The 57,671-nt window shown below is 43.1% G+C and carries 45 protein-coding genes and 1 pseudogene (2 of these 46 only partly in view); 13 read left to right on the forward strand and 33 right to left on the reverse strand.

Going from position 1 to position 57,671, the window contains the following annotated elements:
• On the reverse strand, nt 1–3,601 hold the 5' portion of the coding sequence (locus AM1_RS31585) for a plasmid replication protein, CyRepA1 family (protein ID WP_012167160.1). The gene continues 146 nt to the left of window position 1, outside the view; 3,601 of the gene's 3,747 nt are visible here — the first part of the coding sequence; its start codon is at nt 3,599–3,601; the stop codon falls past the left edge of the window.
• Between the two features lie 527 nt (nt 3,602–4,128).
• Complete coding sequence (locus tag AM1_RS31590; RefSeq protein ID WP_012167161.1) at nt 4,129–5,394, reverse strand: sigma-70 family RNA polymerase sigma factor; 1,266 nt, start codon at nt 5,392–5,394, stop codon at nt 4,129–4,131.
• 769 nt (nt 5,395–6,163) lie between these two features.
• Between AM1_RS31590 and AM1_RS41585 the strand changes: the two genes are divergently transcribed.
• From AM1_RS41585 to AM1_RS31610, 4 genes are all read left to right on the forward strand, one after another.
• On the forward strand, nt 6,164–6,445 hold the full coding sequence (locus AM1_RS41585) for a hypothetical protein (RefSeq protein WP_071820012.1): 282 nt from the start codon (nt 6,164–6,166) through the stop codon (nt 6,443–6,445).
• Between the two features lie 622 nt (nt 6,446–7,067).
• Nucleotides 7,068–8,432 (forward strand): ATP-binding protein, encoded by a 1,365-nt coding sequence (locus AM1_RS31600; protein ID WP_012167164.1) that lies wholly within the window; start codon nt 7,068–7,070, stop codon nt 8,430–8,432.
• Complete coding sequence (locus AM1_RS31605; protein ID WP_083776839.1) at nt 8,432–10,144, forward strand: protein kinase domain-containing protein; 1,713 nt, start codon at nt 8,432–8,434, stop codon at nt 10,142–10,144. Before AM1_RS31600 ends, AM1_RS31605 begins: the two co-directional genes overlap by 1 nt.
• A gap of 182 nt (nt 10,145–10,326) precedes the next feature.
• Nucleotides 10,327–11,115: a hypothetical protein gene (locus AM1_RS31610; RefSeq protein WP_238549340.1), complete on the forward strand. Its 789-nt coding sequence runs from the start codon at nt 10,327–10,329 to the stop codon at nt 11,113–11,115.
• On the opposite strand, the gene AM1_RS31615 is transcribed toward AM1_RS31610, so the two are convergent.
• The 3 genes from AM1_RS31615 to AM1_RS31630 are packed head-to-tail and all read right to left on the reverse strand — an operon-like array spanning nt 11,079 to nt 17,315.
• On the reverse strand, nt 11,079–13,472 hold the full coding sequence (locus tag AM1_RS31615; RefSeq protein ID WP_012167167.1) for a CHAT domain-containing protein: 2,394 nt from the start codon (nt 13,470–13,472) through the stop codon (nt 11,079–11,081). The two genes, AM1_RS31610 and AM1_RS31615, sit on opposite strands and share 37 nt — an antisense overlap.
• A gap of 12 nt (nt 13,473–13,484) precedes the next feature.
• Nucleotides 13,485–15,989 (reverse strand): two-partner secretion domain-containing protein, encoded by a 2,505-nt coding sequence (locus AM1_RS31620; protein ID WP_148216027.1) that lies wholly within the window; start codon nt 15,987–15,989, stop codon nt 13,485–13,487.
• 3 nt (nt 15,990–15,992) lie between these two features.
• Complete coding sequence (locus tag AM1_RS31630) at nt 15,993–17,315, reverse strand: cytochrome P450 (RefSeq protein WP_012167169.1); 1,323 nt, start codon at nt 17,313–17,315, stop codon at nt 15,993–15,995.
• A 412-nt stretch (nt 17,316–17,727) separates the two neighbouring features.
• Between AM1_RS31630 and AM1_RS31635 the strand changes: the two genes are divergently transcribed.
• Complete coding sequence (locus AM1_RS31635; RefSeq protein ID WP_012167170.1) at nt 17,728–18,486, forward strand: SDR family NAD(P)-dependent oxidoreductase; 759 nt, start codon at nt 17,728–17,730, stop codon at nt 18,484–18,486.
• A gap of 168 nt (nt 18,487–18,654) precedes the next feature.
• Here AM1_RS31635 and AM1_RS31640 read toward each other — a convergent pair whose 3' ends face one another.
• The 7 genes from AM1_RS31640 to AM1_RS31675 form a co-directional block, all read right to left on the reverse strand.
• Complete coding sequence (locus tag AM1_RS31640) at nt 18,655–20,130, reverse strand: hypothetical protein (RefSeq protein ID WP_012167171.1); 1,476 nt, start codon at nt 20,128–20,130, stop codon at nt 18,655–18,657.
• Between the two features lie 271 nt (nt 20,131–20,401).
• Nucleotides 20,402–21,034 (reverse strand): hypothetical protein, encoded by a 633-nt coding sequence (locus tag AM1_RS31645; protein WP_012167172.1) that lies wholly within the window; start codon nt 21,032–21,034, stop codon nt 20,402–20,404.
• A 303-nt stretch (nt 21,035–21,337) separates the two neighbouring features.
• Complete coding sequence (locus AM1_RS31650) at nt 21,338–25,216, reverse strand: WD40 domain-containing protein (protein ID WP_012167174.1); 3,879 nt, start codon at nt 25,214–25,216, stop codon at nt 21,338–21,340.
• A 972-nt stretch (nt 25,217–26,188) separates the two neighbouring features.
• Nucleotides 26,189–26,977, reverse strand: coding sequence for a RecB family exonuclease (locus tag AM1_RS31660; RefSeq protein ID WP_012167177.1), 789 nt, complete (start codon nt 26,975–26,977; stop codon nt 26,189–26,191).
• 66 nt (nt 26,978–27,043) lie between these two features.
• Nucleotides 27,044–27,571 (reverse strand): thermonuclease family protein, encoded by a 528-nt coding sequence (locus AM1_RS31665; protein ID WP_012167178.1) that lies wholly within the window; start codon nt 27,569–27,571, stop codon nt 27,044–27,046.
• A gap of 3 nt (nt 27,572–27,574) precedes the next feature.
• Entirely contained in the window at nt 27,575–27,910 is a 336-nt protein-coding gene (locus AM1_RS31670) for a hypothetical protein (protein WP_012167179.1), read from the reverse strand.
• Between the two features lie 6 nt (nt 27,911–27,916).
• Nucleotides 27,917–28,258, reverse strand: coding sequence for a YegP family protein (locus AM1_RS31675; RefSeq protein WP_012167180.1), 342 nt, complete (start codon nt 28,256–28,258; stop codon nt 27,917–27,919).
• Between the two features lie 205 nt (nt 28,259–28,463).
• Between AM1_RS31675 and AM1_RS31680 the strand changes: the two genes are divergently transcribed.
• Together AM1_RS31680 and AM1_RS31685 are read left to right on the forward strand one after the other, a co-directional pair.
• On the forward strand, nt 28,464–28,895 hold the full coding sequence (locus AM1_RS31680; RefSeq protein WP_012167181.1) for a LexA family protein: 432 nt from the start codon (nt 28,464–28,466) through the stop codon (nt 28,893–28,895).
• Nucleotides 28,892–30,157, forward strand: coding sequence for a Y-family DNA polymerase (locus tag AM1_RS31685; protein ID WP_012167182.1), 1,266 nt, complete (start codon nt 28,892–28,894; stop codon nt 30,155–30,157). The genes AM1_RS31680 and AM1_RS31685 overlap by 4 nt, the downstream gene beginning before the upstream one ends.
• A gap of 69 nt (nt 30,158–30,226) precedes the next feature.
• Here AM1_RS31685 and AM1_RS37985 read toward each other — a convergent pair whose 3' ends face one another.
• Both AM1_RS37985 and AM1_RS39155 read right to left on the reverse strand, forming a co-directional pair.
• Nucleotides 30,227–31,420, reverse strand: coding sequence for a pentapeptide repeat-containing protein (locus tag AM1_RS37985; RefSeq protein ID WP_012167183.1), 1,194 nt, complete (start codon nt 31,418–31,420; stop codon nt 30,227–30,229).
• A 114-nt stretch (nt 31,421–31,534) separates the two neighbouring features.
• A complete protein-coding gene (locus tag AM1_RS39155; protein ID WP_071820013.1) occupies nt 31,535–31,741 on the reverse strand; it encodes a tyrosine-type recombinase/integrase in 207 nt (68 codons plus the stop codon).
• 588 nt (nt 31,742–32,329) lie between these two features.
• On the opposite strand from AM1_RS39155, the gene AM1_RS37990 reads away from it, so the two are divergent.
• Complete coding sequence (locus AM1_RS37990) at nt 32,330–33,937, forward strand: pentapeptide repeat-containing protein (RefSeq protein WP_012167185.1); 1,608 nt, start codon at nt 32,330–32,332, stop codon at nt 33,935–33,937.
• A 148-nt stretch (nt 33,938–34,085) separates the two neighbouring features.
• Here the strand turns inward: AM1_RS37990 and AM1_RS31700 are convergent, their stop codons facing one another.
• From AM1_RS31700 to AM1_RS31715, 4 genes are all read right to left on the reverse strand, one after another.
• Nucleotides 34,086–38,540 (reverse strand): WD40 domain-containing protein, encoded by a 4,455-nt coding sequence (locus AM1_RS31700; protein WP_012167186.1) that lies wholly within the window; start codon nt 38,538–38,540, stop codon nt 34,086–34,088.
• Nucleotides 38,541–38,769: 229 nt separating this feature from the next.
• Nucleotides 38,770–39,342: a tyrosine-type recombinase/integrase gene (locus AM1_RS31705; protein WP_012167187.1), complete on the reverse strand. Its 573-nt coding sequence runs from the start codon at nt 39,340–39,342 to the stop codon at nt 38,770–38,772.
• Nucleotides 39,343–39,697: 355 nt separating this feature from the next.
• On the reverse strand, nt 39,698–39,994 hold the full coding sequence (locus tag AM1_RS31710) for a hypothetical protein (protein ID WP_012167189.1): 297 nt from the start codon (nt 39,992–39,994) through the stop codon (nt 39,698–39,700).
• On the reverse strand, nt 39,984–40,592 hold the full coding sequence (locus AM1_RS31715) for a ParA family protein (RefSeq protein WP_012167190.1): 609 nt from the start codon (nt 40,590–40,592) through the stop codon (nt 39,984–39,986). The genes AM1_RS31710 and AM1_RS31715 overlap by 11 nt, the downstream gene beginning before the upstream one ends.
• 423 nt (nt 40,593–41,015) lie before the next feature.
• On the opposite strand from AM1_RS31715, the gene AM1_RS39160 reads away from it, so the two are divergent.
• Entirely contained in the window at nt 41,016–41,159 is a 144-nt protein-coding gene (locus AM1_RS39160) for a DUF2887 domain-containing protein (protein WP_012167191.1), read from the forward strand.
• Nucleotides 41,160–41,210: 51 nt separating this feature from the next.
• On the opposite strand, the gene AM1_RS31720 is transcribed toward AM1_RS39160, so the two are convergent.
• From AM1_RS31720 to AM1_RS31740, 5 genes are all read right to left on the reverse strand, one after another.
• The gene (locus tag AM1_RS31720) at nt 41,211–42,089 is read right to left on the reverse strand and encodes a pentapeptide repeat-containing protein (RefSeq protein ID WP_012167192.1); all 879 of its coding nucleotides are present in this window, start codon (nt 42,087–42,089) and stop codon (nt 41,211–41,213) included.
• Nucleotides 42,090–42,104: 15 nt separating this feature from the next.
• Nucleotides 42,105–43,034 (reverse strand): pentapeptide repeat-containing protein, encoded by a 930-nt coding sequence (locus AM1_RS31725; RefSeq protein ID WP_012167193.1) that lies wholly within the window; start codon nt 43,032–43,034, stop codon nt 42,105–42,107.
• 165 nt (nt 43,035–43,199) lie between these two features.
• Nucleotides 43,200–43,322, reverse strand: coding sequence for a hypothetical protein (locus AM1_RS44110; protein WP_012167194.1), 123 nt, complete (start codon nt 43,320–43,322; stop codon nt 43,200–43,202).
• Between the two features lie 1,007 nt (nt 43,323–44,329).
• Nucleotides 44,330–44,758 carry a hypothetical protein gene (locus AM1_RS31735; protein WP_012167196.1) on the reverse strand — a complete coding sequence of 143 codons (429 nt, stop codon included), beginning with the start codon at nt 44,756–44,758 and terminating at the stop codon, nt 44,330–44,332.
• A 48-nt stretch (nt 44,759–44,806) separates the two neighbouring features.
• Nucleotides 44,807–45,289 carry a double zinc ribbon domain-containing protein gene (locus tag AM1_RS31740; RefSeq protein ID WP_012167197.1) on the reverse strand — a complete coding sequence of 161 codons (483 nt, stop codon included), beginning with the start codon at nt 45,287–45,289 and terminating at the stop codon, nt 44,807–44,809.
• A gap of 81 nt (nt 45,290–45,370) precedes the next feature.
• On the opposite strand from AM1_RS31740, the gene AM1_RS31745 reads away from it, so the two are divergent.
• Together AM1_RS31745 and AM1_RS31750 are read left to right on the forward strand one after the other, a co-directional pair.
• On the forward strand, nt 45,371–46,267 hold the full coding sequence (locus AM1_RS31745) for a tyrosine-type recombinase/integrase (protein ID WP_012167198.1): 897 nt from the start codon (nt 45,371–45,373) through the stop codon (nt 46,265–46,267).
• A gap of 223 nt (nt 46,268–46,490) precedes the next feature.
• Entirely contained in the window at nt 46,491–48,656 is a 2,166-nt protein-coding gene (locus AM1_RS31750; protein ID WP_012167199.1) for a Tn3 family transposase, read from the forward strand.
• Nucleotides 48,657–49,158: 502 nt separating this feature from the next.
• On the opposite strand, the gene AM1_RS42570 is transcribed toward AM1_RS31750, so the two are convergent.
• Nucleotides 49,159–49,359 (reverse strand): hypothetical protein, encoded by a 201-nt coding sequence (locus AM1_RS42570; RefSeq protein WP_187152965.1) that lies wholly within the window; start codon nt 49,357–49,359, stop codon nt 49,159–49,161.
• On the opposite strand from AM1_RS42570, the gene ltrA reads away from it, so the two are divergent.
• Together ltrA and AM1_RS31760 are read left to right on the forward strand one after the other, a co-directional pair.
• Nucleotides 49,268–50,998 carry a group II intron reverse transcriptase/maturase gene (gene ltrA / locus AM1_RS31755; protein ID WP_012166345.1) on the forward strand — a complete coding sequence of 577 codons (1,731 nt, stop codon included), beginning with the start codon at nt 49,268–49,270 and terminating at the stop codon, nt 50,996–50,998. The two genes, AM1_RS42570 and ltrA, sit on opposite strands and share 92 nt — an antisense overlap.
• Nucleotides 50,999–51,092: 94 nt before the next feature.
• Nucleotides 51,093–51,911, forward strand: a pseudogene (locus tag AM1_RS31760) (Tn3 family transposase); the annotation flags it as partial.
• 112 nt (nt 51,912–52,023) lie between these two features.
• On the opposite strand, the gene AM1_RS31765 reads toward AM1_RS31760, so the two are convergent.
• The 9 genes from AM1_RS31765 to AM1_RS31805 form a co-directional block, all read right to left on the reverse strand.
• The gene (locus AM1_RS31765; protein WP_012167201.1) at nt 52,024–52,362 is read right to left on the reverse strand and encodes a hypothetical protein; all 339 of its coding nucleotides are present in this window, start codon (nt 52,360–52,362) and stop codon (nt 52,024–52,026) included.
• A 452-nt stretch (nt 52,363–52,814) separates the two neighbouring features.
• Complete coding sequence (locus AM1_RS44565; protein ID WP_012167203.1) at nt 52,815–53,039, reverse strand: hypothetical protein; 225 nt, start codon at nt 53,037–53,039, stop codon at nt 52,815–52,817.
• A 110-nt stretch (nt 53,040–53,149) separates the two neighbouring features.
• Nucleotides 53,150–53,491: a type II toxin-antitoxin system HicB family antitoxin gene (locus tag AM1_RS31775; RefSeq protein ID WP_012167204.1), complete on the reverse strand. Its 342-nt coding sequence runs from the start codon at nt 53,489–53,491 to the stop codon at nt 53,150–53,152.
• On the reverse strand, nt 53,488–53,742 hold the full coding sequence (locus AM1_RS31780; RefSeq protein ID WP_012167205.1) for a type II toxin-antitoxin system HicA family toxin: 255 nt from the start codon (nt 53,740–53,742) through the stop codon (nt 53,488–53,490). The genes AM1_RS31775 and AM1_RS31780 overlap by 4 nt, the downstream gene beginning before the upstream one ends.
• A 76-nt stretch (nt 53,743–53,818) precedes the next feature.
• A complete protein-coding gene (locus AM1_RS31785) occupies nt 53,819–54,466 on the reverse strand; it encodes a hypothetical protein (protein WP_012167206.1) in 648 nt (215 codons plus the stop codon).
• Nucleotides 54,450–54,980, reverse strand: a complete 531-nt coding sequence (locus AM1_RS31790) for a hypothetical protein (protein ID WP_012167207.1) — start codon at nt 54,978–54,980, stop codon at nt 54,450–54,452. Before AM1_RS31790 ends, AM1_RS31785 begins: the two co-directional genes overlap by 17 nt.
• A 1-nt stretch (nt 54,981) precedes the next feature.
• Nucleotides 54,982–55,392, reverse strand: a complete 411-nt coding sequence (locus AM1_RS31795; RefSeq protein WP_012167208.1) for a type II toxin-antitoxin system VapC family toxin — start codon at nt 55,390–55,392, stop codon at nt 54,982–54,984.
• Nucleotides 55,389–55,631 carry a hypothetical protein gene (locus AM1_RS31800; protein WP_012167209.1) on the reverse strand — a complete coding sequence of 81 codons (243 nt, stop codon included), beginning with the start codon at nt 55,629–55,631 and terminating at the stop codon, nt 55,389–55,391. Before AM1_RS31800 ends, AM1_RS31795 begins: the two co-directional genes overlap by 4 nt.
• A 196-nt stretch (nt 55,632–55,827) precedes the next feature.
• Nucleotides 55,828–57,671, reverse strand: partial view of an NACHT domain-containing protein gene (locus tag AM1_RS31805; RefSeq protein ID WP_187152978.1) — the 3' portion only. It continues 256 nt past the right edge of the window; the window shows 1,844 of its 2,100 coding nt (coding positions 257–2,100); the start codon falls outside the window, past its right edge — the gene reads right to left on this strand; the stop codon is at nt 55,828–55,830.

Raw genomic sequence — 57,671 nt, forward strand, 5'->3', positions numbered from 1 at the left:
TTTCACAACTTGGTCTATTTTTCTCCAATCTCTGATTCCATTTCGCCTGAAATGCCTTCAGCATCTGGTCTTTGTACGCTTCATTACCTGAATAGCGAATCACATACAGACTCACGGATTCCTCACTGCCCACCTTCACCAGCTCATGGGCCACTCTCTTGATTAACTTGTTGACGATGGCAACGGCACTCTGCCCTTCACTGATGACATTCCTGAAGTGGCGATAGATTTGATAGCGATATTCCAACGCCTTCACCTTAATATCTTCCAACCGCTGATCATCCTCCGTCATCACCATGATTTCCATCCGCATCCGGGCCTCCACCTGCTCATATCGGGCCTGGGTAAACGCCTGAGACTGCTGCTCAATGGCCTCCACCAAACCCTGCTTCTGACCCTTGAGGGTCTGCTTCTGCTGTTCCAACTGCTCCAGTTCCCCCTTCAGCGTTGCCTTCCTGGGATGGGCCTTTCTGCCTAACGCCGTCAATTTGGCTTGAATGACCTTCTGCTCCTGAATGATTTCCCTGATCTGCCCAGCTAATCCCTTGACTTCCAATCTCAAAGACTGTCGTTGACGCTGCACCTGGCGACCCTTTTCCAACGCTTTGTCGTAGGCTTCATAATCAGCGCTGGTGACATTGTAGGTATCCACTAAATCAAATACCCCCAAGTCACGAAGTAACTGTACCTGGATGCGATTATTGGTTAACCGATGAGTCAACACGAACTGACTATTGAGCTGTTTCATAAAATTCCTCCGGTCTAATTCCTCAGCAACTTCAGGGTGAAAGCTCATCCAATGCAACTTTGTGGCACTCTTGAGCCGTCCTCGATGCTCGACACAGACTTGATGAATGAATTCATCCGTGAGGTCCACACCAGGCAATTCATCTTGCAGCAAGACCTTCTTGGCATCCAACGTATCTTTATAGGTGGCAGAAGAACTCCCCATCACTCGGATGGCCTGCTCCACCGTGAACCGTTCCCCATCAGCCGTTCCCAGCATCACGGCTGTCTCTCGCTCCATCTGCTTCCGCACTTTACTGAAGGACTCGACGATATCGGCATTGCGCTCTCTCAGCTCCTCCATCTCAATCGAATGTCCATGATCTTTCAACAACAGCATCAAGGACTCTCTGAGGGCTAACAGTGACGCAATGGAGCGGGTCTGATACCGAGCAAAGCTGACGTTGTGACAGTTATTGGGATTCTGCTGATATGCCTTCAGTGCTGCTAACTGCTGAGCCGTTTCCGGGGATTGGTCATGAATGAGCTGCTGTTCTAAATCAATGGAGGCCGCAACGTCTTGTCCATACTTGGACTGAAGCATGATGACCTGTTCCACGGACTTAATCGAAGGGATATCTGGGATATGGGCCTTCCTCGTCACATAGATTTCACGAGTGACTTTTGCTCTGTATCTCCAGAGCTGCTGATAGACACTGCGGGCATGGTTGGATGAGGCATAGCAGAACACTCGACTGAAATAGGGAATCAATCGGGGTTCATCAATACTGACCCCACTCTCGGCTGTAGGGCTGAGGAATAGTGCCGTGGGTCGATAGTCTTCGACAAACTGAGTGGGATTGGCCTGAAAGGTTTTGTTCTCTGGTCGTTCTGAGGTCTTCCTGTCATGGCGCAAAATGCCCTTGGCAAACTCAGGGTTCATTTCTGCGATGATTCGCTCAAGCTTCTCTAGGAATTCTTGCGATGTGGCGACGACAATAAACTTTTCATCAGCAGCTACGGCATTTAGGATTCTCTCTAGAAACTGAGAGGTCTGTCCTGAGAACACCTTCGTGGGAAAGTTATCGTCAGGCTTATATTCATTGACGATAATCTTAGTGTTGTACTTCCCGCCTGTGATGCCCTTGATATAGTCAATGGGAATTTGAGACAGGGAATCTTCCAAGAGAATGATATTGCCTTGGGTTTCTAAGACCCGGTTTGCGATCGCATGGAAATGCTCCAAGATCTGATTCTGCCGATCCCCCAAGGTTTGACCACTGAGGACATGGAATAAAGCAGCATCGGCTTCATCGAGGATGATGCAGCTATCAGGTTCAATATCATCAAGTTCTATCTTGAGTAGGCTATCGAAGCAAAGGAGAATAGACCGTTCAGACCGAAAGCCCATGCTGATATTGCCCTGGTATTCCTTATTGAGTCGGAATAGGTGAATCAGCTTGTAGAGGGTATTGCCGTTGGCGTCAGTCTCGGTGAATCGGTCCTCGGTATTAAACAGCAGGTTATTCCGGTAACCGGGCATAATCACCTGGCCCTTGACCTGGCCCACCAGGGACTTCAGCATCTCCGTCTTGCCAGTGCCACACATGGAAGCAATGGCGACCACTGACCCCGGATCAATGGTGCCTAGATCTGAGAGTTCGATGTAGCGCTTGTTGATAACCGTTGTGGCTTTATCCGATAGACCATTGAGCTTTAGAAAGAGCTGACCCAACTCATATTCCAGACCCAAGCTATTGAAAAACCAAGTGGGCTTGAATACGATTTGGGCCAATTCCACTTGAGTGAGTTCATCGATATCGCAGGAATTCTCCTTGTAGGTCTGCCCCCACCAGGCCACTTCCACGGCATAGCCCCATTCTTCTAGTAAGCGAATGACTCGCTGATATTGGTGAAAGACATTGAGGTTCCGCACGGCACCCGCATCAGGATAGAGGGTGATGATCGGGGTCTGTTCAGCAGATTTCGATAAGACGGTCAGAGTTTCTCGTAAGGTTTCAGGCGATGAGGCCCAGAGTCCCCCCGCTGCGCCAATCGTGGGGAGCTGCAATCGTTGAGACAAGAGATAGGGCTTGACCCCCGTTCCTTCAACGAGGGCTATCCGAGAGTAGGGACCAAAGGACTTGTAGACGGCTAAGGGAATTTCACCGTTGACATGAGGACCATTGCCGTTAGGATTGCGGCGGGTAAAACTGGACAACCAGATGTAGCGGTTGTCAGTATCAACATTCCGCTTTCTGAGCTGCAACGCTGTTATTTGACCGTGGACGTTGTAGAGAGGCCAGAGATAGCCCCCCTGTGAATTGAGGAAGCCATCGGGGAGAACACCGGGCAAGTCCAAAGAAAAGTCTTTGACTCGCTGAAATTGACCCACGGAGAAGGCTTGGAAGCCATTGATTTCAGCCTGGGACATGCACCGCCGAACCAAGTCCCCCTGATCCATTGAGCAGAGAGAAAGATCCGAGAGGAGTTGTCGATATTGCTGATCGCGGAGTTCAATAGGCAGCTCTCTGGCAATTCGCTGTTGCCGTTTTTCTTCCGCTTGCTTTTCCCTTAAGGCTTTGCGGGTTTCCCAATCGATGGCGTTGAAATCCTCGCCCGTGTGGGGTGCCCAGATGCCCCAGAGATAGTTCTTGGTGAGTTTGCGGAATTTGTAGCCGTTGACGGTGCCAATGTCCTGAGTCTCGGACATGCAGAGAACGATGTCGCCACCGCCTCGGCAACGGCCATCGTGGGAGTCACAGACGGGGCAGTGATTTGCTCCTCGGAAGGGGACGAGCTTTGATGGGGTTCTTCCCGGTGTACCAAAGCCAAGTTGAGGTGGATTCAGAGTGAGTGAGGCCGTGGAGGTCATGGGCGACCTCCTTGATGCAGGGGTATATGAGTTGATTCCCGAACGTTTTGTGGTTCGGTAAATAAAAATATAGAAAGCATAAAAAGACCCTCTATCGGTTGTCGGTAGCGAGATAGAGAGGTGTAGCTAGGTTAATTTAAATTAAAGAAATCTTGCCAGCACAAAGTCGGCTGCTCTAAAATAAGAACACACCACTCAGGGATGACTAACTATTTGCCTATCCAAAGCTTCTGTTAGTTCCCGCTCTATCTGAAAAATATGATTTTTCAATCTCCGCCCTAGCTATGTCCGTAGCTGGGGTTTTGAGACTTAAGGGTTTATTTCATCGCACCTCCCAAAGAAAAATACAGAGAAACTTAGTGAACCATACTACGCCCGAACCCTCAATAGGGAAAGGCTTTAAAACAAAAGATCATAAGGGTTTAGGGATCTCAGGCAGAATCGTTTGTGGACAGAAAACTTCTCCCCTCATCCTCGACTCAGACCTAGATGATTTGTTTTATCTCTTAGGCTGATTCCTATTGGTTTTAAGGAGTAATATTCGGCGGTCGCGGGTGTACTATTAGGTGTTTCATCCCAAGGAATTTAAAGATATTAGTTGCCATAGAATGCATCGTTGATCTCCTTGTATGGGTTATATAGTTTTCCTGAAATCCTCTGATAGCCAGATATACGAGCGCTAATGGCAGCAGAAATACACTTAGAATTTCTTGGCCGATTTCCAGATATCCTCCCCAAGCGTCTTGAATGCCTCCCAATCCACAGCATCGCTGATTCGTTGAGGAAGGTTGATACCCCGATTTAGGAGCAATCCTGTGATTGCTACACCGACAAAAAGCCAAAATAGGTTTCGCAACATTAGCTAGTCCTCCTAATTGACAGTTAAATTCCTCCTTTGTAGAGTTGAAAATCTGATTGAGGGCACGGCCAATCTTTCCACCTAGCCGTGGAGCATCAACACGTTTCATGACAGGTTTCTTAACTTCTTCGGGTTCTTTGGCTTGAAGTGGCTGAGGGAATCGAACCAAGCAAGCGCCGTAAGTGACTAGGTGTTTTAGATAGGCGAGGGCTTCTTTAAATAGCTGCCTGATCCTTTCACCTGAAAGGCCAAACATTCTTCCAATCGCACGATAACTGTGCCCATCCCTCCTGGCCCGAACGATTACGTTATATCGCTCGGGGAGCTGTGCTATATATTCCTTTTCGTCGATATTTTCCGCGTAATCCCACAGATCATCGTCACCCTCAACAAGATCAATCTGCTCTGCCTTAAGATTTTCGCCAACAGGGATATTTAGACTGGAGGTTTCAACCACTCTCGCTCTGTCCAAAGTGCTGGTAATGATTCGCTGGGAATATCCAGTTCGCTCTGAAAGTTCTTCTAGTGTTGGCTGACGCTCTAATTCCCACTCCAGTTTTTGTGATGCTTGCTTAATATCTTTTAAGTGTTTAGCAATTTCCTTGGATAGTCCCCGCTGATCGTTAAGAAACTGCTGAATTTCAGTTCTTATGACTTTCACAGCGTAACTGCTGAACTTGCAGCCCTTAGAAACGTCAAACTTTTCAATAGCGCGGGCTAAGCCCCAGTTCCCGGCAGTAACTAAATCGTTCCAGTCATCTAGTCCGCGATACCGATTTGCTTCCTTGAAGACCAATCGCTGATTCTTTCGTATAAAACGGTCTTCAGTCCTTCTATCCCCAGCCTGAGCGAGTAGAATCTGAGGGTACTGGACCTCGTTGCTAAACTGTTCGGATCTTTGGGTTTGTGGGTTGCGTGAAGTAGTGCCTATCATAGACTTAACCTCATGTATTCTTTACGGTTTCTGAGGTTGGTGGCTCTCTAGTTGTTTGACGGCGGTTAGAGAGCCACGTTGAGATTGATTTTTTACTTTTATCGAGAATAGTGTTTCAAGAGTTATGAGTTTCTGAGGTCAGTGGCTCTCTAGTTGTTTGACGGCGGTTAGAGAGCTAATTGAATTGTGGGTAATCTGGGTAGCAAGCTTCTAAATAATCGTTTGATGGGTGAGTTATGTCGTTGGAGTGAACTTGGGTATTTCCTTGGCTTACTCTGCTGGCTGTTGCCGATCCTGATCTTCGTTGGGTTTGGCTGGTGATCAAGGTGGTTGGCGTGGGAGAGCCAAGCCAGGATGAAGTTGAGTAATTGCTGTGAGATAGTTCTTTCCCAGTCTGCTTCAGTGCGTCGAATATTACTGAAATGCTTATGGGTAAAAGGAATTTGTGGGTTGAAGTAGATACTGCCTATCATTTAGCTATAAACCTCCTATTTAGGTTTATTTACTGCTCTCCTGGCTTGGCATAGCTGTGGGGAGCGATTTTTTTGAAACTTAAACCCTTAACTTAAGACTTGATTTCGGAATGAGCAGAAAATTCGACGTGTATATTATATACGGTATACGTTAATTTAGTTAGTTAGTTCAATATATTTACTTTAAGTATTTATATAGGTGGTTAATTGAAAAATAGCATATTTAGCTACTAAACAAAGGGTTTTAGAGAGAGAACTACAGAGGGGATTTGTCGTAAAATCTGAGGATTATTCACATGTGTGAACCTAAATTGATTACCTGGAACTTAAGACAAGTAATGGATGAGCATAAGATTCAGCCTGCTATTTTGGCTGAACATATGCAGACAACCCCAGTTGCGATATCGAGAATGAGGCGTCCTAAAATGCCAAGAATGGAGGAAGATAAGCTTAATCATTTACTAATTTGTTTAAACGCCTTACGAAAATCTGGGACACCACCGATAGGCATAGCAGATTTATTGGTCTTCACCTTTACTGTTGAGGAAGCAGCGAAAGCACGAATCAACGAATCGTGAATTGTCTTTAGAAGCTCATCCTCTGTGGGCAATCGCGGTAACAGGACTCTGATGGTTTTGGTTAGAGAATAACCAAAAAGAATGAATGGTCTACAACTGGTGCCAATTCGCTGCGTTTGTTTACCGTCGCTCTGAGAATATTGCGAATATGTTTGGGGCTGTGAATTTTGCTGAGCGGTCCAGCCCAAGAACAAGACTTTGATTAGACCCAAGACTTGCTTTAGAAAGGTGGTTTGTGTACTTAGGTCGATTCTACCTATCATTTTCATATAAACCTCCTTGTTAGGTTTATCTATTGCTCTCTAATGGCTGTACCAAAGCCTTAGAGAGCTATTTTTGCTTCAGGTAGCTACTGCAATCGTGTAAACCTTGAGAGTTGATTCTTCAAGACTTACATGAGATCGACGTATGACTGAATAAAAGACAAGAATGTTTTCAGTTAAATAAATGTATGTATTTGATGTTTTATACCCCATATCTATAACGATTTCAAACCTTTGACATAAATTTGTGAAAATCAATGAACATATAGAGGAGTGAATGTCATAAATTTATAGATTTTATATAAATAAAGTGTAAAGTAGATTTAATTGGCCCTTTAAAGCGTTATTTTGGCCGAAAAATGGAATTTGAAAAAGCTAAAAGCTATATTAACGAGCTATCCCTCATTAAATGGGGAAAGAAGTTGGGTTTACCCGGTGAGATTGCTATTCAAGCAGCTTGGGAAGGTATTACGATTGCTCAAGCTATTAAGGATCACCCGTTAGGCGCATCAACGAGTGAAGGATATGTTTCTTGTCGAGTGGGGCCAGACCTTTGGAAACTACTATCTCAAGAACTGGGTATAGAGGTAAAAAAGAAGAACTTACGTCTCGTCTTTGAAGAACTAGATCAGCAGGGTATGTTTGCCACTACCACTAGCGATCCCACTCCAGAACAAGAAGGCACTAAAAAAACTTCACAGCAAATAGATAACACAACATCTATAACAACTGCCCTAGGTCACCACCCCCCAAAAGTCCCTCACTTTTACGGGAGAGATGAAGACTTTCTACAACTGTCTACCACACTAGCCCAGAACCGTTTTGTAGCCTTAATTGGTGCTGCAGGAATTGGTAAGAGCGCGTTGGCCTCTATCTACGTGCAGCGCATGAACTCAAAACCTCAACCTGATTTTAAGAAAATCATATGGATGTCGCTGCATCACGGACAGACAGTTAGTGGGCTAATGGAGTTTCACTTCAAGGAGTGTGAATTTACAGCTTTGATTCAAGAACTTAGCTGTCTATTTGTAATTGACTGTGGCCCTGTAGAGTTTGAGGAGGATAAAAATTTTCAGGCTATAGCTCAGCAATTCTGTGTTGGAAGACATCAAAGCACTCTGTTGATTCTTAGCCGCAACACTGTGAGATCTGTTCAACAATTAGCCAGAATTCAAAGACCAGCAGCAACAATCAAACTAAGTGGATTACCCGATAAAGATGCACTCCGAATTCTTAAGGAACAAGGGATTCAAGGTGAATCGGATTGCAAGAAATTAATCAAATCCTATCGGGGAAATCCTCAGCTCCTTCTACTAGCAGCAGAACGTATCAATCGATTTTGTGGTGGCAAGCTTGTTGAGTCCTTTATGCTGCATAAAACATCATTTGCCAGTGATTATGTCAGACGAGTGATTCAGGAATACAGAATGCAAGAACTGACACCGACTGAACAAAGAATACTAGATATATTGATCCAGTCAGACAATGATGCTCCCAGGTGGATTACGTTTAGTGAATTAATGATGGAACTATCTTCTGGTGGGGGTAATGCTTCAATGTCAGAGTTGATTGAAGTTTTAGAGAAGTGGGAAGGAATGTCATTGATTGAATCTGACAACGACCAGAACACTGGAGAAGCAACGTTTATGCTTCCCCCGACCACTCGCAAGGTACTCATGCGGAATACTCTGAACAGCCTTGTTTCATTTTCGCAGCCTGCATGATGAAATTTTGTATTAGCCCATGGTGTTCTCAGAGACAAAATCCAGACGAGGCCGAGATTTGTCAATCCTGCGGAACACCCCTGCTAATTAATGATCGGATTCGGTTGATTCGTCCTTTGCGGGAATTAGTGGATTTGATCCCCTCAGAGGTCTTTGAGGTAGAGGATATAACCGGGTCGTATGCAATTCCTCCTGGCCGACGAGTTCTCAAAACCCTGAGAACAGTGGATGCTAAACGAGTCGAAATGATGGAGCGGGAAGTCAGGGCGCTTCAGATGCTCAATCATCCAGGGATTCCAAAAGCGGACCTGGGTGATTTTTTTGAGTTTCAACCAAATTCGGGGTTCCCTTTGTACTGCATCCTGATGACCAAGCTAGAGGGTCAAGATCTGGATAAGTGGATTGAAGAGAATGGACGCATCTCTCAAGAAAAAGCCTTAGATTGGCTGAAGCAATTGTTTGAGCTGCTGCATGAGGTCCATGATTGCGGCTTCTTTCATCGGGACATCAAGCCATCGAATATCCTTCTCAAAGAAGATGGAACACTCGCTCTGATTGATTTTGGTGGTGTAAGAGAAGTCACAGATACCTACCTTGCTAAGCTTTCTGGAACCGGTGAACCCACTGGTTTTGACAAAGAGCATGAAATCACAATCGTACGCACTCCAATGTTTTCGCCGCCTGAACAGGTTAATGGTCGGGCTATCCCTCAATCAGACTTCTATGCAGTCGGTCGTACCTTTGTAGTGCTGGTGACTGGACTAGATTTATTCGATATCCCTCTAGATGACGATAACAAAAAATTGCTTTGGAGGAAGAAGGCACCTCATATCGATCCACCTCTGGCTGATTTTCTGGATAAGTTAATGAGTCTATCGCCTAAGCAACGGCCAAAAACAACGGGCGATATTTTAGATCAGCTCAATCAACTTCCCAAACGCATCCGTTGGCATCGTCGCGTTAAATCAGTACCATTTCGACTTAGCGCAATACTACTAACCATTCTGGTTGTAGTTGGCTTGTTTCAAGGTGGCAAGATCGGTCTTTCTAGATATTTTTTTAGAATGGCGGGTGAGAGTGAAGGGAGAAATGATTTAGAGGCCGCCAAACAAAACTATAAACTCGCCGTTCAATTTGATCCAGGTGATTATGCAGCCTACAACAACTTGGCGGCAGTCTGTCAACTATTGAAAAAATACCCCTGTGCGATTGAAAATTACAAAAAAGCCCTCCAACTTAAACCGAATAATGAAGTCGTTTTTTATAACATAGCGAGTATTTATGATGATGCTCAAGACTTCACGGAGGCGCGTTTCTATTATCAGAAATCAATTGAGGCTAGCCAGGGAAAATTTGTCGCTGCTATTAACAACGTGGCAAGGTTAGATATTCTAGACGATCAACCACGAAAAGCTGTAAAAAGTATTTCTCCAGCACTCAAAAAAGTCGAGAATATTCGGACTAAAGCATCCTTGTACAAAAACCTAGGATGGGCATATTTCCAACTGGAACAATATAAGAAATCCGTCGTCAACTTAGAAAAAAGCGTTGAAATAGAGGCAAATGAAGCCAGCACCCAATGTCTACTCGCTAAAGCTAAGAACCAATTGAATTTGCCATCTAAATCGAATTTACAATTGTGCTTGTTCTTAAGTTCTGAATTACCAGAAGTTTGGACATGGAAACAGGAATTTGTTGATCGACTGGAATGATAAAACTAAATATAGTAAGATATCTTAAAAATTTATTTTAGAAAAAATTTTTATATTAAATGTACTCATTCAAAAAAGTCTTTTTAGCGTTGTTCGTATTATTCTCTTTTTGTAGAATATCTGAGACTGCTTACGCTGAAACTGGGGAAACTCCGTCCCAGGCTAACCGGTGTCTTACAACGGTGGCACGGATCCTCTCGTCGGGTGATCAACGCCATGCTAAGGGACGTTTGCTTTGTCCTGGGGATCAGGTCCGCCCGATTGCAGGCAAACAAACGCTCGTTCTATGCCATAACGGCAAGTCCCTTACAAAAGGTAAAGAGGGGGAAGTGGGCCGTCTCTGTTCTTCTGGTCCGAAAAGACTTCAGCAAAAAGGCCGCTTGAGATTTCTAAAGTCACGGGGGACAACGGACAAAGAAGGGAAATTAAGCATTGTTCAGCCTTTAGGGACCATGATCATGCAACTTCGCCCTGATTTTGCATGGAAACCCGTGAAGGGAAGCACCCACTATGAAGTGACCCTTCAAGGCCCAAACAGTAAGTGGGAGCAGAAAGTGACTTCAGGGCATCGTCTAAACTATCCCAAAAGTTGGCCTGCATTAGAATATGGCAAAGCATATTATGTGACAGTTTACGCCTATCAAAACGAGAAAATTATTGGTTCAGATCGGACAAAGCTCAATCTCCTGTATGAAGAAGAAATCAGCTTGGTTAATGAGGCCGTTGCGGCAATTCACCAACTCTCCTTATCTCCAGTCGAGGCAGCGAAAGAGCTAGATGCTGTTTATATGTCTTTCAAACTATTGGATCAATCGATTGGGGTTCTACAAAACCTGAAAGACAGTGGACAGAGTAATTCTCAACTTAATCGATTACTGGGTGATCGTTATTACCAAGTCGGGCAACCTGAGCTTGCACCCAGAGCGGAAGAAGCTCAACTCCCGACCAGTATGAAGTTACCCCAAAAATAAGGGTGCCAATAGTCTTTAGATGCCAATAATTTTAACTGAGCTTGTTGCAAAGCTTGAGCCTTGGATCGCCCCTCCTTCAGGCCCTGATAAAACGCTGTAATCAATTCAGTCGTTGCTCGTGACTCCGCTAACCAGAGAGACGCTAGGGTATTTTTTGATCCAGCTTGAATGGCTAATCCAGTAATACCGAGTGCAGATCGCCTATCTCCTTTAGCAGTCTCACAAGCACTGAGAATAAGTAGTTCCAGTGTGGCTTGACCCAGCTCACTTTTCTGGTTGATTAAATCATGAAACTGTTGAGCATTAATCGGTTCGTTGTAGGCCAGGAGAAAAGTTTTCTGAGGATCTGAGCTAAATTGCCCGTGGCTAGCTATATGGATGATGGGGGTTTCTTGGTAAATTGCCGCTTTCAAACGATCCGCCGTGAAATCACGATTGACGAGAGAGGTGAATCTCTGGGAAATCTGCTTAACTTCTCGTAGTTCCTCATCAACTTCAGGTAGGGCGGGTAGGCCCTTGGGAACATCGGGTGAATTAAAGCTAGGAGATTCTTGAGATAGCCCTGCAAATAAGACATTGAGCGACTTAAGACTCTTGGGTTTTCTGGTTTGTAGATAGGTATTGAGGGAATTCGTGACGCTGTAATTCTGGATTAAATACCCTTGACCATCGTGGAGCAGGCTTAAGGGAAGGTTTTGAAACTTGCTATCGAGGACAAAGAGTAAATCACCTGTAGGGGGTAGGTGATCACTAAGGGGGGCAATCAGCTCACTGTAGAGAATCTGTGCATTCCTCAAAAAATGGGCTTCAGAAATTTCTTCCACGGAATCCCCATCAAAGAGGGTTAGCAGTTTAAATAACTCCTGCTGAACGATGGTTGAATCAGGCTGGTGCCGATAGATGCCCTCTGGAGTTTGAGCAATGATTTCTATTTGACCATTGAGATCCAAGATATGGATTGTGGCACTGTAGGACGCCAGCTGTTCACTAGATTGAGCCAAGAGCTTCCCGCATTTTAGATAGTTCTCAAGCTCAGCGACTTGAAGCTGTTGGTGGGTATCCAAGACAAGCTGATAACTTGGAGTGGGAGAAGAAAGTAGAAGCTTGATGTATTCCTGGTAAACAGGCTCAACACTGTTCTTGTAGCTGAACTGAAGATCTGAACTCGCGGAGATCAACATCGTTCGCACCTGATCCAGGTGACTGATCGTGGTATTGTAAGCTGCGATCGCATGGGTTCGCTGGCCGGATTGTTGGTATATCTGCGCGAGCTGCCAAGACCATTGATAGGCAAGGCTATCGTCATTGGAAGACTGAGCGAGTTTCAAGGCTTTACTAAAGACCTTCTTTGCATCCCCTAATTGTTCAGATTCTAGATAGATTTTGCCGAGGGTTCCAAAGGCTTGGGATCTTAAACTGGAATCTTGCAGTAATTTGGCCCTATCAAGGGCTGATCTAGCGTGGTGAAATGCCTCTCTAGTCATTCCTTGTTCGTTGAGTAGCCCACTCAACTTAAGTTCGAGATTGACCGCATCCACCTCATGAAATTGGCTGAAATCAGTTGAGGCTAAATTACTGATATAAGGCTGAATGAGGTGTTGGGATTGCTGATATACAGGGCTTAAATTAGACGACTTGACTGTTTTGAGATGTTGGATTAGTTGAAGGTTATTTAGTTGAGCATGGACCCGATGAGAAGGTATAGAGTCAAGGCTTGTGTATAAGGAAATCGCTTCTAAAGCCTTTTCCTGGGCTGTATTGATGGCCGTCGCTTCACTGGTCGGATCAGCCGTCAATGAGAGTTGATTAATCGCGTCTTTGTATTGGGATTGGTAGCTATTGGCGAGACTGAGTATAATATCGGGGTGGCTAGGATCTAAGGTGGTAGCTCGTTTGAGAACCGTAACTGAGGACTCAAGCTGACCAAGCAGTTGAAGATTGTTGCCCAAATTTTGAAGAGCAGCAAGTTGTTGTTCCGGTGCCAAACCCAGCTTATCCAAGTCTGGAATGGAGAGGGAATTATTCGATGGTCTCTGGCAAATTTCGCGGTTTAAGGTTAGGACTTCAGTTAAAACGGTACAGGCTCGATGATATTGTCCCAATCGTTTTAGGGCAATACTTTGGTTGATCAAAGCACCGTTAAAGCCATTGGAGTGCTGGGCATCTTCATAGACTGATTCTGCATTCTGAAAACGCTTTAGAGCTTTTTGAGGTTGATTGGTATTGAGATATTGCAAGCCTTCTTGAATAAGACTGTCTCCCTGCTGGATTGTGGGGGAGGAGGTGACAGCCGTGGCTTGATATGGACTAGAAACCAATAAAAGCAGACTGAGAACTTGATAAGGGTTGAGTTTCATATTGTTAAAGGCTCAGGTCTTGTCACAGGTTGCAGCTTGGGATGCAATTCGGGTTGTTTGGTCTTGATGCTCCGCGATGAGGACAAGCTTTCCATCAATCTTTTGCCAGCCAATAGCCTCTTGAATGACGGGGAGATCTGGAGCGGTCTGGTTGCCCTCAGAGTTAGATGCCAATTGCATCTGAGAAGCATTCCACGGGACATCAGTGGTAGCGATATCATGGGCTTTTGCCTTTTGGTTTCCTGGCCCCAAGACAACAAACGAGCTGCGCCCTTGGGTTGGATTGCAAGCTGAGACGACTTTCGGTGAACGTTCAACATTAGGAGCGGCTGAAGTTGTCTCTTCAGCATCAGTTCGTTGAGTGTTCACAGTAACAGAACCCTCTTGTTGAGTTCCAGAAGCTGATGTTGCAGTTATTTTTGTATCAGGTGAAAGAAAAAGTCCTACTGTATTAATCTGAATATTTCCACCTCTGTTATTAATTGCATTAGCTGAAATGTTATTGCTCCCAAGCCCTACAAAGACATCAGCATCAATCTGTATATTGCCACCAGGGCCATCACCCTTAGCTGAAGCAGAAATAGTCCCATTATTGAGTAGCAGGAAATTGGATAGTAACTGAATGTTTCCACCATTACCTAAAGCAGTAGCTAGTAACGATGCATTGTCTACTTGAATATTCTGAGCCTGAAGAGAAATATTTCCAGCATCATTTGGTCCGTCATTCCGAACGTTCACTCTGCCACTATCTTTAACCAAGATAGAGTTTGCTGTGATGCGAATGGATCCGGGTTCGCCAGTTGGTATATCTGGTAATTGAAAAAGTGCCCGAAAAAACTCGTTCGTTCTTTCAGAAGAAGATATTATTTGGCTACTATCACGGAAGTCATCGCTTCCTGGGATTTTTCCTTGTAATATCAAACTGCCCTGAACATCAATTTCGATATTTCCTGCATCGCCACTATTGGTAGTTGTTGAGTTAATTCTTCCCCCATCAACGATAGTTAGATTGTCCACTTTGAGGAAAATATTACCTGCATCACCAGGGGAAACAGTAGTAGTACCGATAAAACTAGGATTGAATGATAAGGGTAAATCTGGGCCAATACTAATTGGAGATCCCCCAGAAATGGATATATCATCAAAAGTGACTTTTATGTCACCTGTATCCCCAAGTGACAAAGGACTGGAAGAAGTAGTACTTGAGGAGATAAACCCTCCACCAGTGATAGTTAGCTGACGGCCTTGACCTTTAATGCCCCCTGCATTTCCATTCGTTGTCAAAGATGTAATGGAGCTAGGCCGAAAATTCAACGGAATAGGTGATGTTCCATCAATCAAGAGTGAGTTATCAATGGAAAAGTCTATTTTTCCTCCAGTTCCACCTGCAAAATTAAATGAATTAATAAATCCATAGCTAGTCAACACACCATTTTGTGAAGAAACTTTGATATTTGGACCTGTATAGCTTGAAAAATTTTGAGATACAATTCCACCATATGGGACAGTACCATCAGATAGTGAAACTGTTAATGCGGCTGGATCTTGCACTCCCTGAATGACTAAATCACCAGAAAGGTTAATATTGATTTGACTGTTATTATTGCTTGAATAGTTAGAACTGATTACAAGCGATTGATCATTGATAAGTAAGTTTTTACCACGGATAAATATATTCCCTGATGGTGATCCTGTCGCAGTCAATAATGATTTATTTGATAAAGTGACATCGGCAAAGTGAACAATCTTTTCATCGTTAAATTGAAACCCTGTAGGATCGAGTGATATACCTACTTCTCCTTCATCAACACTACTCAACACTAAATTTCCTGATGGTGATGCCACAACACCACCATTAAATATAATATTCCTTCCAACAAAAGCTAAAGTTTGATTTGGAGTTTGGAAGGGAATGGATAACGGGGAGTCAACAATAGGGCTTCCAGCAGGCAATGGGTTAGCTCTTTGTAGGGAATTCCCTGTGCCCTGGATTGTAATAGATCCTGATGAAGAATCTATGCTTAAACTTACAGGTAGACTTTTACTTAATAAAGAGATTTCATTAATAGAATTTAGATCAAGTTTTTTGCCATCAAGAAAATCTATTCTATTTGCAGTAGTTGCAATAAATGATCCACCAAGACTTAACTGGCTGCGTGGACCAAAGATAATCCCATTAGGGTTGATAAGGAATAAGTTTGCTGCTCCATTCGCTTGCAATGTACCGTTAATATTAGACATTGAAGTTCCTGTAATTCTGGCAAGAATATTTTGGATACTAATATCATTCAAAAAATGGGCTGTCCGATGTGATGGCACAGAAAGAGTATCAAAGCTATGAAAAAGATTCACTCCTGAACGTGAACCACCTGTAATTACATATTTTTGCTGATTAACAGAAACTCTAGAATTATTCGGAAGTGTTGAGTCAGGAATTATCTGAGCTTGTGCTATTCCAGAAAATAGCAAAAAATACATCCCTAATCCTTCAGGGATAAAGTTATTTCTAAAAAACATCTTTTAGTTAATACGAAGTTTAGTTATAAGGCCATCTTTAGGTCTGGGTAGGGGGACTAGATCATACTCAAGATTTTGATTTGGCAACAGTTCCCAATCACATTGAGATATTAGAGAAGATGCAAATATTTTCATCTCTAGCATGGCAAAGTCTTTGCCAATGCATTCTCTGACACCCCCTCCAAAAGGAATATAGTTGGAGCTTTTAACTAGCTCTTTATGCTCAGCAGGATTGAAGTTCTCAGGATTAAATGAATGTGGGTTTGGGTAAGTTTCCTTATTGTAATGAGTGAAATCTATTTGATAAAAAACAAGCCATCCTTTTTCGACTTTATATCCACCGATCTCACATTCTTTTAAGACTTTACGAAAACCAGACACAACTGACGGTACAATCCTCATAGACTCTAGAAGTACTTTGTCTAGATAAGGCATTGAAGACTGATTTATATCTGGATTATGGGGGATGTTGCTTTGTTCCTCTTTACATCGACTTAAAATATCAGGGTGCAAAGATAAATTCCTGCATAATGAGCAAAGTGATGACGTTAGTGTTTCATGGCCTGCAAATAAGAGAAGCAGAATTTGGTGCTTTACTTCTTCAACTGAGAGCTTTTCTCCATCCTCCAACTCTGCATCCATTAAATGAAATAGAGCATCATCATACGTCTGACTGCTACTCAATCGATCTTGAATAATTTCATCTACTAGCTTAATTAGTTTCTTCCTATCGACTAGAGACTTTCTTGTTTTTGTAAATGGAAGGGGTGGGGCAATCGCAAATAATCCATTACTCCAGCTTTTGAAGTATTCACATAGTTTAGTTTCAGAACCATTGTCTAAACTGATTAGATATTTTGATGCGATATCAAAAGTATAGTTGCGTAGCTCGTCGTACCACTTAAAGCTATCTGTCTTTGCCCATTTATTTATATAGCTTTGTGTAATCGCGTGAATCGTTTCCTGATAAGATGCTAGTCTCCTGGGTGAAAAAGCTTTGAGGATTAACTTTCGACGTTTTAGGTGAGTTTCCCCAGTCTGTAGCGATAAGGAATATTCACCTAAAAGTGATTTCACGTTGCCTACGGGGAAAGCCTGAAAAAACTTATTTTCATTAGAAAGTATGAAATTAACTTCATCTCCTCCACCTACAAAAACAATAGGTGTTCCAAAAAGGCTAGTTATAAAAATATTTCCATACTTCTTTTGATGGTCACTAATAAAGTTCTTATTCTTGATGAATTCTAAAGATTCACCAACAATAGGCAAGCCTAAACTACCTGGAGGTAAGCTCGCTTCTGTATATTCTAATGTCTCTAAAGTCATTATGTTGAAGTGAATAAGCAGTTTTCAGTTTGATGAGGCAAACCCTTTTTCCTCTACTGAAAATATTCAATTGACAATATGACTAAAAGATTAGTCTATACTTTCTGAAGTAAAAGATATATAGAATCTATCACTAAACATAACTGTTATTGCATGTTCGAGTGTAATTTAAGGACGTTGAATACTCTTTTTTACTCCTAAAAAAAACGGTATTACAGTACTGTACATCATAACCATGCAATAACTGTAATCTACTCCTGTAGCCTTCTTTGAACTAAATAAGACTTATAAGGTTATAAGGGTAGATTTAGTACAAAATATAAACAATAGGCGAGGATTTATTATTTTTTGCTCGTTTTTGGGTTATTAAATGGCATGATTCTTTCTAAGGACAATATTCAGTTAATGATTTATGGCTTGTTTGCAGGGAAAAATTGCTGTTGTTACAGGTGCTGCATCTGGCCTTGGGAAAGCCATCGTTGAGCGATTTTCCAAGGAAGGTGCCCAAATTGTTGTTGCAGATATCAACGAAGATTTAGGGCGGGATGTATCGGCATCACTAGCTTCCAGCCACTTCATTAAAGTAGATGTCACGGATCCAGCTTCTGTTGAGAAATTGGTGAGGTCTTCAGTTGAGCGCTATGGGCAAATAGATATTCTGGTGAATAATGCTGGAATTGAAGGTGAATTATCACCGACTATCGATAGTAGCCTTGAGAATTGGCATAAAGTAATTGCTGTTAATTTAGATGGTGTCTATTTTGGTATTAAATACGGTGTTGCCGCCATGCTAGCTAATCGTAATGGTGGAGTCGTACTTAATATGTCATCAATTGTAGGTCTGGTTGGTTTTGGTAATCTCCCACCATACTCTGCTTCAAAGGCTGGTGTGATACAGCTTTCAAGGGCTGCTGCAGTTGAATACGCTGCCCAGAGAATACGAGTCAATGCTATCTGTCCAACTGTTGTCAGAACACCACTATTAGAGCGGGTCATCGAAAATAGTCCAGATCCAAAACAGACTCGTGAGCGGATGGAAAATATGAACCCCTTACCTGGTTTACCCACCCCAGATGATATAGCTGCCGCCACATTATTCCTCGCTAGCGATGAAGCCAAGTTTATAACTGGAATAGCACTACCGATAGATGGGGGGTATACAGCTAGATAAAGTGATCTAAAAATTTCTTGAACAGAATTTGATGAGCAGTAAGCAAAGACAAAACCTAGCTGTGGAGGCATGGTTTAAAAACAGGGGATTTTAGGTTACACTTCCACGGCAAAATAAACCATCATTTCTTCGATGGCTTGAGGTCTACTTCTACCCAATCAGGTCAGACTATGCCCTTTGGAATCGCTTGAATCCCAACAACTCTAGCCAGTGGGGATGAGGTTCTCCGGTTAGCAATTCCTTAGGGCTTTTACCCTCGCGCTCAGGAACCTCACTACGCATGAAGCAGCGGTGATTCAAGAAGTACTGCAACAGTCCCAAATAAGAGTTTCCAAGGGTACGGCGTAGAAAGAAGTAGTTGCGCAGCCGGGAGTTGAGATTCTCTACTAACGAACTGGCTCTAGGTGTCTGTTTGAGGGCTTCAGTGACTGCCTCCATCAGAAGGTGAAACTTTCCAGAAAGTCCCCGATACAATTGATTCCACTTTTCCCAGTAGGCATTGGAAGTGGGCTGTTTACGATGCAACAGACAGACGTCTCTAACCTTGGCTAGTGAGACTTCCAGACGTTCAGCAATCTCAGCAAGCTTTTGATCCAAAACACCCGAAAATGCCAGGAGCTGATCGCGTTGATTGTGTAATGCTTTCCATAGTTTGCGCAGCATGGGGAACTCACCATCATCGCGCTGTTTGAGTTCTATTTTGATGAAGTCAAATAACTCCTGACGGACTGACAAGAGGGGACCTGCCAGTTCGAGGACATCATGGGCCATCCACTGGAACAGAATTTTGACATCTTTGGCCAAACCTAGAAGTCTCTGTTCTCGACGCTTGAGGTGGACCCACTTGCTCGTCAATGACCGCGTGGATTCTTGGGCAAGGTGGGCTTTAGCGATGTCCTCTTCCAATTTCATTCGCGATGTAGTGGCCCCATTAGCCTTGCGCGTCAAACTCAGAACCAGTTCCTCAAACTGATGGAGGATATGGAAGACATCTCCATTGCAGGGAGTGCTGGGCATGACTGCTTTTTGTCCTGCCCTCAAGCCTTTTGCAGCATCCGCAATCGTGAAATCAGGGTCGAAACCTTGGGATTGAAGTTCGAGTAAGTACCATCCCCAGGTGTCTTCATCCCGATGCTCTGCAGCTTTGAGGAGGTAGCAGTAGGTGGAGGAAGCATCTACTCCAGCCAATACGGGCAGAGAACCTTGAAAGATTTCATCATGAAGACCCTGCTTAATCGTAGACAAGTCTTGCGATTGGTTGATTTCTTCTGCCTTGGCCGCTGCAACTTCCAAACGATTACGAACTGTTCCCAAGCTGATGGACCAGTCGAACAGATCACGCAACAGCTCAACAACCCCTCGATAAGAGGAATGGCAGATCAGCACCAACGCTAGAATCAGTTGGAACAACCAAGTTTTGGTGATCGGTAGATAGAACAGAACCTCGTCATCCCCTTTATCGCCGAGGAAGGATTCATCCAACGCTTGAGCAGCAATTGCTTTCTGCTCATAGACAAACTTGCGACTGGTTTGATTCTCTCTAGCAATGCGAGCAATGGGAATGGATCTTGATAGAGCCTGAATGCCGATATCTTTGCGGATCTTTGGCGGAAGTGTGGCTGCAATTGCAGGAGTTGAAATCATGCGGAGGATCAATTCAGGGGAGTGACATTAAGACTTCAGGTTACCTTGATCGCTCCTGAAGTGTTACCCACTTTTGATCCAAGCCTATTTGCCTAAGTCAATGCCTAGAATTTTCATAGAACTTCTCCTGTGGGTTGGGGAATCGGTTGACAGGTCAATGTTTTGTTCAAATTGTCCTGGTTTTCCAACCCACGGCTTACATGGATTCTGAATTCACAAGGGCACAGATGAGATGATCTGCCCAGTCTTATCAACGGTGATAACTTCTTTGTTAGTACTCGTCGGGGTTAAGCGATCTTTTTTTTTCGATATTGGGATCGACAATTTCACCCTCAAGAATCAACCCCTGATCCTGATGTGGGTTCAGTTGTCGAAGTGATTTAGCAAGTAGCTGATCCTTGAGAAGGGCAAAGTCTTTGTCAGTGGCCCCAAGTTGTTTGAGGACATCGATTTTATCCTTAAAATTCTCCAGTTCTAGTTTCTCAGCCTCGATCCGGGACCGATACTGTCTATCTTTCTGGCGCTCATGCCGATCATTCAGGTAAAGCCTAATTTTCTCCAAAGGATTGAGCTTACCCAGAAAATCCCAAAACCCAGGCGAGTGCAGCTCAACCCCAATCAGCCTCAGCCGATCCGCTTCGGGGACCATCGCCGCGACTTTTTCAGGGGTGGGCGGCCACCATGCCATCCACAATAGGTTTCGGATCGGTAGCCCCGGATTATTGCCCGTGCGATAGAATTCTTCGGCCTCTTCAAGGATGCTATCGAAGACATAGGCACTGTTATAGGCATACTCTAGATCTCGCAAGAATCCAGAAACATCACCCACATAGGCATCCCCATCCCCGAAAATTCGGAGAGCACTTCCTTGGGATGTTTCAGTAGCTGTGAGTGTTGAGACCACGCGATGACTTAATCAGGGCTGAAATCAAGATAAGGGCTTTAACGGCCAAGATCAAGGGAATTTAGGAGTTTTCCTGATCTTCTAAAGACGATTCTTTCTCTTCCAAGGCAATATTCTTAGGATGGGGTACGGGTCTTTTACTAAGCACCATGAAAACGCCATGTTCCTTGACCAATCATCGCAGCGATGCTCATAACCGTTCCAAGTTCTGCCTGTCTGCCTACTAAGTGTATGGAGGACTCTGTTAAAGCAAAACAGTTATGCTTACATTTGATTTTTCTTGTATGAAAAAATACTCAAGTGTCAGCTTCGACAGATTCCTCCTAAAGCGAGTAATGTTTCTTTCTGAGCATCGGTCAAACCTGTTGTTTCAGTAATATTCATTCCTGCATATGGCTTAGTAGGTCTAAGAGTAGCTATGCATTTTCCCATTGAAACATTCCAAATTTTTATTGTTTCATCCTGACTGCTAGTGACAAGTAATTGACCATCAAAACTAAACGATGCTGAGAATATTGCATTAGTATGTCCTTCCAAGATTCTCAAACACTGCCCAGTATCAACCTTCCACAATCGAACTGTATGGTCAACACTCGCTGTAGCAAGCAACTGCCCATCAGGACTGAAGTCCATATCCCAAATTGGATGGGAGTGACCTTCAAGCTTATGGATATATTGGTTCGTATTTAAATCCCAAAGTATTGCTGTGTGATCAAAACTGCCGCTGGCGAGTATTGTTCCATTGGGACAAAAAGCAACTGAGCTCACACATGATGAGTGGCCATTCAAAGTATTTAAACATTTCTCTGATTGTATATTCCATAGCTTTATGGAACAATCAAAGCTTCCTGTGGCAAGAATTTCTTCTTTAGGACTAAAAGCAACGGACCATATCCAATGATTATGTCCCTGAAATGTTGTAAGACATACGCCTTTTTGAGTATCCCATAACTTAACAGTTTGATCAGAGCCACAGCTTGCCAGAATTTTCCCTTTTGGATGGAATGCAAGTGACCAAATACCCTTATCATGTCCACTTAGGATATGCTTACACTGTCCAGTTTGGACATCCCATAGTCTAATAGTTTTATCATTTGTACTACTGCCACTTGCAATAACTTGTTCAAGAGGGCTAAAAGCAATAGCTCTGATAGCATCTGTGTGTCCAGCTAGAGTTACACATTGCTTACTTCTTAGAGACCAAATTCTGAGTAATTTGTCTTCACCTCCGCTAATGATGTACTGATTTTCTTGATGAACTGTCTTAGAACTTTCAAAATGATTAATCGGTAATCTTGCAAAGAGGGCTGCCCATGTTGCCTGTGTATAGCCTAATAATGTATGCAAACACATACCACTTTTAATGTCCCAAATCTTGATAGAACCATCCTCAGAACCGCTTGCAATTGTTCTTTGGGTAGAATTGATAGCTACTGACCAAACCCAATTCGTATGGCCAAAAAGAGTTTTCAAGCATTGTGTAGTTCTTATATCCCAGATTTTTATAAGATGATCTGCTCCGCCACTAATCAAGTAGTCACCAGATGGACTGAATACGATACAGCGTAATGCATTGGAGTGCCCTACTAAAGTACTAGTGCATGCACCATTTATCACGTTCCATAGCTTAATGGTCTCATCATCACTGGCACTGGCAAGTGCTTGTCCATCAGGACTATAAGTAATAGACCAAACCCAACCTTCATGGCCAGACCAAGCTTTCAAACAAAGACCACTTTTGATATCCCAAATACGGATAGTTCCATCAGCATATCCAATGGCCAGGTTTTGTCCATCAGGACTAAAGGCGGTAGAACGAGCGCCATGACTATACTTAAATATTTTATGACATTGACCTGATTGGCTATTCCATAACCTCACGGTGCCATCATCACTACCACTAACTAATTGCTGACCGTCAGGACTGAAATTAATTGAGTAAACAACATTAGTATGACCTGTTAACAGCTTCAGATTCTCACCTTTTTCCACATCCCAAATCATTATCGTTTGATCAGGGCTACCACTAGCAATAAGATTGCCTGTAGGACTAAAAACTATAGATTGTACCCAAGATGTATGGCCTGTTATAGTGCGTAGATGTTGTCCATTTTCAGAATCGAAAAGACGAATCTTTCCATTAACATCTCCTGCAGCAATCATCTGATCATCTGGGGAAAAGGCAATTGAGTGAACACTACCTAAAGTTTGTGAAAAAACAGATTTTGATAAGTCTGAGCCAGTGAAATTAACTCCGTATAAGTTAATTCCCCTCATATCAGCTTGCCAGACCGAGAGATGAGAAAAGTTGTGGTCACTTAAATCTACTTGTAAATGTCGAAATAAATTCACAATATTTCCACCAACATATCCCATTTCTTCCAGAGACTTTCCACGAGTAAGTGAAAGTAAACGAGATAAACAAGATGCTACGTTTGGCTTACTCCCCAAAAGCGTAATTAGTTCATCTATCAGTGGTCGTAAGATAAGATGGACCTGTGCTTCCTGAACATATTCTTTGGCTTGAGCTTTAACTAGAGCATGAGTTCTTAATAGATGTAACTGCTGTATTTTGCTATCAATATCGTTGCTGTAGATCTGAATCTCATTGCAGATTTGCTGGATAAATTTATGGGTTAAAAATTCCATCAAAACAGGTTGAAGAGTATAACCCTCAATGGTCACCTCAATTAAAGATCTACCTTTTAGAGACTCAAGGGCTTCGATGAGGGTCTGCTGATGATGTGAAGCTAGAAGGTCATCCCTCAGGCTGAGGAGAGTAACTGGTTCACGATTAATAGCTAGCCAGTACATTAGATATTTCTCTACCTGTGATAAGCGATTAAATTGATGTTCCAGTAAATCCCTTATATCGCCAAAATTAGCTATATGATTTATTAACTTGGGAATACGCCCTAAAAAAATGGTTTTGATTGTTGCAGCCACAATATTCAAAGCCAGTGGATTCCCGGAATAATAATTCACAAGTTCAACAGATTCATATTCAACATCCTGTAATCCCTTGGCATTCAGTAGAGCCTTCCCTACCTTTAGAGAAATTCCTGAGAGTTCAAGGGAACGAACAGGAGAATTTTTCCCTTCCCGCATCGATAAACTTTTTGGTCGTTCTCGACTGGTTAACAATACACAGCTTTGATGGGATTCGTCAGCAAGTCTACGTAGTAGATGGCCATACCCTTCATATCCTTTCAAATATCGTCCGCCAAGCTGACCACTCTGTAAAACAGATTCAATATTATCAAGAATCAGTAAACTGCGATTCTTACGCAGATAAGAAATAACTAAAGAAATGCGATCATCATTGCTCTCTGGTAAGCTTGAAACTTGCTGTTTAGAAAGAAAGGATATTAGATTCTGTAAAAGGTCATTAAACGGTAAAGCATTCCTAAGAGAACGCCAATACAAACATTGAAAATAATCTTGATTGATTTGAGCCAACTTAGCTGCTAAGGAAGTTTTACCAATACCCCCCATTCCAAGAAGGCTTATTAGACGACAATTATCCTCCTTGATCCAGTTTGTAAGTAGAGCTAATTCAGACTGACGCCCTAGAAAATTTGAAGTATCAACAGCATCTCCCCAATCTACTTTTAGATTATATGAATTGTTCTGATCGGCAATCAAATGATCAGTTTTAGCATCTAGCTCATTTCTTTTAGATTGGTTAATAGCACTAATTTCCTCCAACAAGTCGAACTGATTCCTAGTAACTTGCTTAGATTTATCTGGCTGTAGTTTTTCCCACTCTAAATCAAACTGCTTTAAGTTATCAGCTATTTTATGCCTGGAGTACCAGAAACAAATACTAAAATGCCACTTATCTGATCCTCGTGGCTGAGATCGATTATCGGAAAGAACTTTTAGAAATTTTTCTAAGAGCTTGAGTGATTTTTTTATTTGGTCAGAGCTTAGCTGACCTTGATATTTATCACAATGAATCAGCCCTTGTAAAGCTCTAATTGTTGTTTCGATGACTAGCAGATTTTCAGTTTTCCAGTTGTAGCAAATTTTAGATCGGAGACTATCAGGTAGTAAAACTTCATCATTTGCATAAGTAAGTAAGGCTTCTAGTAAACGCTTTGTACGTTTCCTTGTTATGGGACCATAGGTCAAATGGCTATGACCTTTTTCAGCAGTAGAGTTCGATCCAAAATAAGTCATGAATCAATAATTGATACATATCTAGATAAGACAGTCTAGAAAACTTATCAGCTATATCTAGGATATTTACGTATAAATTGTAGGATTTCTTAGATTTTAAAAAAGTTAAGTAGACTTAATAGGTTATATAACTCTATATACGCTGATTTATATAGGTTTCAGAGAAGAATAGAAAAAGTTTGCCTAGAGCTAAGAACATGGGGTGAAAATAGTCTATTAGTTAATAGGAATAAAAAATTTCTCCAAGCATCTCAATCAACTAGGCCTCAAACGACTGAAGCTGCGTTTTGGGGCAGCTTAAGCCTAAAAGCCATGAATAGCAACAGTTTTGGGCACTCTCATTAAATATTGATTATTGAGAATCTAGTCAGCTCGCAAACGCTGTAACGACAGAAATTGGTTGAGTGCTATAGTGCATTTATACTAAATTGCACTATATTGCAGCTTCCGTTGTTTTAGACCTTTTAGAGATGATCGATGGACCAACTGATGAAGCTCTCAAAGAGGCTAATCAAGACTTTATACGATGGCCGAAGGCCAGTCGAAGACCATTGCAAGCCCTAACTGGCTAATCTCAGTTTTCTGAATATGGTGATAGAAGAACTACGCCAATTACTGACCCCGCTAGATAAATCACTCACGGAATGTGACGGCATGACTCGTCTTTGTCATACCCTTCTTCTCCAACACGACATCCCCCATCAAGTTTATTGTGGATCTTGCCAGGTTGAGACTCAGTTGATTCCCTTACATTTTTGGATTGACTTAAAAGGAGTTCTACGAGGATGGCGCGTGGATTATAGGCTGAGAATGTGGATTGGAGACAAGAAACTGGATGTTCCGCATGGTGTATTCAATTTCGCCGCGTTCTCTCAGGTTCACTATCAAGGTGAGACGATAGAGATGTCACCATTGTCTGAATCGCTTTTTCAGGTTCTGATGCTGGCTCCTAATTCTCCTTCATAGTTTCAATCAAAACCCCAAAGCCAACTGTACCTGCTGCGTTCCCCTAGCCCCTTCTGGGAGTGGCTCTGGCTCCCCTGACTTCGCCGGGCAATATTTCTGATACCCGCAGCGATCGCAATGCTGTCCCGTCACAGGTTTCCATTCCTGATCACATCTGAGCTTCATCGCCATGTCTTCAATTAGAGATCGGGCTTGTTGGTGATGATCGTCGTTGACCTCATAGGTCAGTTTCTCGTTAGAACGCAAGTAGATTAGACTCAGGCGTTTGAGCGCTTTCTTGTAGATCTGTTCCAGTATCAGATAATAAAAACCCAATTGGATATCCACGGATGGAGGAGGATTGACGGATTTACTGGTCTTGTAGTCAATCAGTTCCAGACCATCATCGATATAGTCCAAGCGATCATACCGACCAGATAGGGTGAATTCGATATTACGAACTTGGAGATTTGCCCTGACTTTTGTTTCTATTCCCAGCGGTTTGCGGATTTCGGGGAGTGGGGAAATATACCGCTCATAGTAAAGCTGCAGTGCTGCCCACCCCTCATGGATCTGAGTTGGGGTCAATTCACCATTATGTTGCTGCCAACAAACGGCAAACCAATCGAGGGAAGGAAGAGGGTAAGCGTAGTTCCAATCCTTGTAGATAGTGGCTAATGCCGCATGGAGAGCATTGCCAAGCTTAGTTGAACCAAATAGAGTTGGCGAAGGTAACTTATGCTCATACCTAAATTGATAGGACTGGGGGCACTGTCCATAGGTTTTGAGCTTGGTGGCCGATAGAGGGTAGGACATGGGCGTGTGTTAACGCATAAGCCTATAGTAGATCAGATGTATTAAACCCTAACCCTCGGTCCAATATTATCGCCGATTCCTGCGATAATCCCACGGCATAACTGGGTTTGGCTGACTCCAAAAATTGAGCTTTCGTGATCTCGCATCATTCTCTGCGTCAACATACTGATTTGCTGTATCGGAACAACCATCAAGGTAGCGGTGATAGACCACGGCATAGCCTTCCCTCACCAGCTGTAACCCCACTGATTTCCCCTCCGAGTAAATCTCTGCCACTGTGCGCCCATATTGATCAGTGGTGATTTTCCGAAGCTCGATATCTGCTCCACTGGGTAACAGGGCCTTAAGTCGTTGACCAGCTTCAGGACCAAACTCTTGGTCGTGCTCTGGAGCATCAATGCAGCCAACACGAACCTTGCTCGATGACCCATCTTGAGAGCGCACTTTAAGGCTATCCCCGTCACCCGTACTGAGAACTTCGACGGAGGTGGTGTTCGCTGGGGCAATGTCGGCGTTAGTGGCTTGGGGAGGTGGGCTGCATCCCAAAAGGAGAGGGGGAATGAGGAGAGAGAGAATTGGAATTGTGTTTTTCATCAGTTAGTTGATCGAATCATCAATCCAACCACATTCCCTGCAATCGTAGTGGATGGGTCTGCTATCCCCAAAGTTTGCACCACACTCTGGGCAGGCTCCTGTGAAAAAGGGGTGTGATTCCAGAACCTCTATCCGCTCTGATGAGGTGAGATAACCTGCCCAGTCCTTGATCAGCTCACCATCTTCATAGAATGCCCCCACTGGCTCCCAGTCCTCGATTACTTCTGCGAAGTCAGAGCAAGGATTCTGAACTGGGCCACTGGGATGAATAGCACAGACTAAGTACTGGGAGCCAAGGTATCCGCTAAAGCGTTCGCATCTGTGACAGAGGACAGTCATCAAGATTTACTCCGCTGCGGTCAAGTCCTCGACGGGCGCACCTGGGGCATTGGTTTTCACAGAGGAGATGCCATTCTCCATCGCAGAAGTCGAGGAATACATTTCACTGTTGCCAATGATTTGCCCGTTGGTGGCTTTAAGAACAAAATAGGGTTCTTGCTTCTTCGATTCCCGCCGATCATACAGGTTGTCATGAGGGGCATTCGTCTGGACTGAGTTAATGCCATTTATAGCAGCAGCTTTGGTGGTATACATCTCACTTGTGAGAATGACTTGGTTATTCCCTGCTTTCAAGTTGAAGTGGAATTGACCATCAGAAGCCCGTTTGATTTCAAACTTTCTTCCCATATCAGTCACCGAAATATTAGTAGCTATCTCATATTTTTATTTACGGTGAGAATCAGACTGAATAGCTCAATTGATAACTATATCTTTTGGTTTGAGCCTGGAAAGATTGACTCTCTACTTCAAGCCTTAGCTAGAGAATAAACTATGCCGTGGAGAAAATAGCTGAAACTGTGCTAAACATTAATAGTACATATATATTATTACAATGCTTGTTCGATCAGTCCATGCTGTCGAGCAGGCAGATTCCGTCTGCCTGCCTATTTTAAGTGTTCCTGTTTCGGCTGGCTTCCCTTCCCCTGCTGATGACCATCTCCAGAGTGAATTGAACTTGCAGGATGCCTTAGTTCATCACCCCGCAGCAACGTTTTTCATGAAAGTCGAGGGCTATTCTATGACAGGCTGCGGAATCTTCTCAGGAGATTTGCTGATTGTGGATCGCTCTCTTGATCCTGTGGATGGGGCCGTTGTAATCGCCGTTCTAGATGGTGAGTTTACAGTGAAGCGATTTCGTCGTTCCAAAGGACAGGTTCTGTTAGCTGCTGAGAATTCTGACTATCCTCCGATTACGGTGCAAAAGGGAATGGACTTTTACGTCTGGGGGGTCGTCACTTTCGTGGTTCACGGGTTGGCAACTTGAAACAGCGTCTAATTGGGCTTTGTGACTGCAACTCATTCTATGCAAGTTGTGAATCTGCCTTGAACCCTAGCTTGCAACATAAGCCCGTGGTCATCGCTTCCAACAATGATGGGGTTGTTGTCACCGCCAATGCAAAAGGTAAAGCCTTGGGTCTGGTCATGGGTGTGCCTTTGTTCAAGGTTCAAGCGCTGATCAAGAAACACGATGTCCGGGTTTTCAGCTCAAACTATGCCTTGTATGGTGACCTGTCTTCCAGAGTGATGACGATTCTGGAGACCTTTACCCCCGAGCAAGAGATTTACTCCATAGATGAGTGCTTTATGCGAATGCCAGAATTTGCTGAGGCTACGACATACTCCCATAAGGTGCGTAAGACGGTGCTGCAATGGACGGGGATTCCTGTATCTATAGGGATTTCAACCTCTAAGACGTTGGCTAAGATTGCCAATCATGTAGCAAAAAAGCAAAAGCAGTATGGTGGGGTGTTTGATATTTCTGCTGCCCGTAATGCTGAGGGGATTTTAGCTACCTTTCCCGTCGCAGACATCTGGGGGATTGGTCGCCAATACAATAAGTGGTTGTTGAGTCAGGGAATTGAGTCAGCGAAGGAACTTCGGGATGCGAATGAGGGGCTGATCCGCAAAAAAATGGGCGTGGTGGGGGTGCGGATGATCCATGAGTTGCGGGGTATCTCATGTTTGCCCCTGGAGCTGGTTGCTAAACCAAAGAAGGAAACTTGTGTCTCTCGCTCTTTCGGTCAGCCTGTGACGGAGTTAGCAGATTTGCAGGAGGCGATTGCGGCCTATGCATCTAGGGCAGCGGAGAAGCTGCGTCATCAAGAACAAGTAGCAGAGGCTATGGTTGTGTTTGCTCGGACAAGTCCGTTTAAGTCGGGGTATTTTCGCCAATCTGCGACAGTGCAATTCCCCATAGCCACTAACTACACACCAACAATTGTGGAATCTGCCCGTAATGCGATGGCTCGAATCTATGAACCGGGTCGGGAATTTCAGAAGGCGGGGGTCTTGATGGTGGGGTTGTGCCCTGAGACGACCATTCAGGGGCATCTTTGGGAGAAAGATGAGGGGTGGGAGAAACGGAAGCGGCTCATGTCGATCATGGATGAGGTCAATGACCGATTCGGGCGTGGGACGCTGGAGATTGCTGCATCGGGGCTAAGACAGACCTGGCGAATGCAGTCGAAGTGGCGATCACCCAGGTATACGACGTGTTGGGCAGAGTTACCAGTAGCGAGTTGTTGAGGGTGATGGGGTGCGATTATAGAGGGATTAAGTGGATGATTCGGATGATAAAATTAAGGCCATTCACTCCTACCCCACATCCTGAAAGAGTATGGACAGTCGAGTGATAAATGCACCAAGAAGAATATAGCCGATCAAGACTTGGAACATGACTAGGAAGTGACCCAAAGGACTGGCTGGATTGGCAGATATATCACCGAAACCAAGAGTTGTCATTGTGACTACAGAGAAATAGAACGCTCTCAAAAAAATGCCCCATAGATTGAAAGAATATTGAGTTGATTCACCGGAGGAATTAATAATCTCAGCAAATTGAATCCCTTGAATAAATGAAGCATCTAATCTAAAAGCTATGGGGGAAAGGTATATCAAGGTGAACACAACTGAGACAATTAAGAAGGATAAGATTATCCTCGTTCCTGCACTTCCGTAGTCTGACGACCACCAAAAAAGTCTAACTAAACACGACCAAGTAATTTCAGGAATAGAACGCCAGTATTTTAGCTTAGACATCCTATACAAGTATTTTGGTATTAACCTTGTGTACCTAGGAATCGATTTCCAATCCACATAATATGGATATCTTTCATCCCAGTGCTTCTGACGAATATTGCGTTTCAGTTTTGCCTTTAGAGTCCCATTGATTCTGGCACTATCAAGACCAACCCCGCTAAAGTCAGTATTACAGTCCATTTGACATTCATTCAATAAGGTTGCTCCATCAACTATTGAGAACCTTGCCCTTAAGCCCTTGATGTTAGCTTTACTTAGATTCGCACCACTCAAGTCAGCTCCACTAAGATTTGCCATACGTAGATCAACGGATGTTAGGTTCGTTCCGCACATTCTAGTCTCCCTCAGGTCAACTTCAGATAGAATTGCCCCAAATAGATTCGCCCCGTTAAGGGTTGCTCCTACCAGTTGGGTCTTTCGTAGGTCAGCCCCAATCAGTTGAGTGCTACTTAAGTCAGCCATACTTAGGTCAGCCCCATCCAGATCTACTCCAATTAGGTCAGCCCCACTCAGCTTTGCCTTAAATAAAGTAGCCCTTTTCAGGTCACCATTACGTAGGTTTACTCCAACTAGATTTACCCCAATCAGTTGAGTGCCACTCAAGTCAGCCATACTTAGGTCATATCCAGTAAAATCAAAACCAGTAAGGATAGTGTTACCTAAATCAGGTTTTTCATTGGAGTTTTCTTTCCTCCATTGATTCCACGAGTGAGACCCTTTATTTAATTCACTTAAATGATCAGGATTCACCGTCCTCCTCCCGACGACACCTCCGTGACTTTTCCCTGAAGTTCCTTCCGATTATGGTCGTACTTCAACACCTGTCGAGAGATCTGCTGCACAAAACGAACATTCTTTACTAACCTAAAACACCAACTTAGCAATCGCCCCCTCCACCTGCTCATCGGTGACCTCCAAGTACCCCGACAGTGCGGTCAGTGTCCTGTGCCCCGAAATCCGCTGAATATGCTTCGTTGGCACTCCAGCATTATGCATCCGTGTCAGGGCCGTGCGTCTGAAACTATGGGTGCTAAAGCCTTCCAGTCCCACCCTAGCAAAAGCTTGCCTCAAGATTCAGTCTGCTGATACGTCACCAGATCCCGGGCCATCTTCTCATGCATTGCCACTTCGCGGGTATCCAGCTATCCCTTAGTGTGCATACGCCGAGACAATACCGTTAGTCGGGGACCATTCGCACATACCATATCACTGGTGAGTATCTTTCAAACTTCACTGATCCGACAAGCGGTATAAATGCATGCTCCAAACTATGCAATAACACAGGAGGTCTGTAATCCTGCCGTAAATTACAGATGAACATGATTCGGGGACAATACCCCTGCTTGTCCAAACCAATCCTGTTTCATAGTGGTATTCTACATGCTTTTTTGCAACAAAGGCCTCCTGAACCTTTTAGGTCTATGTGTTCTAATCTCGTCGATTTGTTGATATTTCCCACACTGAAACTGGCGGGTAAAAGACGTGCTTATTTAGTTCCAACTAGCTCTCCAACTGCTTTCCAAAAATGATCAACTGAATAACTGAGCCATTAAGCTTTACATCGATGAAATCTTATTTATAGTATAGTTTAAAACTAAATTAACCTATAAAAAGCAAAATAAATTGTAGACTAATCATTGATTATCAATTTCGTAAAAAATGACTGAACTGATGCAGTTTTCAGAAGAGCTAATAAGAGCCAAAGCATACCTAATCTACCTTCAACAAAAGGAGAATGGGGTTTCTACATGTGATGAACAAAACTGGCAAACAGCTATTGATGAGCTGCTAAAAGAAAAGAATATGGTGATCAAGAACACCTCAAATCTGAGATGGCCTCTTATTAGAAAAATATGGAAAGAATTAGAGTATGAAGCTGCTAGAGAAAAAACTAAAATCTTTATTTCTTTTTTAGGTCTAGGTGCAACTGTTATAGCAGCAATAGGGCTAGGAGTCAATTATCAACTTTCAGAAAAAAAACTTATAACTGACCGTTTTATAAAAGCCGTAGATCTTTTAGCATCTGGAACAAGTGAGACTGCAATTATAGGAGGAATGTTTTCACTTGAAAAACTTGCTATAGATTCTGTAAATGATCATTGGACTATCATGGAACTGCTATCCAGCTATATAGTTAAAAATTCATCTTTAGAAGAAAATAATACTCCACCTACAAAGATTAGTAATGAAGTAGAGTTAGCCATAAAAATAATTTGTAGAAGAAAAATAGAGAGAGATCCTACAGAAGGTAAGTTGAATTTAAATAGAATCAATCTCTCTGGTGCTAAACTTAGGAATGCCAAATTCAAAAATTTAAACCTAGTCAATTCTAACCTTATTAGTGCTGATTTATCTAACGCTGATCTGAGAGGTGCCAACTTTAGTGAAACAACCTTTGATAAAGCTATTCTTAAAAATGCCGTTATTGATAAGACTACAAAGATTGACCTTAAATGGAGAATTGTCCACCAGTTAGTAAACAAAAATGGAATAGGAAAAAATCTTAAAGGAACAGACTTAGTCAATGTCCAACTAAATGATATAGACCTTAAAAAAGCCAACCTTGAAGGTGCAAATCTCAGCAATACATCCTTAAAAAATGCCAATCTCAGTGAAGCCAAGCTATTTCAAGCAGATCTTGAAGAGGCAGATCTCAGTGACTCTAAACTAATTGAGGCGGATCTTAAAGAGGCAGATCTCAGTAATGCCACATTAGTTGAAGCAAATCTTAAAAAGGCGGATCTCAGCAAAGCCAAGCTATTTCAAGCAGATCTCAAAGAGGGTAATCTTAGTCATTCCAAATTAATTGAGGCAGACCTAGTCAATGCTGATCTCAGTAAAGCCATACTTAAAAGTGCTGAACTAAACAAGTCTTACCTTACATTTGCTAAATTGCAAGAAGCTAACCTAACCAATGCCCAACTAACCGAAGCCTACCTCATAAGTACATCGTTGAGAGAAGCTGATCTTCGTTCTGCTAACCTTCTTAAGGCCGACCTCCGTTGGGCCGACCTCATTAATTCAGATCTAAGAGGAGCCAATCTCAGAGAAACCAAGCTTAGTGGAGCCAGACTCTATGGTGCCAATCTCAAAGATGCTGATCTCAGCAAGGCTAATCTTAGTGCAGATAACGAAGGTAATAAAGATGTCCGCCTCATTGGAGTTGACCTAAGTGGAGCCAAACTCTGTCAAACTAAGCTTCCCAGAAAATCAAGTCTGAACCCAAATCGTGATTGCAAAGAACTCGGTCTCGATATAGAAAAATAGTTTTTAGCAAACACATTGGTCCCTAAATAGACCAAAGGAACATTAAATATATTTATATTATATGTCTCATGCTAATATTTTAAAAAATTTTTGTATTTTTATACATTAATTCAGTTTAATTAGCCAAAACTCTTCTATTTCTAACTTATTAAGTTATTGCACCTAAGTTCAAAAGTGCTGATTTTTCAGTATCAGATATACCTCGAATATTAGATATTTTCATGTTTGAATAAGGTTTATTGTCAAACACCTTAGATGGTTGTCTAGTATCTAGATCCCAAAGTATAATCTTGTCATCATGACCACAACTAGCAACTTCTCCTGTTTTGCTCATTGTTACACTGTAAACACCACCTGTATGACCAATTAGATCGTATATACATTTACCTGAGTTAATATCCCAAATCTTTACAAGATTATCACTACTTGCACTTACTAATCTAGATGACTGTGAGAGGAAACATAATGAATTAACATAGTTAGAATGACCTTTTAGCTCTAATAACTTAACTCCAGTTTGAGAATTCCATAACTTAATTAAATGATCTTCTCCGCCTGTAGCAACTAGTTTACCGTCACTAGAAAATACAACTGAAGTAAGTCTTTTGCTATGTGCTGAATCGACGACTTTACATGGCCTATCTGAATCAGTAGACCAAAAGACTAATCTTCTATCTTCACCAACAGAAGCAATTATTCTACTTCCTGGATCAAATGAAATTGCCCTAATAGTATCTGTATGGTACTCATAAAGCCGATGGCACTCCCATGCTTTAGTCTCCCAAAGTCTTATTGTATTATCATTGCTTCCACTGACTAAAAATTGACCATCTGGGCTGAATTCTAAAGAGCGTATCCAATTAGTATGTCCTTTCAATATTTTAAATTCTTTGTCGCTATCAACATTCCAAATTCTAATAATTTCATCGTCCCCTGCACTAGCTAAGTATTTATCATTCGGGTGAAATGATAAAGTTCGAACCGAGCCATCATGATCTGAGAACTTTTTCTTAATTTTTCCAGTTTCTATATTCCATAACTTAACAGATGTATCCTCTGTTGCACTGGCTATAGTAGTTGAATCATAGCTGAAGGAAATAGCCCACACCCAATTAGTTCTACCTTGTAAAGTCTTTTGACATGCATTAGTGAGCATATTGCAAATCTGTACAGATTTATCCTCACTACCACTTACCAAAAGTGTTGACTTTGGATGAAATGAAACTGATCTAACCCAATTTTTATGTTTAACAAGGCTCCTAGATACAATATTGTCAGATTTAAGATCCCAAATAAGTACATTTTTATCTTCACCTGCACTAGCAAGAAAAGAGCCGTTATTACTAAAATCAACAGACCATATAGGTCTTGAGTGTCCTTTAAGAGTGTTTTCGCATTTCCCACTCTTGAGATTCCAAAGCCTTATATCTGTGTCTTTACCACCACTAGCTAGAATATCTCCATTTGGAGAGAATTTTAATGCTCTGACAACACCTAAATGTTCATCAAGAGTTTTGATACACTTACCAGATTTAATGTTCCATAGTTTTATATAGCTAGAATGACCAGCACTAGCTAAAACATCTTCAGAAGGTGAGAATACTATGGCTCGAACAGATCCAAGCTGTTCATCAATAGAAGTAATAACTTTCCAATTTGATGTTTGTCGAATAAATATTTTTCCATCATCACTAGCACTAGCAAAATATTCGCCACTACTGCTAAATGCTACAGATCTTACAGTTCCAGTATGATCTTTAAGCTCAATAACTTTACTCCTATCTCGAACATCCCATATAATTATTTTCCTATCATAACTACCACTTGCTAAGTGATAATCAGGCATTGGTGAAAATGCAATTGTTCTAACCCAGTCAGTATGACCCACCATAGTCATATATGCTTCAGGTAAAACAGAATCGGATTCAGAAATCCTCCAAAGACAAACTTCGTTACCCTCAGCAGTAGCAAGGAAATCGCCTGTGGCATTAAAACTAACACTAATAACTGGGGCAGATGATGTTACAAAACTAGAGTTTGATACATCTGCATCACTAAAGTTAGTCTCTCTCAAACTGGCATCAATTAAATTAGAGTTATACATTATACAATTAGAAAAATCTTTTCCCTCAAGAATAAAGGGATCTATCTTAGCTAGAAGTGTTGCTGCATTACCACCAGCATAACCAACTTCATCGAAAGTTTTACCTTTAGTAAAATATATAATTTCTAGTAATTTATTGATTGCTTCTTGCTTTGAATCAATCATAGGTAGAAATAAATCTGGAATCGCCTTAGCAAGAGGGAAGTCACCAATAGATTTGATTATTTTTTCAATATTCTCAGGCCTGAATAATGTCAGGCCTGAGATAGAGACTATTTCGTCATTTTCATCAAACTCTCTAGTGAAATAAGATGACCATGAGTATTTAGTTGGGTTTTTAAGAGAATCGATCTTTGACTGTCTTCTAGCTAAATCTGTAAAGTCATCTTCAAGGATACCTAGTTCAGAAGCAAGTTTAAAAGCTACAAAAAATTCAGGGAAAGATCTATGTGCAGGAGAATAGTCACCGCTAGAATTTCGAATTAGGATTGCTTGGCCAGCCATGTCATGCTGCCAGTGATCTAAATCTTTTGCTTCCTGAACCTGTTTACCAAAACATGCTCTTAGCCTTTCAGGGAATTCTCTATAGTTAATAGTCAACTTATTATTTGAAAGCATTTCAAATGACAACTCACATAGAAAGAAAAGCTTGTCCGCTATTGAAGTAAAAGTTCGCTCTGCATCCCAATCTTTTTCCATTTTCTGACTTACTGCATATAAATACACTCTAGCTATATCAATAGGTCTTCCTGCAATAATATCCGGCAATGCTTCAAGTACTAATTCTGTCATTATTGGACGACAAGCTAAATCTAAAAGCTCAGGATTGCTAACGATTGTCTTAACCGTTTCAGGTGGAGCTTGTTTAGATAAAACTTGGCTAACTTGATCAATAGAGAATAACTCTAAATCCAAAGTTTCAAACTGTGCATAATCAGAAGTAGCTAATGGATTAATATCCATTAGTGTTGAACTTAATATTTTTCTCGCTATATCTGCGTCAGGAAAATGCTCAGTTCTACAGGTTAAAATAACTTTTGAATTGGGAACAGCAATATCTGCTAATTCTCTAAAATTCTCTGTCATTTTTTGTTTATCAACTCTCGCCGCCATTTCGTCAAATCCATCAAAAATAAGCAATAGTTTGCCCATTCGATTTAGCTGCTCAAATGCAGCATAGTTAGGGAGGGAAAGATCATGCTTGCGAAAGAAAAATTCTGAAAATAAAGGTTCTATTTTTGAGGCATTTGCATAGTCACGGAGTGGAACATAAATTGGTAGACGAGGTCTCTCTAGACCTTTCAATTGGGCTTCTTTATATTTTTTTAGTTGAGCCCATGCATAATGTAAAGCAAACCAGGTTTTACCTGTACCAAATTCACCTAGAATTGATATATGTTTTTTTGAAGGATCATCTTGCCACTTATCAATATAACCATCAATCCAACCATCTTTTTTTGAATATCTGCTACTTCCAATAAGCCTTCCAGTTTCAAAATCAATCTCATCTTTTTTGCAAGATAATGGTATATAAATATTTGAAATATTCCTCCGATTTACTTCATCTTCTAGCCATTTGAAGTAACCTTCAAAATCTGCATCTAAATCAATTAACTCGTCAAATGTATAACAAAATAGTTTAGGTTTAGGTTCTTTCTTTAACTTTTCTTTGACAGCATTTGAAACTCTTCTAGAAGTAACTAACCAACCAACGCTTGCACCATGGATTGTAGTAGATTTTTTTAACCTATTCAGGTTAGCTAATCCTATTTCACCATCAATGCCTCTTACAACTATCTTTTCGCGCCCGTGTATATGAACATGTACGCTAATAATCCACTCAAAATAATTATTATTACTAAATATTTCACGCTCAAATTTATATCCTATTGCTTCAAACCAGCCTCTAAGTAATTTTGATAATTTTAATATATTTGAAGTATTTATATTAGAATTAATATATTTTTTTTCAATTGTATATTTATGATTGAAAGTCTCAAGCAAAGTTTCTACGATATTTTCTGATTCAATCAAATTATCAATTTTATTTGTAATTAAGCTAATATCATCTTGTAGATTTTTAATATTCTGATCTCTAATAACCTCAGAAGGTATTTCACTTAATTGTGAAAAATGGTAGAAAACTGCACAAAAATTCTTAATCTCTTTTACAAAATAACTTTTTGGTAAGTTATAAGAATTGATTTCATAAGCATCTGATATAGAGAAATCATTAGGATTTAAAAAATATTTTTTACTCCTAAATAAATTTTTGAAATTTATATCTCTCAATATGGGCAATAAAATTAGTAAAATCTTATCTTCTTTTGCATCACTATAGTGAATTATCGTATAAGCATATAATTGATCAAATTCAGATGGAATTTGATTTGAGTCACCTAGGAATTTTCTTTTTAATCTGATGTATCTTTCTCTTCTACCAATATTCTGTGCTATCAACTTTAGAATGGCATTAATGACATTATCTACAATAATCATTTTAAGTGCGAAATAATGGCTTTATCATTTATAGACCATATTTCCAAGATATTATTTGAATTTTATGAAATTATCATCATGAAAAATTATTACGTAAAAGTTCTTTAAAATAAATATCTACTCCTGAGAACTGCCTCACGTTGATACTTTTATATGTTGTTTCTAGCTATACAATCACCTTTTAATACTTGATTCAGTAATGTATCTTACCTTTTATGCTATCTACAACCTACCCCCACTGAATCTCCCCAAACCGCCTCGGATTCAACATCGTATACGTCACCGTATGCTGGATATTCCGATGACCCAGCCAATCTTGAATCAACCTCGTATCCAATCCCTGATTTGCCAAGTGATACCCACAGCTATGGCGCAGCATATGGGGATGACACTTAATTCCTAGCTGCGCCAACTCTGCACAGCGGTTGATCAGACTCGTCACGGCATGACGCTTAAGATGTCCACCCCGTTCCCCGACAAACAGATACGGATCCGGGTAACCTTCAGCGCGTAAATCTTTCAAGGACTCCACCTCATCGGCCTGCAACGGATGGGTGCCACTGACGGACCCCTTGAGCCGAGTAATCCCAATGGCCTTCAGCTCCAACATTACCGCATCCCATCTCAGGGATATCGCTTCACTGACTCTCAACCCATGACGGAACATCAGCAGCAACAACGCTTTATCGCGGATCGGGTGACGGCCTCTCAACTCAGCGGCCATGATCAGCCGATTCACTTCCGCCAGGGTCAGATACTCCCGACTGCGATAGTGTTCGTTTCGTTGGCGGCAAATGACCATTGAGTCCTTGTGGTTCCGATCTCACTGTAACTGATAACAAAATATATCTTTTGTAGTCAGTTATAGAACGATTTTAGGGGGTTCTGGGGGTATGGGTCATTGAAGACCCTTCAATTAAGTTGAACTTATGAATGGTTTGGGGGCTGAAAGTACTGGAAACTCGTTGAATAGTCTGTGAATGATAAGTTCTGCTGATGAAACGCCTTTTATTCAAAAAATCTTGCCACGGATGTTTGTGTCAAATGAGTAGCCAAGAGACAAAAACTAAATTCGTTAATTCCTGCTTGCATGCAAGCATGCAAGTATGCTTTCCTTGAATCCTGCTTAAATGAACGCATGACTACATGCTTTTAATTCAGTGGCTGTCTTTATACTGATCCACAGATAGGACGATCAATTCAGCCAAAGTCTTTTCTTCTAAGGCAGCATATGCCTTCACTTCGCGATGCCAATTTTTTGGAACTCTAACACACAAGTTCACCAGTTCTTCAGCCTTATTCCCTTCATCCATGCTTGTAGTTTTACCTGCTTGCATGCTTGCATTATCTTCTTGGACAACCTGATGTTTCTTTGAACCTTCAACTGCTTGGTCTTCTTCTTGATCTTTCTCTTTCTTAGCTTGTTCAAATATTTCAGTGTAGTTAGTTGGCATTCAGAATCTCCTCTACTTCAGTACCTATTGATTGATAGTCTCTCCAGGCCATTCGATCTCTTCCAGTCAAGTCAGCAACCGTTACTCCTTGAGCAATCGCCTTAGTAAAACCCGCCGCACGTCTAATCTGAGCTTTTAAGAGTGGGATTTTAGCCTCGATAAGACAATCCCTGACAGAAGTAGCTTCTTTACTGGGGGGAGGAGGGCATACAGTGAGCAAACAACGATATACGGACTCTTGATGCAACATTGGAATCATCGAAAGCATTGCTTGTAATGAAAAAGCATCTGGGATGGTTGGCAGTAAAGTGATATCTGCTCCCTGGCTGATTTCCTTTAGCTCATCACTACTGGGACGAGCTGGTGTATCTAACACAAGAAAGTCATTACCAGGGATAAAGCTGACTGCTCCTTTTTCGTTAACGACCTTGAACGGATGTTCTATAGGTGATCGTTCATACCATCTAAGACAACTTCGATTGGGATCAGAGTCAATTAGAAGTGTTTTTCCTTTAGTCCCGAAAAATTTTGCAACATGAATTGCACTGACAGATTTTCCTACTCCACCTTTAAAACCACTTACGGCTATTACTTTCATTCCTGCTAGCCTTCTTGAAAGATATCCTGCTTACCTGATTGCATGCAAGCAGGATATCACCTTCTTTTCAACTGTCAAACTAGTTTTCGTTCTGAATCTAGAATTTTAAGACTGATTGCCTGTAATAGGATATAGAGGTTTTAGATGTTAATTCATGGTTGCATGCTTTAATAATTACATTTCTTCCTTCATTCATGCAAGCAGGAAAATCTGCTTGCATGCAATCCTGTAAGAAGGCCTGCTTATGATCTTCATAATTTGCAAGTTTGCTTCACTGCAATCAGGAAAGCAAGCTTGCATGCAATCCTGCCATTGTAATTGCGCAGACTTCAAAACCTTCAGTTATTGCTGCCGTGCAAGACAGCCGATAAGCACTACCCCATCCAGTAGAATAACCGGAACTACTCTGAGCGATCACATCCTTTGAAAACAGATTCCATTTTCTACCGCATCTTTAAGACCGACCCTGGCATCTTGTTTGAGTTGTTAGATCTATCCCCTGAAATAGCTCAAGGCTATGAAGTTGAGTCGCAGAATGAAGAACCTCTCTCTATACCTTTAAGTTAGAAAGATGAGAGTCAATCAACAAGTTTCCGTGATCTTTCAAACACTTTAAGGTCACTGAATACTCCATCTCTGTTCACATGGAACCTGTTGATGACCTAACATTCCTAACTTTGAAGCATATTCATCAGGCAATATTGCACCACTAATATCAGCACCCGTGAAGTTGGCTTGGGTAAGATTTGCTCCTCTAAAGTCAGCTCCACAGAGCTTTGCTCCTCTGAGGTCTGCCTTGTACAAATTGGCATTGAAGAAACATGCATTCTCGCAGTCCGCTGCACTTAAATCTGCTCGACTTAAACAGGCGTCTTGAAAATCAGTTTTTTTCAAATCACTGCCTTCCAGGCAAGCTGAAGTCAAATTAGCACCCACGCAGACAGCCTGAGATAAAAAGCTCCAACTCAAATCTGATTCTGATAATTGAGCCTCTGTTAAATCTGAAGTAGTCATGTCCACTTGAGACAAACAAACATTGGTCAGATTAGTGCGTTGTGCCCACACTCCCCAAAGATTAGCCCCCTTAAAGCAAGCGTCCTGCGCCTCGCTGTCAGACAGATCCGCCCCCATCAAGTTAGCCTGACTGAAATCTGTTCGCTTTAGCTGAGCAGCACTCAGCTTGGCACAACTGAAGTCTGCATGGCGAAGATCAGCATCAGAAAAATCGGACCAATACGCCTGAACCCAGATAGCAAGACTCCTTTGTAGTTTGCTCGCCTTAAAATTTGCTCCGCTGATATCTGCCCAAATCAGATTCACTTCTGATAAACGGCTATGACTGAAATCAAAGCCACTGAGGTTCATCTGATAAAAGTTGGCACCCGGCAAGTTAGTCCCAGCAAATTGACGCTCAGAAGAACGGTACTTTTCCCAAAACTTCTGCAGGTCTTTAGAACAGCGAAGGGCTTTTTTATCACAATCTGCCTGATCATTCATGATCCAATTGCTGTTTTATACTTGGGGGACATTTAAGGCTCCTCTTTCTCTAAGCTCTCTGGCCTCCTGAGGTGTTAAACCTTGAGCATCTGTCATAAGAGTTCCGCTTACTTGAGCATTGCTCCAGTTCACATCAAACAGATTTGACCTCTCCAAATTGGCTTGCTGTAGATTCACTCCAGTGAAGTTTGCTCCTGTAAGGTCAGCTCCTTCAAATTGAGTTCCAAAGAGCATCGAGTCTTGCCAATCTGTATATTTCAAGGAGGCTCCATTGAACTTTCCCCAATCCCCTTGAACCTGCCGCAGAATGGCATGACTTAAAACAGATTGTTGGAAATTGGCATTGATCAACTCTGCTTGGGTAAAGTCAGCTTTCGATGCGCGAACCGCTTCAAACTCAACCGCTTCTAGATCAGCCAAGGAGAAGACTGCACCATTCAAAATAGAACGATGTCCCACACTGCGGGTTAACTTCGTCTCCCTAAAGTTGGCACCACTAAAGTCACCATCACTCAAGGTTGACTCTTGTAAGTTACTATTTTTGAAATTTGCTCCCAGCCCTATGGCTGTTGATAAATCTGCCTTCAACAGTGTGGCAAATGAAAGATCAGCTTCATGTAAATCTGCACCATGAAATTTTGCTTGAGGGGCATTTAGTTCATGAAAGACTCCCCGATCAAGCTTTGCTTTGGTCAATTCTGCTTTTCTAAGACAAGCCCGTTCAAGTGAAGCACCTGACAAAATAGCCAGGACAAGGGTCGCTAATGAAAAATCAGCCTCATCACAAATTGATTTGGCTAAGTTAGCGCCTCTTAAATAAGCCTGCGAAAAATTGCATCCCCTTAGTAGCGCTCCCGTTAAATTGATATGACTAAGTTCGGCACAGCGCAAAGATTGCTGATTCTGAGCCTTTGAAAGAACCTCACTAACCGTCAACTGGGCCATCTTGATTGTGGTTTATCGAACTTTCGATAATTGCTTATGCGAATGATGTACATCTCAATAATAATGTATAAAATTACACAGTTATATACCCCATAAGATGCATCTTGTCGTTTATTCGAATTGTTTGTAGGTCTCAACTTCAGCCTAGAAGTCTGTCCCTGACGTTTAACGGCCATCGCTGTCCTCTGTCACTTGGTCTGCTGAATCAGCAGAAGTGTAAGGCAGCGCTTCTGAAAAGGGACTTATCTGACGAACATGCTGTTCTAGGGTGCCGAAGCTAATGGTCAATCCAGTGCCGAGGCAAGTGTCAATTAGGTGCCGAAGCTAATGGTCAAATCGGGGCCGAACTATGGTGTCAAACAACTGCCGAAGATCAGGTCATTTTGCATCGATCTACTGAATCTGACTGAGTTAACATCTCGATTGCGAGAATAGCTCAAAACTCAAGAAATAGCTGGCATGAAATGAAGTTGTACATTGACTCATACAGTGGGCTAAAAGGTGAATTGAGATGAAACCTAAACACACTGGAAGTGTAAATGGTACAGGTGTAAACCAAAATTTATTACGAAATTTAAAGCAAGTAAATCATTTATACTACAATTGTATAGTAACTATACTTCAATGCCTATGAAATTTTTGAGATTTAGACTAAAACAAAGAATTTCTTTTTTAGTTAAAAAATTTAAGAAAGAATTTATCATAAACCCGATTCTAAAATTTAAGAAGGAATTTTCCGAAAATCCGTTCGAAGCTGTGAAAAAACTTATTATAAATAATAGCAAAAAGTATTTATATCAGTTTTATTTTGTGTTACTTATTGTTTTTATTTGTAGCCATGGTTTTGACATAAAAAGCCTCCCTCTCATAAGAACAGTAGTTAACTACGCAAGTATGAATTCAAATCAGTTATTATTTACGTGGATATCATATATAATATTAATACTATATGCCTTTTTAATTCAAAATACAACTAGCACTTTAAAAAATAGTCTCCAATCAAAAAATTTAAGGAAAAAGACATTAAAGCGATTATTTATAGGATTTATAGCCTTTTTAACTTTCTCTGGCTTAGAATCTTTAATTTGGAGAATGTTGGAATTTTAGTTAGTTCACTACTCTTGTAACCGTCGAAATTTTTATAAATCATTGAAGTCAAATAGACCTTTTGCAATATTCAATTCATGATGCATTGCTTACTCAATTTATGCCGCGATCTGACTTGAATATATATTCCTCTACCATATCGGTAGGTGAATTATGAAAGAGGTCAACTGGATACCTCAAAGTTTCCTTCAGTTTTCATCACCCCAAACCCTACTCACCCTTTCCCGCTCCAACCACACCCCGATCATCTCGATAGTTTCCCCTGGCCGCAGACTCAAAACCTGCAACACATCGAACTTGACCTCTAACTCCAAGGCGCACTCATAGCAAAACTTGGGCGTTTCAAACGGAATTCTGATGAATGGCTTACCACTGCCTTCGACGGTGATCAAATATTTCCCTGAACTGCTTCGGGAAACGGCCAAGTACTCAAGCTGGCCCTCTAGCTTGGTCTGCTGAACCAGATTCTTTTGCTTGCTCTCAAGTTTATGAAATTTGGACTCAAATGCTCTGGAGACTCTAGAGGGCCGTGTTCTGCCTGCTGTATACCGAGCGGAATACCTTCGCTGTGTGCTCCGAGTATGGCCTAAAACGACCGAAGCTGCGATATGGGGCAATTTAGTATAGATGTACTTAAATGAGAGGCGATTCTGTCACAATTACCGTCAGCCCTCCTTCTCCACATGGAGCGCTTTTAGGGCTTGATAAGCCGTTCCACAATACGGACAGAATCGATGCTTGAGAGACGCAATCCGTTCATCACAATTGACACATCTGTCTCGAAGTTGCGTACCGCAAACATAGCAGTATTGAGCACGGCTATGAAGCCAGATTGAATCTGGAGGCGTTCCCGGCCGCCAACAGTGAGGGCAAAACCGAATCCCTTGGTTGGGACTAACCACCGTTCCACGACAGACCGCATCAAGATAATCACTGGGAATTTGGAGGGCAGCTGCTAATCCTTGTTTCGTTTTCCGATTCAAGGAACTGGTTTTATTGCGTTCTAGCTTGCCATAGCTTTGGGCATGGACCCCTGCCTTTATCGCCACTTCCTTTTGGGACAAACCGAGCGTTGTTCGGAGACGATGGACATAATCACCCAAGGATTCTCCAGCTTGTGGAACCGAGCTAGATTCTAAACGCTGCATTACAAGCTTACTCATCAATCATTCATCAGAGGTATACTTCATGCGGCTGTTGGAGCCTTAAGACTTAACAGAAAGATCATCATGTCCAAGCCTTTGGCAATGGTTACAACCGAGTTTTTAGATCGCCCTGGCTTAGCTGCCAGCACGGTTCGCTCCTACGAATTCACCTTATTGCCTTTGCTTCAACAATATGGTCAGTGGTCCTTAGAATTACTCGACCGACAGACCCTAGAAGAATATCTCAATTCCTTGAGCCATCTATCGTTCAAGACTCATCATCGTCACCAAGCCATCCTACAAGCACTCCTCAACTTTGCAGTTGAGCAAGGATACCTGCGGTCTAATCCAATGACCCGTATGAAACGGCGTAAGCCAGATCCTGCTAAAGGAGAGCATGACTCAGACCAGATCATTCGATACCTAACCCCAGACCAACTACAGCTGCAATACCAACTGGTCAGCAAAGATGCTCGTACTGCGGCTCTTGTCCGCTTACTTCATCGCACCGGTGCCCGCATTTCTGAGCTACTTAGCTTAGACCTTGAAGCACTGGATCTGGAACAGCGCAAGTTCCAAGTGATTGGCAAAGGCAACCGACAACGGTGGTGTTTTTACAGTGAAGATGCAGCGGAAGTTTTGCAGAAATATTTGGCAGAGTATCGGCACCCCGGATCTCCGGCGCTGTTTACCGCACAGCAATACTTAAGTGACCAGGTGAATCGACTCAGTTATCGGAGTGCCCACCATAATTGGAAGCAGCTCATCAAGGGCCATCCAACATTAGCTGGAACTCGGCTCCATGATCTGCGCCATACATTTGCCACCGAGAGAGTGGGCATCATCGCCCTAGAAGAGCTCAGGGCCTTGATGGGTCATCAGAGTATTCAGACAACCTTGCGCTACCAAAAGGTCACTTCTGAGCAAGCACAAAATGCGGCTCAAAGAGCCTTCGATAAACTCTCTCAAACCACCCTTTAAGGAGAGTTTGGTATTCCCTGAGAAATTGTCTTTATCTATGTCTATACAAGAATAGAGCCAAATTTAGAGAGTATGGACAGTACTGTGCAAGTGCAGACTATGAGTCAATTTAAAAGCCTGGGATCCTTGCTAAGGGCTACAGCAATAGCGGGACATACATCTTTGGATTCATCTGCAAAATCCGCTATCTTGTCGCGAGTGAGGAATGAGTGGAGCAAGCGATATGAAGCGTCAATGGCAACCAGATGAACTGATTGAATCCTTCATTCTGTTGCCCAATGAGTTGGCGCTTATTCCCAATTATCAGACCAACGCCACGGAGCATAACCAGCTGGGTTTCGCTGTTCTGCTGAAATTCTTTCAACTTGAAGGTCGCTTCCCCAAGCACCTGGGCGAGATTCCTCAGATCGTTGTGGAGTTCATTGCCAAACAACTAAAGCTGACGCATCAAAGCTTGGTTGATTACAAGTGGAAAGGCCGGACTATCAAGGAGCATCGAGCTATCATCCGTTCCTTTCTCGGATGTCGTCCCACCCAGCGACCCGAAAAGAAGTCATTGATGACCTGGCTCAAAGAGAAAGTGATGCCTCTGGGGCTCCATTTGAATGCGATTCGAGAGCAAGCCTATCAACGTCTGCGTCACCTTAAGCTTGAACCCCCTTCCCCCAAAGAATTGACCCGGCTTATCAGCTCAGCTGCCCACAACCATGAACAGGACTTTTGCCAAACCATTGCGGCACGACTCCCAGCAGATACTCGAAAAAGGATGGATGCTTTATTAGAAACAGAATTCACCCGAGACCATGAGGAAAGTCAGTTCCGGCAGTCCGACTTCAACCGTCTCAAGTCAGATCCGGGGCGTCTAGGCCTGAAAAGTCTCTTCAATGAAATCGATAAGCTGCAAAGTATCCGACAGATTCAGCTGCCTACAGATCTATTTGCCTCCTATTCTCCTAAGCTGATTGAGCAATATCGGCGTCGAGCCTCAGCCGACCTGGCGGGACGCCTACGCCGCCACCCAAAGGCCATTCGCTACACTCTCATTGCTTCGTTCTGTTATCAACGCGAAAAAGAGATCACTGATAATCTAGTCGATTTGCTAGTCCAGATCATCCATCGTCTTAGCATCAGTGCCGAGCGTCGTGTAGAGCGAGAACTGATCGCTAATTTCAAACGCGTCAATAATAAAGAGGCCCTTCTATACCGAATTGCGGAAGCGGCCTTAGCCAATCCAGATCAACCCGTTAAAGAGGTGATCTTTCCGGTCGTTAGTCCCGATAAATTGACTAACGTAATTGAGGAGCGAAAACGAACCGGCATTACCTACCGAGAAAAAGTGAATGTCAAGATTCGAGCCTCTTATTTGCATCACTATCGGCGGATGGTGCCGGCCATTTTGGAGACCCTGGATTTTCACTCCAACAACAAGCAGCATCGCCCTGTCATTGAGGCCATTGAATTGCTCAGGCAGTATCAGGGCAGTGGAAAGCGATACTTCACTGAGGATGAAAAGGTGATCACCACTGGTGTCCTAAAAAGCGGTTGGCGCGAGCTCGTCATCGAATCCAATTCCAAAGGCCAAGACCAGGTCAACCGCGTCAACTATGAAATCTGTGTCTTGCAAACGCTGCGAGACACACTGCGCTGTCGTGAAGTGTGGGTGATGGGTGCCAAACGCTACGGGAATCCTGATACGGATTTACCCCAAGATTTTGAAGCTCAACGAGAGCAGTACTATTTAGAACTCAACCAACCCTTGGATGCTGAAGCCTTCGTCACGAAACTGAAACTGGATATGACGGCAGCTCTGTCCTCCTTAAATACGAGCATCCCCAACGATCCACAGGTCAATATTCTGTCCCGAGGTAACGGCTGGATTAGTGTTACCCCCTACCCGGCTCAAGAGGAACCCAGTAATATCCACAAACTGAAACAGGAGGTGGCGAAACGCTGGCCAATGACCAGCTTGTTGGACATCCTCAAGGAAACGGACCTGCGCGTTAATTTCACGGATCAGTTTCATACTGCAGCCTCCCGCCAACAGCTCCACGGTCCTACACTGCAAAAACGGTTATTGCTCTCTCTGTTTGGCTTAGGGACCAACATGGGCCTCAAACGAGTCTGTGCTGGGATTGCTGATGAAAGCTATCCCAATTTGCTCTACGTTAAACGTCAGTTCCTGCACCGAGAACATCTGCGCAATGCCATTGGTGAAGTTGTAAATGCCACCCTCAAAGCTCGGTTGGGAAACCTTTGGGGAGAGGCGACAACGGCCTGTGCTTCTGACTCCAAAAAGTTTGGAGCGTGGGACCAGAATCTAATGACCGAATGGCACAGCCGTTATGGGGGCCGGGGTGTGATGATCTACTGGGTGCGATTCGTTGGCTAGAAACTAGACCTGAATAGGGTTTGAGGGGATTAGCCGCAAGCGTAAAGAAGGGGAAAATATCCCAACTGTACCTTGACAACTTAATAGCCATATAGGTGAGAGTCAGTATCCTAGACCGCTCTAGTCCTATCCCGCAGGTGCAGCGGTGACAGCATTTCCCCCAGGTTCGCGACTAGCCATCAACGCCTGAAGCGGGGAAAAAAGGAGGTAACAGGGAGCCTAGCTCTGAACCCCTTCGAGCAAGAACTTATGAGTAGCGAAAGCGAAGATGTGGTTAACCCACCGTAATCATTAACCAGCGAAATTAGGTTGATAACGCTGGGAGTCCCAAAAGGGCAAGGATATACGGAGCTGGCGTGTCCAGTAGCGACCAGTTAGCACTTCCAATAAACCCGGTGGAGCGCATCACTCTAACAGTTCAATCAATGGCTATTAGGAACGAAGTAACCCCCGCCTATCTCTCTTGGAGGTCGATTGGCTAAGAGTAGGTGCTAACCAGAAGTTAGGCGGTGGGAAGGATTGGGTCAAAAGCAAAAGCCCCACTGTAATGGTGAGGATAAGCAGACAGACTCACGGTGACTTGGAATGAATAGGAACAAGTAGCAATAAATATGTCTAAAGCACGGGTCAAACCGATGATGGAATGGAGCGCAATCCCCTGGCCAAAACTAGAGCGGAAAGTGTTTAAGTTGCAAAAGCGCATATTCAGAGCCAGACAACGTGGCGATGTCAAAGTAGTACATAGACTCCAGAAAACTCTGATGAGGTCCTGGTCAGCCAAATGCCTTTCAGTTAGACGGGTCACACAAGACAACCAGGGAAAAAAGACGGCAGGTGTGGATGGAGTTAAATCTCTGTCCCCAGAAGCTCGTCTGCCCCTAGTGGGTCAACTTAAACTCGGCTCAAAGGCCCCTCCCACCAGACGGGTGTGGATTCCTAAACCAGGAAAAGACGAACAACGTCCTTTGGGTATACCGACCCTGTATGAAAGGGCAAGAATGACACTAGTCAAACTAGCCCTGGAACCTGAATGGGAAGCGGTTTTCGAACCAAACTCCTATGGTTCAAGACCAGGCCGTTCATGTCATGACGCGATAGAACAAATTTTTGCAGCCATTAAACAGAAAGCAAAATATGTGTTGGACGCTGATATAGCCCAATGTTTTGACCGAATAAACCACGAAGCACTGCTCAAAAAGCTGAAGACCTTTCCCACTCTACGCCGACAAATAAAAACTTGGCTAAAAGCTGGGGTAATTGATGGTCATCAGTTCTTACAGACATCTGAAGGAGCACCTCAAGGGGGGACTATCTCTCCTTTGTTGGCAAATGTAGCCCTCCATGGCCTAGAGTATCGAATCAAGCAAGCCTTTCCTATCAGAAAGATTGCCGACGGGAATAAGCGAAAAAGAATTGCTACTCCTGATGTCATTCGATACTGTGATGACTTCGTGATTCTTCACGAGGATTTATCCGTAGTTCAAAGATGTCAGAGCTTAGTTCATGAGTGGCTAAAAGACATGGGGTTGGAACTAAAACCTAGCAAAACGCATATATCCCATACTCTCAAAAGGTATGAAGCTGAAAACCCTGGATTTGATTTTCTAGGATTCTCAGTTAGACAATTCCCGGTCGGTCAACATCAATCGGGGAGATTATGCGGGACATTGCTGGGATTTAAGACCATCATTACCCCCAGTCGAAAGAAGCAAAAAGTACATTACAATCGGCTCGTTAGTATCATCAACGCCCATAAGGCAGCGCCGCAAGCGGCATTAATCCGCCACCTCAATCCCGTGATTAGAGGATGGACGAGATATTATTCGACCATGGCTAGTAAAGAGACCTTCTCCCGTCTAGACCATTTACTGTATCAAAAGCTTCAAACATGGGCTAACCACCGCCATCCTGGCAAATCCAGGAAATGGGTGGTGAATAAATATTGGCAAACTGTCGGGGGAGATAAATGGGTCTTCGCGACTAGAGTAACTAAATCTAGAACCGAAAAATTACTCAAACATCGACAGACTCCAATTATCCGCCATGTCAAAGTCAAGGGGGATGCAAGTCCCTACAATGGCAATCTAGTTTACTGGAGTTCAAGGACTGGGAAGCATCCAGAAGCTCCGAAGAGAGTATCTATGCTCTTGAAGAAGCAGAAGGGGAAATGCGCTCAGTGCGGCATGTTCTTCCGAGAAGAAGATTTACTTGAAGTGGATCACATTCTCCCTACATCAATGGGAGGATTGGACGTATACAAGAATCTTCAACTACTACACAGACATTGTCATTATGTTAAAACGGCCAAGGAGAAGTCCTCTCAGGCCAAATGGTATGTATGACAAGCACCAAGCCACTGAGGAGCCGTGTAAATCGAAAGATTTACGCACGGTTTTGAAGCCAAGTCGGAGGAGTGATCCTCCGGCTTAGGTTAACCACGTTGAAAAGAAGTCGTTGTGCGTCTACTCGCAACTGAAAAACTGTTCCTCTTCTGAGGTTTCATCCATGCTCACTGGGCTGTTGCGACACAACACAGATCTGAAGCTGGAGAAGAACTATGTTGATACTCATGGCCAGAGTGAGCTGGGCTTTGCCTTCTGCCATCTTCTGGGGTTTCAGTTGATGCCCCGTTTCAAACGCATTGGTGTTCAAAAGCTCTCTTTGCCAGAGGCAGGAACGAAAGCAGCCTATCCCAATCTCAAGCTGATATTGTCGAAGGCGATTGACTGGGATCTGGTGGCTCAGCAGTATGACCAAGCCATCAAGTACGCGACGGCATTGAGGTTGGGGACGGCTGAGGCGGAAGATATTTTCCGGCGCTTTGGGAATGCGGAGATTCAGCATCCGACGCATAAGGCACTGCTGGAGATAGGCAAGGCGGTCAAAACTATTTTCCTGTGTCAGTATCTATCGTCTGAAGCACTCAGAGTGGAAATCAATGAGGGGCTGAATGTGGTGGAACGATGGAATGGGGCCAATGACTTTATCTACTTTGGTCGGGGTGGTGAGTTCGCGACCAATAAGCGGGAGAATCAAGAGCTGTCGGCACTGGCCTTGCACCTGCTTCAAGTCAGTATGATCTACATCAATACGCTGATGATTCAGAATGTGCTCAGTGAACCACAATGGATGCAGAGAATGAAAACAGAGGACTTGAGGGCTTTGTGCCCCCTGATCTGGAATCATGTGACGCCCTATGGATGGTTCAATCTTGATTTCACACAACGGATGGCACTCGATGTTGCCTGGAGGTAAACCTAAATGGATGTAATTGCTTAGTACTAAATGGTGCGATATCGCAGCTTCGGTCGTTTTAAGCCTATCTCTGACAGTGCTCTCAGGTTAGGCGGGTCGTCTATCTCGATGGTCATGGCTCCCCCTCTACAAGCTTTTCGGCTGCGATGTGATAGTACATCTCGTAGTCTTCGCGCTCATCTTTCCCCCACTGTTTGTGGTCGTACTCGTCAGAGCGGCCTTTCTGCACGTACTCACTGAATTCGTAGTGGACGTCAACGGAACCCGTCACACAGAACACTATTGTCCCAGCTTCTTCGTAAGCGTCTACGCTCAGGTCAAAGTTATCGAAGTCGGCAGTGACTGAGGCATCGCCTTCAATGGGGTTGCCCTGGTGTCCATTAGCAGCTTCTATGTCTTCCTGGGCTCGTTCTAGCACGTATTCATCGGTGATGTGAACGGGTCGCTTCATGGTTTCTTCCCGGGGAGGTGGTTATGGGCCTGTGGTTGTGGAATGATCTCGGAAATAATTGTAATGTTATTAGACCTAAAACGACCGAAGCTGAGATGGGCCAATGACGTTGCTCAAGCATCGATTCTGTCCGTATTGTGGAACGGCCTATCAAGCCTCAAAAGCACTCCATGTGGTGAAGGAAAGCTGCCGGCAATAGTGGCAGAATAGTCTCTCATTTAAGTACAAATATACTAAATTGCCCCATATCGCAGCTTCGGTCGTTTTAGGCCGATTAAACGCAGCTCACCAATCTTAAACCCGTCAGTAAATTTAATCTTTTTGGGACTCAGAAGCTTCCACCCAGAGGTTTTGTATTCTACTGACCGGGAATGCTTCTTAAACCTTGGAAAGCCAACGGGTTTTATACCCCGTTTGTAATTCTCATAGAAACGGGTGATTGAACTCCAAGCTCACTCAGCACTTGCCTGCCGAGCCATAGAGTTGAGTTGCTTAGCAAAAGGAAAATCATTGGCAAGAACTCTACACAACTTATTTAAGTCGTATTTGCCCGTACCTTTGTTATCCATCCAAAAGCGCAAGCACTTATTACGAATGAATTGAGCCGTTCTGATGGCTTCATCAATTGCACTTGCTTGATGCTTACTGGTTCTTGCTTTAAACTCTAGTACAATCATACTATTATACTAGCATGTTCGGCATGACAACATGCTGGGAATTAAGTGATATACACATCTCTAACTAACATTTGTATAGCTGGAGTCTTCACGCACATTTTCTGGATAGATTATTTAGAGGGCTGTAGATAGTTCTCTAGCGCTTCAGTTACAAGAGCATTGAGATTGATTCCCCGCTGCTGAGCTGCGATCGCAGCCCGCCTATGAAGTTGAGTTCCAGGTCTAATATTGAAGCTGCCTTTGAAGGGACGTTCAGGCTCAATCTCGTTTTCAGTACAATCAGCAAGATATTCATCAACGGCTCCATGAAAAGCAGATTTCAAAGATTGAACATCAGTACCCTCATAGCTAATCAGGCTGCGGATGAACTCAACCTTCCCAAAAAATACTTCATCCTCATCACTGAAATTCACAGAGCCAAAGTAGCCTTGGTATTCCATCATATTTTTCATAGCAGCCCCTCCTGCTCAAGAATGTCCATGACTTGTTCAATCTGATACTTCTTTAATATTTTTTTTGGATGGGGTTTATGAAGGCTGATCACAAGCCCCTCTTCATTAATGAAGCGTCTTCCAGAACCACCCGTTTTACCCGTCGATACTTCAGAGAATTGAAAAAAGGAAAGCAACAAAACTAACTCGTCCCAGGTAAAGTCTTTGGGCCGTGTGAGAAAGCGTTTAATCAGCTTCTCTTTTCGAGTCATATTGGAGGTCAAAACTGCTTATATTATCTCTGATGCCACAGGAACTTGCAACTAAAAATAGTTGCAAGCAGTCAATCTACCTCTGACTTACCCGAAGAGACTGGCTATAGAATCCTCCTCGCTGCTCCACCCGAAATCCACCCAAAAGCACCCCGATCAACACAGCCACGGGCGCAAAACCAAGCCCTCGCGCTAAGTCACCGAACAACACAGCATCCTCTTTACCCTCAAGAAAGTCATGGATCGCACCCACCCAAGCGCCAACATCCTCCTCATGGCTGACCTTCAGAGCAACCGCCTCCCCACTCTCTAGCTCATCCACAAATTCCAACACATCATCCTTGCTAACCTCACCCACGACGGACTCCACAGGCTTCCCCGTGAACCCATGACGTTGCTTCCGTGACTTCGGCTGACGGCAGAGATCCGACACGTCGAGGAACATGGTCTCTTGAACCAACCCGGCCAAGAAGTCATCATCCAGCACTGGTCCTTGGGTATTATGTCGATCCTCCCAATCCTGGATCAGCAGTTCTGCTCGTTGACAGACAACATCAGCAATGTCCCTGATCGCATCCCCAGCTACCCGAAGCTGTTCATGTGATGACCGACCTTGCAAATGCTGATCGAGTGATGCACACATCAGGGAAATATCAGCTTGTTCCGGTTCATCCAAAGCAGAGGCCAAAGCACTGGCAAAATCTAGCTCAAGCTGTTTGAACATGGCGCTTATCCTTCAGTGGACAGTCCACAATTTCGCACTCAGAAGGCTCCATGCGAATCGGCGGTTCAAACTCTGTAATTCCGTATCGTTCTCGTAGTACCCTCAGCACCTCTTTCAAATACCGATTAACTTGAGTATTGGTCATCCCCATACAATGGACAGCTTCAATTTCCGCTAACTTCTCACTCCCCTGCCAGACACTGACGGCCATGGCATGGAGATGGGCATCCTTGGGTTTCTCCTTGTAGAGGTAGAGTAAAGCTACTGGAGGGGCTTGGACGGGAATCGAAAAGGTTTCTGTGGTCTCGGCTGGTGCTGGTTTTGAGTTCCTATCCCTGTAATGTGCTCGTTGTTTTTCATTGTTCTCCCTGCGATGCCGATAATGCGATCGCTTCCGGGGGCAAGTCTTAGGATTCCAACAAGCCGTTGTCGTTTCAGGTCCGTGGAGTGAGATCGCTTCCTTTTGGGAAAGCTTCGAGCACTCTAAACAAAGCTTGTTGATAGGGCGTCCCATCTCAAGCCTCCTCCTGCCAGTTTTCCCAGGCCAGACCATCCACCCGTGAAAACTCCCGAACATTATCCGTGACCAGGGTGAGGTCGTGAACCAGAGCAATGGCTGCAATTTGCAAATCATAGGGACCAATGGGAGTGCCCTTCGCTGCAAGAGCTGCCCGGATCTGGCCACAGACTTTGGCAACCTCGTCATTAAACGGAATCGATTGGAACTGGCGATAGAAAAGCCTGAGACGTTCTAAGTTAGCCTGTCGTTTGACACTTTTATAAGCGCCATAGAACAATTCACTCTTCACCGGAACGCACAATCTAATATCAGCAGGAGTGTATTGTGCTAAACGCTTTGCAATTGCAGAGTCCTGGTTAGCCTTAAGCAGTTGGATACAGGCGTTTGTATCCAGTAAATAGGTCATGTCCAGTCCTCACGGATCTCAAACTCGCCCTGATCGGATCGCGTCAACTCTCCCTCCCAACTGCCGATCACATCTGAAAAGAAACCCGGTTGCCATTCTGTAGTGGTGGGGGCAGAGGATTCAGCCGGAGACAGTAGAACCGTCACCTCTAAATCGGCATCCGCAAACTCCGTGGGCACCTCTAAGCGAAGAACGCCATCGGCACCCACATGGGAGCGAATCGAAATGGGTTGGCTCATCGATCACCTAGTTCTCAAAAGTCAACAATGAGGCGATGGCTCTGAAGGTCTTGGGTGAAACATGCCTCTGAACTAGTGTACAAGTCGCCCTTCTGATATGACATATTTTAATGTAATTTTTAATGTAAATAAGATATTAGACACATATTTTATGTTGAAATTCTCTCCTTCAAATAAAGGATGAATTTTCGTAGGTTTAGAACTGAGGGGGTAGGAACATCTGCTGTCGGATGGCATTCCAATCATTTACCGAGAGGCCACTCGCTTGTTTACTGCAGTCGATCATGAGCTGGCAGGTTGAGAAGTAGTTGGTAAGCATTTGCAGGTCATCTTTGGACAAATCAAAGAGTTCTTGAGAGATATTTAGAGACGAGCTGACTATTGATGTGAGTCCTTTAGATGAAGTTTTTAAGGCATGTGATGAATTTTTTAGACATGAGATGAGGGTTTGAAGTTCAACATCTACCATTAGTTTCTTATCCAGGGCAAATTGGGCCATGGCGAGAACGTTGCCGCGAGCGAAAGCGCTGGCCAGAGCGAGGTCGCTTGCGAGGGTGTCGTCGAGGGCATGGTCGAGGGCGACGTCCAGATTGAGGCCGCTTGAGAGGTTGCTTGCGAGGGCACGAACACTGGCGAGGTCGCCAATGGTGGCTATGGCTTTGGCTCGTTCGCTTTCACGTAAGCTGGCGATGACACTTGCACTGCTGGCAAAGCGTTCCCGGTCGCGGTCGCGGGCAAGGGCGACATCGAGGGCGAGAGCAAGGTCTAAGTCGAGAGCGAGGGCGAGAGTGAGGGCAATGGTGAGGTCAAAGATTAATATTAGGGTAAATACTCGTCTAATCTCACCAGAAAAGTCACTGATAGCAGTAGATGTCTTTGACTCAACCCAGGCTAGCAATCCGCTTAATTTAGGGTATTCAGAAAGCGCTTGAGTTTGTTCTTCCAATTGTTGCAAGAATTCGATCGCAGAATGTCCTTTCAGCTCAGTTACGAGAAGAAAGACTCCTCGCCAATGCTTATCTGCGGCATGATTCTGAATTAATTGATCTTCGTAGCTCCAGTTTCTAATATACTCAGCGCAAAGATGTTCTTGAAGCGTTAGGTGAGAGAAAGAATAAATATCTGTAGCCTGCTTGACTAAGATCCCCGACTGCACTGCGATCTCTTCCATCAGTTTATTGACATCAAGATGCTTGGAGACATTCAAATTATTGGTCAAAAAGGCTGTAATCTGCTCAGCTAATTCATCTTTTTCAAAAAAAAGCTTGTCTTCTTCAAAGCCAACATAGGCGATTGACGCCAGCATATCTTTTTTTATATCAGCGCTGAAATCTTGATAGATTTCCCAGTTCTCATCCATTAATTTTGAATTGGCCCAATCTTTTAATGAGAAGTCTAGTGCCTTGGAATAGAGTTTGGCCTGATTGTCGATAATTGTCTTTCCCTGTCGGCAGACTAAACAGATGAACGCCAGCAGCAACGGGGTTTGGGGTAGTTCCTTCGTATAAATAAAGTCAGGTTCTTTGAGTTGTTCCCAAATCGTATTTACATATTCTGCCTTTTTCTCACGGGTCAGTTGGGGGTTGGGATCAGCATCAAACCATTTTTTGATGAATTCAAAGATCTGATCATCATCAAGTTCTGCAATAGCAACCGTTTTAAATCCAGTGAAGTAAGTGGGATAAGCAGCGATTCGGCAGGAGGTAATAAATCGATTATTAGAGTATCGGTCTGAGAAATCTATAATGGATTGAACCACTTGATTGAAACTACCGCTGAGTACTTCATCTAGTCCATCCAAGAGAATCAGAAAATCACCTGATTTGAGGGCATGATCAGTAAATTGTTCTGGTTTAGGAAAACCACAAATCTCAAACTCTTCAGCAATAGATTTTTTGAGGTCTAGGTCTGGATCTCGTAATCGCTTCAAGTCCAAAAATACGGGAATTTTCTCATGGTCGTAACTTTCCACATTCCTAAGTAGGGCTGCTAAGCCAACTTTACGGAGATAGGTGGTTTTACCAATCCCTGGACCGCCCA

This window comes from Acaryochloris marina MBIC11017, assembly GCF_000018105.1.
In the GTDB taxonomy this organism is placed as follows: Bacteria; Cyanobacteriota; Cyanobacteriia; order Thermosynechococcales; family Thermosynechococcaceae; genus Acaryochloris; species Acaryochloris marina.

Bases quoted from the DNA above. Each gene is read 5' to 3' on its own strand.
- AM1_RS31590 (WP_012167161.1), bottom strand. From the start codon at position 5,394: ATGATAGGCACTACTTCACGCAACCCACAAACCCAAAGATCCGAACAG.
- AM1_RS41585 (WP_071820012.1), top strand. From the start codon at position 6,164: ATGTGTGAACCTAAATTGATTACCTGGAACTTAAGACAAGTAATGGAT.
- AM1_RS31600 (WP_012167164.1), top strand. From the start codon at position 7,068: ATGGAATTTGAAAAAGCTAAAAGCTATATTAACGAGCTATCCCTCATT.
- AM1_RS31605 (WP_083776839.1), top strand. From the start codon at position 8,432: ATGAAATTTTGTATTAGCCCATGGTGTTCTCAGAGACAAAATCCAGAC.
- AM1_RS31615 (WP_012167167.1), bottom strand. From the start codon at position 13,472: ATGAAACTCAACCCTTATCAAGTTCTCAGTCTGCTTTTATTGGTTTCT.
- AM1_RS31620 (WP_148216027.1), bottom strand. From the start codon at position 15,989: ATGTTTTTTAGAAATAACTTTATCCCTGAAGGATTAGGGATGTATTTT.
- AM1_RS31630 (WP_012167169.1), bottom strand. From the start codon at position 17,315: ATGACTTTAGAGACATTAGAATATACAGAAGCGAGCTTACCTCCAGGT.
- AM1_RS31635 (WP_012167170.1), top strand. From the start codon at position 17,728: ATGGCTTGTTTGCAGGGAAAAATTGCTGTTGTTACAGGTGCTGCATCT.
- AM1_RS31640 (WP_012167171.1), bottom strand. From the start codon at position 20,130: ATGATTTCAACTCCTGCAATTGCAGCCACACTTCCGCCAAAGATCCGC.
- AM1_RS31650 (WP_012167174.1), bottom strand. From the start codon at position 25,216: ATGACTTATTTTGGATCGAACTCTACTGCTGAAAAAGGTCATAGCCAT.
- AM1_RS31660 (WP_012167177.1), bottom strand. From the start codon at position 26,977: ATGTCCTACCCTCTATCGGCCACCAAGCTCAAAACCTATGGACAGTGC.
- AM1_RS31665 (WP_012167178.1), bottom strand. From the start codon at position 27,571: ATGAAAAACACAATTCCAATTCTCTCTCTCCTCATTCCCCCTCTCCTT.
- AM1_RS31670 (WP_012167179.1), bottom strand. From the start codon at position 27,910: ATGACTGTCCTCTGTCACAGATGCGAACGCTTTAGCGGATACCTTGGC.
- AM1_RS31675 (WP_012167180.1), bottom strand. From the start codon at position 28,258: ATGGGAAGAAAGTTTGAAATCAAACGGGCTTCTGATGGTCAATTCCAC.
- AM1_RS31680 (WP_012167181.1), top strand. From the start codon at position 28,464: ATGCTTGTTCGATCAGTCCATGCTGTCGAGCAGGCAGATTCCGTCTGC.
- AM1_RS37990 (WP_012167185.1), top strand. From the start codon at position 32,330: ATGACTGAACTGATGCAGTTTTCAGAAGAGCTAATAAGAGCCAAAGCA.
- AM1_RS31700 (WP_012167186.1), bottom strand. From the start codon at position 38,540: ATGATTATTGTAGATAATGTCATTAATGCCATTCTAAAGTTGATAGCA.
- AM1_RS31705 (WP_012167187.1), bottom strand. From the start codon at position 39,342: ATGGTCATTTGCCGCCAACGAAACGAACACTATCGCAGTCGGGAGTAT.
- AM1_RS31710 (WP_012167189.1), bottom strand. From the start codon at position 39,994: ATGCCAACTAACTACACTGAAATATTTGAACAAGCTAAGAAAGAGAAA.
- AM1_RS31715 (WP_012167190.1), bottom strand. From the start codon at position 40,592: ATGAAAGTAATAGCCGTAAGTGGTTTTAAAGGTGGAGTAGGAAAATCT.
- AM1_RS31720 (WP_012167192.1), bottom strand. From the start codon at position 42,089: ATGAATGATCAGGCAGATTGTGATAAAAAAGCCCTTCGCTGTTCTAAA.
- AM1_RS31725 (WP_012167193.1), bottom strand. From the start codon at position 43,034: ATGGCCCAGTTGACGGTTAGTGAGGTTCTTTCAAAGGCTCAGAATCAG.
- AM1_RS31740 (WP_012167197.1), bottom strand. From the start codon at position 45,289: ATGCAGCGTTTAGAATCTAGCTCGGTTCCACAAGCTGGAGAATCCTTG.
- AM1_RS31745 (WP_012167198.1), top strand. From the start codon at position 45,371: ATGTCCAAGCCTTTGGCAATGGTTACAACCGAGTTTTTAGATCGCCCT.
- AM1_RS31750 (WP_012167199.1), top strand. From the start codon at position 46,491: ATGAAGCGTCAATGGCAACCAGATGAACTGATTGAATCCTTCATTCTG.
- ltrA (WP_012166345.1), top strand. From the start codon at position 49,268: ATGTCTAAAGCACGGGTCAAACCGATGATGGAATGGAGCGCAATCCCC.
- AM1_RS42570 (WP_187152965.1), bottom strand. From the start codon at position 49,359: ATGCGCTTTTGCAACTTAAACACTTTCCGCTCTAGTTTTGGCCAGGGG.
- AM1_RS31765 (WP_012167201.1), bottom strand. From the start codon at position 52,362: ATGAAGCGACCCGTTCACATCACCGATGAATACGTGCTAGAACGAGCC.
- AM1_RS44565 (WP_012167203.1), bottom strand. From the start codon at position 53,039: ATGATTGTACTAGAGTTTAAAGCAAGAACCAGTAAGCATCAAGCAAGT.
- AM1_RS31775 (WP_012167204.1), bottom strand. From the start codon at position 53,491: ATGAAAAATATGATGGAATACCAAGGCTACTTTGGCTCTGTGAATTTC.
- AM1_RS31780 (WP_012167205.1), bottom strand. From the start codon at position 53,742: ATGACTCGAAAAGAGAAGCTGATTAAACGCTTTCTCACACGGCCCAAA.
- AM1_RS31785 (WP_012167206.1), bottom strand. From the start codon at position 54,466: ATGTTCAAACAGCTTGAGCTAGATTTTGCCAGTGCTTTGGCCTCTGCT.
- AM1_RS31790 (WP_012167207.1), bottom strand. From the start codon at position 54,980: ATGGGACGCCCTATCAACAAGCTTTGTTTAGAGTGCTCGAAGCTTTCC.
- AM1_RS31795 (WP_012167208.1), bottom strand. From the start codon at position 55,392: ATGACCTATTTACTGGATACAAACGCCTGTATCCAACTGCTTAAGGCT.
- AM1_RS31800 (WP_012167209.1), bottom strand. From the start codon at position 55,631: ATGAGCCAACCCATTTCGATTCGCTCCCATGTGGGTGCCGATGGCGTT.